Source organism: Stenotrophomonas sp. NPDC077421 (assembly GCF_049545505.1).
GTDB lineage: Bacteria > Pseudomonadota > Gammaproteobacteria > Xanthomonadales > Xanthomonadaceae > Stenotrophomonas > Stenotrophomonas nematodicola.
In genome coordinates, this window is record NZ_JBMWDP010000025.1 from 1 (window position 1) to 56,632 (window position 56,632).

Annotated in this window: 48 protein-coding genes, 1 pseudogene and 1 riboswitch (1 of these 50 cut by a window edge); of the genes and pseudogenes, 27 read left to right on the top strand and 22 right to left on the bottom strand. The window is 68.8% G+C overall.

Annotated elements, in window-relative coordinates; all coding sequences use genetic code 11:
• Positions 1–424: pseudogene (locus ACPEH1_RS13715) on the top strand (hypothetical protein); the annotation flags it as partial.
• Here the strand turns inward: ACPEH1_RS13715 and ACPEH1_RS13720 are convergent.
• Genes ACPEH1_RS13720 through cyoA form a run of 7 tightly spaced genes read right to left on the bottom strand, consistent with a single transcriptional unit; the run spans position 384 to position 6,878 of the window.
• Entirely contained in the window at positions 384–1,910 is a 1,527-nt protein-coding gene (locus ACPEH1_RS13720) for an MFS transporter (protein WP_262071478.1), read from the bottom strand. The pseudogene ACPEH1_RS13715 and the gene ACPEH1_RS13720 overlap by 41 nt on opposite strands.
• A complete protein-coding gene (locus tag ACPEH1_RS13725) occupies positions 1,907–2,476 on the bottom strand; it encodes an SCO family protein (RefSeq protein ID WP_423715931.1) in 570 nt (189 codons plus the stop codon). Before ACPEH1_RS13725 ends, ACPEH1_RS13720 begins: the two co-directional genes overlap by 4 nt.
• On the bottom strand, positions 2,473–2,955 hold the full coding sequence (locus ACPEH1_RS13730; RefSeq protein ID WP_017356214.1) for a copper chaperone PCu(A)C: 483 nt from the start codon (positions 2,953–2,955) through the stop codon (positions 2,473–2,475). The genes ACPEH1_RS13725 and ACPEH1_RS13730 overlap by 4 nt, the downstream gene beginning before the upstream one ends.
• Positions 2,952–3,290: a cytochrome o ubiquinol oxidase subunit IV gene (gene cyoD / locus ACPEH1_RS13735; protein ID WP_017356213.1), complete on the bottom strand. Its 339-nt coding sequence runs from the start codon at positions 3,288–3,290 to the stop codon at positions 2,952–2,954. Before cyoD ends, ACPEH1_RS13730 begins: the two co-directional genes overlap by 4 nt.
• Positions 3,287–3,925 (bottom strand): cytochrome o ubiquinol oxidase subunit III, encoded by a 639-nt coding sequence (gene cyoC, locus ACPEH1_RS13740; protein ID WP_017356212.1) that lies wholly within the window; start codon positions 3,923–3,925, stop codon positions 3,287–3,289. The genes cyoD and cyoC overlap by 4 nt, the downstream gene beginning before the upstream one ends.
• Positions 3,922–5,901 (bottom strand): cytochrome o ubiquinol oxidase subunit I, encoded by a 1,980-nt coding sequence (gene cyoB / locus ACPEH1_RS13745; RefSeq protein WP_017356211.1) that lies wholly within the window; start codon positions 5,899–5,901, stop codon positions 3,922–3,924. Before cyoB ends, cyoC begins: the two co-directional genes overlap by 4 nt.
• 2 nt (positions 5,902–5,903) lie before the next feature.
• Positions 5,904–6,878, bottom strand: coding sequence for a ubiquinol oxidase subunit II (gene cyoA, locus ACPEH1_RS13750; protein WP_423715932.1), 975 nt, complete (start codon positions 6,876–6,878; stop codon positions 5,904–5,906).
• Between the two features lie 191 nt (positions 6,879–7,069).
• Between cyoA and ACPEH1_RS13755 the strand changes: the two genes are divergently transcribed.
• The 4 genes from ACPEH1_RS13755 (at position 7,070) to pnuC (ending at position 12,642) form a co-directional block, all read left to right on the top strand.
• Positions 7,070–8,452 carry a PLP-dependent aminotransferase family protein gene (locus ACPEH1_RS13755; protein ID WP_423715933.1) on the top strand — a complete coding sequence of 461 codons (1,383 nt, stop codon included), beginning with the start codon at positions 7,070–7,072 and terminating at the stop codon, positions 8,450–8,452.
• 91 nt (positions 8,453–8,543) lie between these two features.
• Positions 8,544–9,677 (top strand): phosphotransferase enzyme family protein, encoded by a 1,134-nt coding sequence (locus tag ACPEH1_RS13760; RefSeq protein WP_313160301.1) that lies wholly within the window; start codon positions 8,544–8,546, stop codon positions 9,675–9,677.
• A gap of 39 nt (positions 9,678–9,716) precedes the next feature.
• A riboswitch (TPP riboswitch) is annotated at positions 9,717–9,813 on the top strand.
• 70 nt (positions 9,814–9,883) lie between these two features.
• Entirely contained in the window at positions 9,884–12,055 is a 2,172-nt protein-coding gene (locus tag ACPEH1_RS13765; RefSeq protein ID WP_423715934.1) for a TonB-dependent siderophore receptor, read from the top strand.
• An 8-nt stretch (positions 12,056–12,063) separates the two neighbouring features.
• A complete protein-coding gene (gene pnuC / locus ACPEH1_RS13770) occupies positions 12,064–12,642 on the top strand; it encodes a nicotinamide riboside transporter PnuC (RefSeq protein WP_037591263.1) in 579 nt (192 codons plus the stop codon).
• 120 nt (positions 12,643–12,762) lie between these two features.
• Here pnuC and ACPEH1_RS13775 read toward each other — a convergent pair whose 3' ends face one another.
• Genes ACPEH1_RS13775 through ACPEH1_RS13785 form a run of 3 tightly spaced genes read right to left on the bottom strand, consistent with a single transcriptional unit; the run spans position 12,763 to position 16,078 of the window.
• Positions 12,763–12,978 carry a heavy-metal-associated domain-containing protein gene (locus ACPEH1_RS13775; protein ID WP_423715935.1) on the bottom strand — a complete coding sequence of 72 codons (216 nt, stop codon included), beginning with the start codon at positions 12,976–12,978 and terminating at the stop codon, positions 12,763–12,765.
• Positions 12,979–13,037: 59 nt separating this feature from the next.
• Positions 13,038–13,532: a Cu(I)-responsive transcriptional regulator gene (cueR, locus tag ACPEH1_RS13780; protein WP_153164032.1), complete on the bottom strand. Its 495-nt coding sequence runs from the start codon at positions 13,530–13,532 to the stop codon at positions 13,038–13,040.
• 23 nt (positions 13,533–13,555) lie between these two features.
• Complete coding sequence (locus tag ACPEH1_RS13785; protein ID WP_423715936.1) at positions 13,556–16,078, bottom strand: heavy metal translocating P-type ATPase; 2,523 nt, start codon at positions 16,076–16,078, stop codon at positions 13,556–13,558.
• Positions 16,079–16,267: 189 nt separating this feature from the next.
• Here ACPEH1_RS13785 and ACPEH1_RS13790 point away from each other — a divergent pair, with 189 nt between their 5' ends.
• Together ACPEH1_RS13790 and ACPEH1_RS13795 are read left to right on the top strand one after the other, a co-directional pair.
• The gene (locus ACPEH1_RS13790; RefSeq protein WP_423715937.1) at positions 16,268–18,052 is read left to right on the top strand and encodes an FAD-binding protein; all 1,785 of its coding nucleotides are present in this window, start codon (positions 16,268–16,270) and stop codon (positions 18,050–18,052) included.
• 247 nt (positions 18,053–18,299) lie between these two features.
• Positions 18,300–18,692 (top strand): OsmC family protein, encoded by a 393-nt coding sequence (locus ACPEH1_RS13795; protein ID WP_423715938.1) that lies wholly within the window; start codon positions 18,300–18,302, stop codon positions 18,690–18,692.
• A 176-nt stretch (positions 18,693–18,868) separates the two neighbouring features.
• On the opposite strand, the gene ACPEH1_RS13800 is transcribed toward ACPEH1_RS13795, so the two are convergent.
• From ACPEH1_RS13800 to ACPEH1_RS13810, 3 genes are all read right to left on the bottom strand, one after another.
• Positions 18,869–19,702 carry an OmpA family protein gene (locus ACPEH1_RS13800; RefSeq protein WP_423715939.1) on the bottom strand — a complete coding sequence of 278 codons (834 nt, stop codon included), beginning with the start codon at positions 19,700–19,702 and terminating at the stop codon, positions 18,869–18,871.
• An 89-nt stretch (positions 19,703–19,791) separates the two neighbouring features.
• Positions 19,792–24,354 carry a YadA-like family protein gene (locus tag ACPEH1_RS13805; protein WP_017356199.1) on the bottom strand — a complete coding sequence of 1,521 codons (4,563 nt, stop codon included), beginning with the start codon at positions 24,352–24,354 and terminating at the stop codon, positions 19,792–19,794.
• Positions 24,355–24,603: 249 nt separating this feature from the next.
• Positions 24,604–25,590, bottom strand: coding sequence for an AraC family transcriptional regulator (locus ACPEH1_RS13810; RefSeq protein WP_136004895.1), 987 nt, complete (start codon positions 25,588–25,590; stop codon positions 24,604–24,606).
• A gap of 659 nt (positions 25,591–26,249) precedes the next feature.
• Here ACPEH1_RS13810 and ACPEH1_RS13815 point away from each other — a divergent pair.
• From ACPEH1_RS13815 to ACPEH1_RS13895, 17 genes are all read left to right on the top strand, one after another.
• Complete coding sequence (locus ACPEH1_RS13815; protein WP_017356197.1) at positions 26,250–26,429, top strand: Flp family type IVb pilin; 180 nt, start codon at positions 26,250–26,252, stop codon at positions 26,427–26,429.
• Between the two features lie 104 nt (positions 26,430–26,533).
• A complete protein-coding gene (locus tag ACPEH1_RS13820) occupies positions 26,534–27,079 on the top strand; it encodes an A24 family peptidase (protein ID WP_287251378.1) in 546 nt (181 codons plus the stop codon).
• Positions 27,080–27,147: 68 nt separating this feature from the next.
• Positions 27,148–27,564: a hypothetical protein gene (locus tag ACPEH1_RS13825; protein ID WP_051008608.1), complete on the top strand. Its 417-nt coding sequence runs from the start codon at positions 27,148–27,150 to the stop codon at positions 27,562–27,564.
• A 22-nt stretch (positions 27,565–27,586) separates the two neighbouring features.
• A complete protein-coding gene (gene cpaB / locus ACPEH1_RS13830) occupies positions 27,587–28,615 on the top strand; it encodes a Flp pilus assembly protein CpaB (protein WP_423715940.1) in 1,029 nt (342 codons plus the stop codon).
• 20 nt (positions 28,616–28,635) lie between these two features.
• Positions 28,636–29,991, top strand: coding sequence for a type II and III secretion system protein family protein (locus ACPEH1_RS13835; protein WP_136004901.1), 1,356 nt, complete (start codon positions 28,636–28,638; stop codon positions 29,989–29,991).
• Between the two features lie 23 nt (positions 29,992–30,014).
• The gene (locus tag ACPEH1_RS13840; protein ID WP_243746250.1) at positions 30,015–31,289 is read left to right on the top strand and encodes an AAA family ATPase; all 1,275 of its coding nucleotides are present in this window, start codon (positions 30,015–30,017) and stop codon (positions 31,287–31,289) included.
• The gene (locus ACPEH1_RS13845; RefSeq protein WP_166473066.1) at positions 31,274–32,626 is read left to right on the top strand and encodes a CpaF family protein; all 1,353 of its coding nucleotides are present in this window, start codon (positions 31,274–31,276) and stop codon (positions 32,624–32,626) included. The genes ACPEH1_RS13840 and ACPEH1_RS13845 overlap by 16 nt, the downstream gene beginning before the upstream one ends.
• 2 nt (positions 32,627–32,628) lie before the next feature.
• Complete coding sequence (locus tag ACPEH1_RS13850; protein WP_423715941.1) at positions 32,629–33,561, top strand: type II secretion system F family protein; 933 nt, start codon at positions 32,629–32,631, stop codon at positions 33,559–33,561.
• Positions 33,562–33,574: 13 nt separating this feature from the next.
• A complete protein-coding gene (locus ACPEH1_RS13855; protein ID WP_166473067.1) occupies positions 33,575–34,522 on the top strand; it encodes a type II secretion system F family protein in 948 nt (315 codons plus the stop codon).
• Positions 34,523–34,539: 17 nt separating this feature from the next.
• Positions 34,540–35,403, top strand: a complete 864-nt coding sequence (locus ACPEH1_RS13860) for a Flp pilus assembly protein TadD (RefSeq protein WP_423715942.1) — start codon at positions 34,540–34,542, stop codon at positions 35,401–35,403.
• A gap of 11 nt (positions 35,404–35,414) precedes the next feature.
• Entirely contained in the window at positions 35,415–35,855 is a 441-nt protein-coding gene (locus tag ACPEH1_RS13865; protein WP_423715943.1) for a DUF3613 domain-containing protein, read from the top strand.
• Between the two features lie 58 nt (positions 35,856–35,913).
• The gene (locus tag ACPEH1_RS13870) at positions 35,914–38,043 is read left to right on the top strand and encodes a TadG family pilus assembly protein (protein ID WP_423715950.1); all 2,130 of its coding nucleotides are present in this window, start codon (positions 35,914–35,916) and stop codon (positions 38,041–38,043) included.
• A 107-nt stretch (positions 38,044–38,150) separates the two neighbouring features.
• A complete protein-coding gene (locus tag ACPEH1_RS13875) occupies positions 38,151–38,870 on the top strand; it encodes a DUF2968 domain-containing protein (RefSeq protein WP_026071028.1) in 720 nt (239 codons plus the stop codon).
• A 109-nt stretch (positions 38,871–38,979) separates the two neighbouring features.
• On the top strand, positions 38,980–40,293 hold the full coding sequence (locus tag ACPEH1_RS13880; RefSeq protein WP_229296400.1) for a serine hydrolase domain-containing protein: 1,314 nt from the start codon (positions 38,980–38,982) through the stop codon (positions 40,291–40,293).
• Between the two features lie 266 nt (positions 40,294–40,559).
• A complete protein-coding gene (locus ACPEH1_RS13885; RefSeq protein WP_153164020.1) occupies positions 40,560–41,435 on the top strand; it encodes a pirin family protein in 876 nt (291 codons plus the stop codon).
• Positions 41,436–41,532: 97 nt separating this feature from the next.
• Positions 41,533–41,874 (top strand): isochorismatase family protein, encoded by a 342-nt coding sequence (locus tag ACPEH1_RS13890; protein ID WP_423715944.1) that lies wholly within the window; start codon positions 41,533–41,535, stop codon positions 41,872–41,874.
• 99 nt (positions 41,875–41,973) lie between these two features.
• Positions 41,974–42,912, top strand: a complete 939-nt coding sequence (locus tag ACPEH1_RS13895) for a hypothetical protein (RefSeq protein WP_423715945.1) — start codon at positions 41,974–41,976, stop codon at positions 42,910–42,912.
• A gap of 32 nt (positions 42,913–42,944) precedes the next feature.
• On the opposite strand, the gene ACPEH1_RS13900 is transcribed toward ACPEH1_RS13895, so the two are convergent.
• Positions 42,945–43,382: a DUF4124 domain-containing protein gene (locus ACPEH1_RS13900; protein WP_312706887.1), complete on the bottom strand. Its 438-nt coding sequence runs from the start codon at positions 43,380–43,382 to the stop codon at positions 42,945–42,947.
• Between the two features lie 168 nt (positions 43,383–43,550).
• On the bottom strand, positions 43,551–46,280 hold the full coding sequence (locus ACPEH1_RS13905) for a TonB-dependent receptor (RefSeq protein WP_423715946.1): 2,730 nt from the start codon (positions 46,278–46,280) through the stop codon (positions 43,551–43,553).
• A 197-nt stretch (positions 46,281–46,477) separates the two neighbouring features.
• On the opposite strand from ACPEH1_RS13905, the gene ACPEH1_RS13910 reads away from it, so the two are divergent.
• Positions 46,478–46,798, top strand: coding sequence for a putative quinol monooxygenase (locus ACPEH1_RS13910; RefSeq protein WP_017355998.1), 321 nt, complete (start codon positions 46,478–46,480; stop codon positions 46,796–46,798).
• 4 nt (positions 46,799–46,802) lie between these two features.
• Positions 46,803–47,519 carry an MgtC/SapB family protein gene (locus ACPEH1_RS13915; protein WP_017355997.1) on the top strand — a complete coding sequence of 239 codons (717 nt, stop codon included), beginning with the start codon at positions 46,803–46,805 and terminating at the stop codon, positions 47,517–47,519.
• Between the two features lie 63 nt (positions 47,520–47,582).
• Here the strand turns inward: ACPEH1_RS13915 and ACPEH1_RS13920 are convergent, their stop codons facing one another.
• Positions 47,583–48,350, bottom strand: a complete 768-nt coding sequence (locus tag ACPEH1_RS13920; RefSeq protein ID WP_017355996.1) for a SapC family protein — start codon at positions 48,348–48,350, stop codon at positions 47,583–47,585.
• A gap of 95 nt (positions 48,351–48,445) precedes the next feature.
• Positions 48,446–49,360 (bottom strand): hypothetical protein, encoded by a 915-nt coding sequence (locus ACPEH1_RS13925; protein ID WP_423667042.1) that lies wholly within the window; start codon positions 49,358–49,360, stop codon positions 48,446–48,448.
• Positions 49,361–49,582: 222 nt separating this feature from the next.
• Between ACPEH1_RS13925 and ACPEH1_RS13930 the strand changes: the two genes are divergently transcribed.
• A complete protein-coding gene (locus ACPEH1_RS13930) occupies positions 49,583–49,963 on the top strand; it encodes a VOC family protein (protein WP_313273527.1) in 381 nt (126 codons plus the stop codon).
• Between the two features lie 28 nt (positions 49,964–49,991).
• Here ACPEH1_RS13930 and ACPEH1_RS13935 read toward each other — a convergent pair whose 3' ends face one another.
• The 5 genes from ACPEH1_RS13935 to ACPEH1_RS13955 all read right to left on the bottom strand — a co-directional run.
• Complete coding sequence (locus tag ACPEH1_RS13935; protein WP_017355993.1) at positions 49,992–51,689, bottom strand: T6SS phospholipase effector Tle1-like catalytic domain-containing protein; 1,698 nt, start codon at positions 51,687–51,689, stop codon at positions 49,992–49,994.
• Complete coding sequence (locus tag ACPEH1_RS13940) at positions 51,686–52,201, bottom strand: DUF3304 domain-containing protein (RefSeq protein WP_037591195.1); 516 nt, start codon at positions 52,199–52,201, stop codon at positions 51,686–51,688. Before ACPEH1_RS13940 ends, ACPEH1_RS13935 begins: the two co-directional genes overlap by 4 nt.
• A gap of 70 nt (positions 52,202–52,271) precedes the next feature.
• Complete coding sequence (locus ACPEH1_RS13945; RefSeq protein WP_017355991.1) at positions 52,272–53,129, bottom strand: DUF4123 domain-containing protein; 858 nt, start codon at positions 53,127–53,129, stop codon at positions 52,272–52,274.
• A gap of 3 nt (positions 53,130–53,132) precedes the next feature.
• A complete protein-coding gene (locus ACPEH1_RS13950) occupies positions 53,133–55,919 on the bottom strand; it encodes a type VI secretion system Vgr family protein (RefSeq protein ID WP_423715947.1) in 2,787 nt (928 codons plus the stop codon).
• Positions 55,920–56,076: 157 nt separating this feature from the next.
• A protein-coding gene (locus tag ACPEH1_RS13955) for a decarboxylase (RefSeq protein ID WP_229296399.1) crosses the window boundary here: on the bottom strand, positions 56,077–56,632 show its 3' portion. It continues 77 nt past the right edge of the window; the window shows 556 of its 633 coding nt (coding positions 78–633); its start codon lies off the right edge, out of view; the stop codon is at positions 56,077–56,079.

Here is a 56,632-nt window from a genome sequence, read left to right on the forward strand (position 1 = left end):
CAACCCTCGATTTTCTGGAGCGGCCAATAAAGCCAGCTGCGACAGGCAGTTAGCTCACTTTCGGCCCGTTTTTACACGAATCCCTGCCGACCCTCTGCTCCCGCTGCCGCCGCGCCCCACGGGCGGCCCGGGGCAGTTCGCGTTCGCCGACCGCGACGCGGTCGCGGACCTGCTGGCAGCGAGCGGCTGGGCCGATATCCGGATTGAACCGCTGGACGTGGTCTGCCGCATCACGCGTGCGGAGCTGACGCGCTACGTGGCCCTGCTGGGGCCGGTGGGCCAGGCGCTGCGTGACCCGGACGTCGATGCCGCGCTCCGCACCCGCGTGCTGGCGGCGATGGACGCGGCGTTCGCGCCCTTCATCGATGGCGACACAGTGGCCTTCACCGCCGCCTGCTGGGCGCTGCACGCCCGCGCGCCCTGACCGGTGGTCGCATCAATACCCCGGTCAGCGCCAGTGCGGCCAGTGCGATGCCCGCCGCCGTCAGGAACGCATACACCGCGCCGCCTGCATACGCCTGGCGTGCCAGGCGCCCCATGCCATCGGCGGCCATCGACAGCTCGCCCACCACCACGCGCTCCAGCAGGGCCGGCGACACGGCGTGACCGGCCTCGGCAAAGGACTGTGCCGCCGTGGCGCGTACCTGGCTCGACAGCACCGCGCCCAGCGTGGCGAAGCCGAGCAGAATGCCCGAGAACCGCGCGGTCGTACTGATCCCGGAGGCCATGCCCGCGCGCTCGGGCGGCATCACGCTCATGATCGCCTTCTGCGTTTCGCCATTGAGCAGCCCGCCCCCGCTGCCCAGCACCGCCATTGACAGCAGCAGGCCCAGGTCACTGTGCCGCCACAGCGCCAGTGCGATGCCGAGGTTGCCAAGCACCGCCACACCAAGGCCGAGCGCCAGCAGCCTGCCGGTCGGCCAGCGGCGGCCGAGACGACGCCCAGCGAAGGGCATCAACAGCATGGCCAGCGCAAACGGCAGCATGTGCAGCGCGGCCTCCAGCACACTGTCGCCGCGTACGTTCTGCAGCAACAGCGGCAGCAGCGAGGCCATTACCTGCACCGCTGCGGCATAGGCGAACATCGCGACCACCGCACCGACCACCGCCGGGTACCGGAACAGGCCCAGGTCGAGCATCGGCTGCGCACGGCGGCGCTCGACCACCACAAAGGCGCCGGCCAGCGCGGCGGCGGCGAACAGCCAGGGCAGCACCGTCACGCTCGACCAACCCGCCACAGGGCCTCGGATCAACCCCCACGTCCATGCCAGCATCGCGCCGGCGAACAGCAGCACGCCCGGCACATCGAGCGGTCGTCGCTGCGGATCGCAGGAGTCGGCGATGCGGCGCGCGCTCATCGCGGCCAGCAGCAGGCACAGCGGCAGGTTCAGGTGGAAGGCCCAACGCCAGCCCAGCCAGGTTGCGATCACACCCCCGATCAGCGGTGCCAGCACCATCGTCAGGCCCATGATCGCGCCCCAGACCGCCCACGCCCGCGCACGCGACGCAGCGTCCTGGTGCGCATGGCCGATCAGCGACAGCGCTGGCGCCAGCATGAATGCCGCCGCCGCGCCCTGCCCGCCCCGCGCCAGGTACAGCACCGGCGCGCTCGCGGCCGCCCCGCAGGCCACCGAGGTCGCCGCAAACAGCAGCAGTCCGATGACGTACAGCCGCCGGCGACCGATCCGGTCGGCCAGCGTTCCGGCCGGCAGCAGCAGCGAGGCGAAGCACAGGACGTAGGCGCTCACCACCCACTCGATATCGGCGAAGCTGGCCGACAGATCCCGTGCGATGGTCGGCAGCACCACGCCCACCACGTTGGTGTCCAGCACGGTCAGTGCGCAGCCCGCGGATGCCAGCAGCAGCACCGCATCCGGTCCGCCCACGCGTGCCGGCGCTGCCGGGTTCATTCGCCCGGCACGGCCAGGCGCGCGCGCAGCCTCGCTTCGATTTCGCGGTCGTCCAGCGCGTAGCCGTACACGTCCTGGAGCGCGCCATCGGCACCCAGCAGGAACCAGGACGCGGTGTGTTCGAAGGTCGCCGCGTCACCCTCGCCCACGCGGCGGTACGTCACGCCCAGGCTTTCAGCCAAGGCACGGGTGCCGGCCTCGTCGCCGGACAGGCCGATGAAGCCGGGATCAAACGCGGCCAGGTACTCGCGCAGGTGCGCCGGCGTATCGCGTGCCGGATCGACCGTCACGAATACCACCTGCAGGCGGTCGCCAAGTGGACCCAGCCGGCGCTTGAACTGCACCGCCTTGTACAGGCTCAGCGGGCACACCTCGGGGCAGTGGGTGAAGCCGAAGAACAACAGCGTCGGCTGGCCCCGCAGCCCGGCGATGGACAGGCGCCGGCCGTCGCTGCTCTGCAATGCCACCGACTGCAGCGCGGCCTGCCCCATCACCGGCGCATCGGCCGCCTGGCAGGCCGCCAGCACCCCGCACGCCGCCAGCACCACTGTCCGCAACGCGCTCACCGGGCACCCCCCGACATCGCGTCAGCGTTGCGCACCACGAAGTCCACCGGCAGCGTTCCCGCGCGTTCGAACTGCAGCAGCACGCGGACCACCTGACCCTCCTGCAATGGCCGCTTGGGGGTCATCAACATGAGGTGGTAACCGCCGGGCTGCAGCGCTGCCGAGGCCCGGGCAGCCAACGGCAGGCCATCCGGCAATGCGTGCATGCGCATCACATCCCCGTCCATGCGCATCGCGTGGATCTGCACCTGCGCGACGTCCTTGCAGGTTGCGCCCACCAGGCGGTCGTCAGCGCCGGCATTGTGCAGCTGGATGTAGCCCGCCGCGACCTGCGCCGCCGGCGGCGGCAGCCGGATCCACGCTGCATCGTAGGTGATCCCCGGGGCCGCAGCGGGTGCGGCAACCGCATCCCCGGGCGAGCACACCGCGCCGGCACCGGTCAGGATGGCCGCGAGCAGGACGCCAGACACGCGCGTCATTGCATCGGCATCATGTTGAGCATGGCGTTGTGCATCACCCATAGCGAGCCGGCCACCACGATGGCGATCAGGAACGCCGTGCACAGGAAGATGCCGGTGTTCTCCCGCTGGCTGCGGCCAGCCCCGATATGCAGGAACAGCACCAGCTGGGCCACCAGCTGCACCACGCACAGCACCACGATGGAGGTGAGCCGCAGCGGCTGGGGCACCAGTTCGGTCATGACCACGCCAAACGACGCGCCGGTCAGCACCAGGCACAGCACCAGACCGGCGATGTAGCCCTTCAGGGTGGCGTGGCCACCGCCGTGATCGGCATCGGCAGCAGAGTGGCTCATACGAACTCCCGCAGGTAGACGAAGGTGAACACACAGATCCAGATCAGATCCAGGAAGTGCCAGAACAGGCTCAGGCAGGCCAGGCGGCGGCGCACGATGCCATCCAGGCCGAACGTCAGGACCTGGTGGATCATGATGGCCAGCCACAGCAGGCCGAACGTGACGTGCAGGCCGTGCGTGGCCACCAGGGTGAAGTACGCCGACAGGTAGGCGCTCACATCCGGGGTTGCGCCCTCATGGATCAGTTCGGCGAACTCGTACAGTTCCATGCCGATGAACACTGCACCCAGCACACCCGTTACGGCGAGCCAGCCGACCACCTGGTTGCGTCGCCCGGCCTGCATGCCAAGCATCGCCAGGCCGAAGGTGAAGCTGCTGAGCAGCAGCACCACCGTCTCGGACAGCACGAACCCCAGCTTGAACAGCTCCTTGCCGCTGGGGCCGTCGGCGGTCCCGTTGAGCAGCACCCCGAACGTCGCGAACAGCACCGCGAAGATCAGGCAGTCGCCCATCAGGTACATCCAGAATCCGACGACGGTCTTGCTGCCGTCGTCATGGTGCTCGTGCGCGGCGTGGTGCCGGCCGACGTCGCGTGTCTCGTGCAGCGGCGCTGCACTCCGGGTATCGCCGCTCATGCCCTGGCTCCTTCCATCTGCGCAAGGTGCGCCTCTTCGATGCGTTTCACCTCGGCCGCGGGCACGTAGTAGTCCACGTCGCGGTCATAGGAACGCAGCACGAACGTGGCGATCACACCGACCAGACCGATGCCGGCCAGCACCCACATATGCCAGACCAGCGCGAAGCACAGCACCAGACTGAACGCCGAGATCACCACGCCGGAGGCGGTGTTGCGTGGCATATGGATGTCCTCGTAGTGGTCCTGCCGCTGCCAGGCGCGGCCATGCTGCTTGTCGTCCCAATGCTGTTCCAGCGACGTGATCACCGGCAGCCTGGCGAAGTTGTAGAACGGCGGCGGCGAGGACGTCGCCCATTCCAGGCTGCGCGCATTCCACGGGTCGCCGGTCAGGTCCTGGTTGGCCTTGCGGTCGCGCACGCTGACGTAGAACTGGATGAACATCGCCGCGATACCGGCAGCGATCACCAGTGCACCGATGGCCGCCACGATCAGCCACGGCTGGTAGCCGTCGATCGCGTAGTGGTTCATGCGCCGGGTCATGCCCTTGAAGCCAAGCACGTACAGCGGCATGAAGGCCAGGTAGAAGCCGATCAGCCAGCACCAGAAGGAGATCTTGCCCCAGCGCTCGTTGAGGGTGAAACCGAACGCTTTCGGGAACCAGAAGCTGATGCCGGCCAGGCAGCCGAACACCACGCCACCGATGATCACGTTATGGAAATGCGCGATCAGGAACAGGCTGTTGTGCAGAACGAAGTCCGCGCCCGGAATGGCGAGCATCACGCCGGTCATGCCACCCAGTGCGAAGGTGACCATGAAGCCGATCGTCCACATCGTCGAGGAGTGGTAGCGGATGCGCCCCCGGTACATGGTGAACAGCCAATTGAACAGCTTCACCCCGGTAGGAATGGAGATGATCGAGGTCATGATGCCGAAGAACGCATTGACGTTCGCGCCCGAGCCCATCGTGAAGAAGTGGTGCAGCCACACGAAGAACGACAGGATGCCGATCGACGAGGTCGCGTAGACCATCGAACGGTAGCCGAACAGCGGCTTGCCGGAGAAGGTGGCGATGATCTCGGAGAACGCGCCGAAGCACGGCAGGATCAGCACGTAGACTTCCGGATGGCCCCAGATCCAGATCAGATTGACGTACATCATGGCGTTGCCGCCAGCATCATTGGTGAAGAAGTGCATGCCGAAGTAGCGATCCATCGTCAGCAGCGCCAGGGTCGCGGTCAGCACCGGGAAGATCGCCACGATCAGGATGTTGGTGATCAGCGCGGTCCAGGTGAACACCGGCATCTTCATCAGGTCCATGCCCGGCGCACGCATCTTGAGGATGGTCACGATGAAGTTCAGGCCGGTCAGCGTGGTGCCGATACCCGACACCTGCAGCGACCAGATGTAGTAGTCCACGCCCACTGTGGGGCTGTACTCGATCCCCGACAGCGGCGGATAGGCCACCCAGCCGGTGGCGGCGAAGTCGCCGACGAACATCGACGCCATCACCAGCACCGCGCCCACCGCCGACAGCCAGAAACTGAGCGAGTTCACGAACGGGAACGCGACGTCGCGCGCGCCGATCTGCAGCGGCACCACCACGTTCATCAGGCCCACGATGAGCGGGGTCGCCACGAAGAAGATCATGATCACGCCGTGCGCGGTGAAGATCTGGTCGTAATGCTCCGGCGGCAGGTAGCCGGCCGCATCGTTGGCGGCGATCGCCTGCTGGGCGCGCATCATCAGAGCGTCTGCAAAGCCTCGCACCAGCATGACCAGCGCCAGGATGATGTACATCACACCGATCTTCTTGTGGTCCACCGAGGTGATCCACTCGGTCCACAGATAGCCCCACTTCCTGTAGTACGTGATGGCCGCGATGATCGCCGCGCCCAGCAGCACCGAGCCCGCCAGTGCCGACATGATGATCGGGTCGTGGTAGGGAATCGCTTCCAGGTTCAACTTTCCAAGCACAATCAGTTCTCCGCGGTACGGCTGGCAGGCGCGGCCAGGCTCACCAGTTGGGATGTGGCGCCAGGCTCCTCGCCCGGCAGGCAGATTTCGTCGTCGGGCATGCCGCCGTAGCGACGCACCACGCTGGAGAACAGGCCGGCATCGACGCTGGCGAAGCGCTGCATCGGTGCGCCGTGGGTCGGCGTTTCCAGGACCTCCAGGCGCGTCGCGCCCAGGTGCTCCCCGGTACCGCGGGCCTGCACCAGCCACTGTTGGAAGTCCGCCTCGGTGACCACGCGTGCATCGAACTTCATGTCCGAGAAGCCCGAGCCGCTGTAGGCCGAGGACATGCCGGCGTAGGTGCCTGGCGTGTGACCGATCAGGTGCAGGCGGGTCTGCATGCCGGCCATCGTGTACACCATGCTGCCAAGCTGCGGCACGAAGAAGGCGTTCATCATCGACTCGGAGGTCAGCTTGAACGCCACCGGCGTATCGACGGGCATCACCAGCTCGTTCACCGTGGCCACGTTGTGGTCGGGGTAGATGAACAGCCACTTCCAATTGAGTGCCACCACTTCCACGCGCAGCGGCGCCTTGTCCGAGGCGATCGGCCGGTACGGGTCCAGCGCGTGCGTGCTGCGCCAGATCAGCACGCCCAGCACCACCACGATCAGGCACGGAATGGTCCACACGACCACCTCGATCGCGGTGGAGTGCGACCAGTCCGGTGCGTAGGTCGCCAGGGTGTTGGATTCGCGGTAGCGCCACGCGAAGTACAGCGTGAGCAGGATCACCGGCACTACCACCAGCAGCATCAGTCCGGTACAGACCAGGATCAGCTGCATCTCCTGCTCGGCGATACTGCCCTTGGGATTGAACAGCTCCAGGTTGCTGCACCCTGAAAGCAGCGGCAGCAGGGCGGCGAGGCCGAACCATCGTCCGGCGTTGCGGCGGCCGGACGATGGCGTCCGGCGAGCGGTGTGTATAGCTGGGTTCATGCGTGACGGCCCTTCCAACGCGGTACCCGGGCCGGGGCGGCCCGTAACAGGAAAGTGGCGGACGCCCCCCTGCATGACCGATATGCATGGGGGGTGCCCGCCGCAGCCGCGTACGTTAGGCAACGACATGATCCATACATGATGCGACACACTGTCGCAGGCGCCTGCGCGGCGGCGGGTAAGATGCGGCAATGAACGCAACGACCGCCGAGTGGCAGCGCCTCATCGCCGACGGCCACGGGCCGGTGTACCTGCGCATCGTGCAGGCGCTGGAGCGCGCGGTCTGGTCCGGCACGCTGCGCCCCGGCCAACGCCTGCCGGCGCAGCGCAGCCTGGCCAGCGAGCTTGGCGTGGACCTGACCACGATCACCCGCGCCTTCAACGAGGCACGCAAGCGCGGGCTGATCGACGCGCGCGGGCCGTTGGGTTCGTTCGTGGCACCGCCGCAGGTCGAGCTGGCGCAGCTGGTCGACCTGAGCATGAACCTGCCGCCGAGCCCCGGCGGGAGCCAGGTGGCCGAGGTGCTGCGGCGCGGGCTGTCGTCGGTACTGACCCGCAGCGATGCCGGCAACCTGATGACCTACCACGTCGGCGGCGGCAGCGCGGCCGACCAGTTGGCGGCCGCCCAGTGGCTGAAACCCATCCTGGGTCGATGCGAGCCGGCACGGCTGGTGGTCACCGAAGGCGCGCAGGCAGCGTTGTCGGCGTTGCTGCTGGCCCTGACCGACGCAGGCGATACGGTGCTGTGCGAGCCGCTGGTGTACCCCGGCCTGCTGCACGCCGCACGGGTGCTGCAGCGGCGTCTGCAGGTGGTGGACAGCGACGAGCACGGCATGCGCCCGGACGCGCTGCGCCGGCTTGCCCGCACCACCGGCGCGCGCGTGGTCTACCTCAACCCGACCGCGCAGAATCCCACCGCACACACGCTGCCTGACGCCCGTCGGCGCGCGTTGGCCGAGGTGCTGCGCGCGCAGGACCTGCATCTGATCGAGGACGACCCGTACTGGCTGCTTGCCGAAGATGCGCCTGCCCCGCTCGCGCTGCTTGCGCCCGCGCACACCTGTTACATCTCCACCCTGTCCAAATGCCTCAGCCCGGGGCTGCATACCGCATTCGTGCACCTGCCCGACGGCGTCGCCCGGCAGGCGGTGCTGGATGCGCTGCGCGCCGTCAACCTGATGGCACCGCCCCTGATGAACGCACTGGTCACCCAGTTGATCCTGGACGGCTCGGCGCAGGCAATGCTCAGGCTGGTTCAGGACGAGGCGGCCGAGCGACGCTACCTGGCGCGCTCCGCGCTGTCGCCCCGGTTCCTGCAGGCCTGCGCCGGCGTGCACGCCTGGTGCCGGTTGCCCGCGCACTGGACCGATGTCAGCCTGACCCACGCCGCCCGCCTGCAGGGCCTCGGCATCGCGCCGTCGTCGGCCTTCACGCCGGAAGGCGTGGCAATCAGCGATGCCGTACGGATCTCGCTGGGGGCAGCCACCGACCGCCAGGCGCTGCATCGGGCGCTGCGCCAGCTCGACCAGCTGATGCACCTGCCTGCGGGCCAGGAAGCGACATGGACGGTGTGACCACCGCGCCGGGCGGAGTAGCATGTGCGCCCCCGCTGCGACGGCAGGCCCGTCGGCCTGTCCCCGCAGCACCGTCTCCGACCGCCACGCCATGACCCTTCCCAACCACCGCGTCCAGGGCCTCGACAACGACGAGGTGGCCCCCGACTGGCCCGCCATCGATGCGACCGAGATCGCCTGGCTGCGCACGCGCTTCCCTGCGTTGCAGGGGGATGCAGCGCTGCAGTGGCACAGTCCCCGCCCGCTGTCCGCCGCGGCCATCGTCGGCCGCGGCGCGGATGCGGTGTTCGTCAAGCGGCACCACGCCACCGTGCGCAGCGCCGCCACCCTGCAGGAAGAGCACGGGTTCATCGACCACCTCGCCACTCGGGGCGTTCCGGTGGCTTCACTGCTGCGTGACCGGGATGGCGCAACAGCGGTCGAGCATGCCGGCTGGACGTACGAACTGCATCGTGTGGGCCACGGCGCCGACCTGTATCGCGACGCACCGTCCTGGACACCGCTGACCGACGTGGGCCACGCCCGTGAAGCCGGCCGCGCCCTCGCAGAACTGCACCAGGCCGCTGCCGGTTACACCGCCGCCCAGCGGGGCACCCATCTGCTGGTGGCCCGCGACGACCTGATCCGTGCCCGCGACCCGCTCGCGGCGCTCGCCGCGCAGCTGGACGAGCGCCCCGCCCTCGCCGACTACCTGGCCGGCACCGCCTGGCAGGACGATCTGCAGCGCGATCTGCTGCCCTGGCATGCGCGCGTGGGCGTGCGCCTGGACCAGGAACCGCGATTGTGGGCACACAACGACTGGCACGTGTCCAACCTGCTCTGGCACCGGGACGTCACCGGCGACCGGGTCGGCACGGTGCTCGACTTCGGCCTGGCCTCGCCGACCAGCGCCCTGTTCGACCTCGCCACCGCGATCGAGCGCAATGCGATCGCCTGGCTGGACCTGGACGGCACAATGCCGGTCCGGCCCGATATCGCGCTGGCGCTGGTCGACGGATATCGGGCCGTACTGCCGCTGTCGGCGGCACGCGTTCATCTGCTGGCGGACCTGCTGCCGCTGGTGCACCTGGATTTCGCCCTGTCCGAGGTGGAGTACTTCCACGGCGTGACGCGGTCCACGCCCAACGCACATGTGGCCTACCGGACCTTCCTGCTGGGCCATGCGCAGTGGTTCGGCACGCCCCGCGGCACCGCGCTGCTGGCGGCGTTGCATGCCGCTGCCTGAACCCGTGCTCGCAAACGCGCGCCAATTGGTGTGAAATAGCCGCTGAAGCGGGGGTGCCTGGCAAAAACCAGGCTGAGAGAGTCCCTTGGAACCTGATCCGGTTTGCACCGGCGTAGGGAGCTTTGAGCAGTGGGCGCAGGGACCGTTGACGGTCGATGCGCGCGCGCCGTCGCTTCGTCTCCTTTTGCTGGCTGATGACGAATCGAATGAACCGCTGCTATTCCCCTGCGTTGCTCACCGTCGCATTGTGCGCCGCCCTGCCGCTGTACGCGGCCGAACCTGCCCCGGATTCCGCCGACCGCTCGCCGACCGAGCTGGCTGCGGTGCGCGTGCAGGCCCGCCAGCCGGCCGCCGATACCTCGCAGTCCACCAGTTTCGGCGCCGGCGACTGGAAGAGCACCCCGGCCTCGGTGACGCGGCTGGATAGGACGCAGATCGAACGCCGCCACCTGCGCACCCTGTCCGAGATCGCGACCCAGGACGCGTCGCTGGGCGACAGCTATGCCCCGGTCGGCTACTACCAGAACATCGCCATCCGCGGTTTCGCGCTGGATACCGCCACCGGGTACCGGTTCAACGGCCTGCCCATTGCCGGCGAGCAGCGGCTGGCGCTGGAGAACGTGCAGACGGTGGAGATACTCAAGGGCGAAGCCGGCCTCGCCGCCGGCGTGATGTCGCCCGGCGGCATCATCAACTACGTCGGCAAGCGTGCCGCAGACGTGCGCACGGCAACCCTCGGCACCGATGCCGAAGGCTCGCGCTATGCCGCTGTGGACGTGGGCCAGTGGCTGACGCCGCGTTTCGGCGTGCGGGTCAACGCCGCCTGGGAGGACACCGCCTCCTACATCGACCATGCCGACGGTCGCCGCAATTTCTATTCGGTGGCGGCCGACTGGCTGATCGGCGAGCGCGGCAAGCTCGAGGTGGACGCCAACTACCAGACCAGCGCGCAGCGTTCGGCCTCCGGTTACCAGCTGCTTGGCGCCACCGTGCTGCCGCGCGGCGTGGACCGGTCGCGCATGCTGGGCCACCAGGCCTGGCAGCAGCCGGTGGGCATCGACAGCACCAACATCACCGCGCTGCACACCTATGACTTCAGCCCGGACTGGCAGTCGCGCGTCTCGGTCGGCCACAGCCGCACGGTCATCGACGACAACGTCGCCTTCGCCTACGGCTGCTACTACGCCGCGTCCTGCGCCGATGGCAGCGTGCCGGGCAACTACTTTGGTCCGGATGGCGCCTACGACATCTACGACTACCGCAGCCCGGACGACACCCGTCGCAACCAGGCCGCACGCGCCGAGCTGCGCGGCACCCTGCGGACCGGCCGCGTCGAGCACGCACTGACCTTCGGCGCGGAGACCTTCCGGCGCACGGTGGACAAACGCCGCAACGTCAACGAATACGTGGGCACGGCCAACATCAACGACGCGCAGGTGCCGCAGTTCGCGCCGTCGCCCCGGCAGCCGGGCGCCTCGGGGCGCCGCCTGGACAGCCGGCAGAATGCGGTGTTCGCGCTGGACCGGATGCGCCTTGGTGACGACTGGGAATGGCTGGCGGGTGGCCGCTTCGTACGTCTCAACGAGCGCGCCTACAGCAAGGCCGGCGTCCCCGAACGCCACAGCCGGCTGTCGCGCTTCCTGCCGCAGACCGCGCTGGTGTGGAAGGCCACCGACGAGGTCAGTGCGTACGCCAGCTACGTCCGTGGCATCGCGCTGGGCCAGGAAGCCCCCTTCTGGACCAGCAATGACGGCACCTTCCTTGCACCGATGCTGTCGCGCCAGGTCGAGCTGGGCGTCAAATTTGCCTCCGCCGATGCGCTGACACTCGGCGCGGCCCTGTTCCGCACTACCCAGCCCTACCAGTACGCCATGCCGGACCAGAGCGACGCCGGCTTCACGTTCGTCCAGGCAGGACAGCAGGTCCACACCGGACTGGAACTCACCGCACAGGGCCACCTGACCGAGCGGCTTGAACTGAACGCCAGTGCCAGTGTGCTGCAGGCGCGCGCGCACGATACCGGCACTGCGGCCCACGAAGGCCATCAGCTGGTCAACGTGCCCAAGGTGCGCGCCACGGTGCATGCCGATTACCAGGTGCCGTCCGTGCCGGGTCTGGGCGTGACCGGCGGCTGGCGCTATGCAGGCGCGAACGTGGCCACGGTCGACGGAGCGGTGCGTGCACCGGCCTACCACGTGTTCGACGTGGGCGTGCGCTATCGCCATCTGCTGCGCGAGCGGCCGGTGACCTGGAACCTCACGGTCGACAACGTCACCGATCGCTTCTATTGGCGCGATACCGGCAGCAGCGCCGGCGACTACTACCTGTTCGCCGGCGCACCGCGCCAGGCGCGCCTGTCGGTGACGTTCGGGCTGTGAACGCCGCCGTGCTCGAGTGGACGGCGGCGATCGTCAGCATGGCGGGCGTCGCCATGATGGGGCGCCGCTGGATGATCGCCTGGCCGGTCGGCCTGCTGTCGGTGGCCCTGTATGCGCTGGTCTTCATCGAGGCCCGCCTGTACTCGGACACGCTGCTGCAGGTGGCCTTCGGCGCGTTCCTGGTCTACGGCTGGCTCAGCTGGCGCCGGCATGCGGTGGAAGACGGTGCGATCGTCATTGCGCCGCTGTCGGCTCGCCATGCGTGGCGCGACCTGGGCATCGGCGTGGTGTCCGGCATCGCGCTGGGTGCGGCAATGCACACCTTCACCGATGCCGCCCTGCCCTGGCTGGATGCGCTGCTGGCCGCACTGAGCCTGGTGGCCCAGTGGTGGCAGGCGCGCCGGCACGTGGCGGCGTGGTGGCTGTGGATCCTGGTCGATGTCGTGTACGTGGGCATGTACCTGGTCAAGTCGCTGCACGTGACCGCCGTGCTCTACCTGGTCTTCGTCGGCCTTGCGGTGATGGGCCTGCGGGCCTGGTCCGCCGCCGCTGTTCCGCCGGCGCCCCTGGCAGCGCGACACCGCTGAGCAGGGGCCGGCGGCGCCGTGCCGGCCGGCCCGGCCAGGCGTCCCCACAGGGACGCCTCCGCCGCGAGCGAGGGCAGGATCACCAGGAGGTGATGCCGGGCATGCATTGCGGTCCCCCGGTCAGCCGCGCGCGGCATCGGGCCGCGCGGTGTGCGGGTACCCTGCCGCGAGCAGGGCGGCCAGCAGGACGCTTTCATCGCGTTCCGACTGGACCTCCACCGAGCGCGCGGACGGATCGGTTTCGATGCGGGCCCGAGGATCGGCATCGAGCAGCGCGCGGGTCACGGAATGGGCGCAGCCGCCGCAGGTCATGTTGGGAATGTGGAACTGGAACATCGTGTCTACCTGTTGAGTGAAGGTGTCCGATCACTCTCCGGCCTGACAGCATGGCAATGTCAACGGTTTTTCCGTGTGCCGGTGCGGCGTGACGGCACCGGCGCATCGACGCCGAACAACGGCGCTCTGCGCGCCGCCGGCGGCGTCTGCGCCACCGCGTCGACGGCCGGTTCGGCCAGGTCGGCGATGATCGGGCAATCGGGCCGGTCATTGCCGTGGCAGTGCTCGGCGAGGTGTTCGAGAGTGCCGACCATCGCCTGCAGTTCGTCAATCCGCGCCTTCAATCCGGCCACATGCGAGAGTGCCATCGCCTTTACATCGGCGCTGGCGCGGGTGCGGTCGCGCCACAGCACCAGCAGGTCGGCGATCTGTTCCACCGAGAAGCCGAGGTCGCGCGCACGCCGGATGAAGCGCAGGCTGTGCGCGTCCTGGGGACTGTAGTGGCGATAGCCGGCCTCCGAGCGCAGCGCCTTCGGAATCAGGCCGATCTGTTCGTAATAGCGGATCATCTTCGCCGAGACGCCGGAAAACTGCGCCGCTTCACCGATGTTCATGGCTTCACCCTCTCGTGGACCGTTCAGAGGGTACCGGCTCGCGCCGGTACATGGGGCGCCTGGAAGCGCTTGAGACGCAACGCGTTGCCCAGCACGAACACGCTGGACAGCGCCATCGCGGCCGCCGCGAAGATCGGCGAGAGCAAGGTGCCACTGATCGGATACAGCGCACCGGCGGCCACCGGAATCAACAGCGCGTTGTAGGCGAACGCCCAGAACAGGTTCTGCTTGATGTTGCGGATGGTCGCCTTGCTGATCGCGATGGCATTGGCCACGCCGCGCAGGTCGCCGGAGATCAGCACCACATCGGCCGCCTCGATCGCCACGTCGGTACCCGACCCGATCGCCAGCCCGACATCGGCCGCGGCCAGCGCCGGGGCGTCGTTGATGCCGTCGCCCACGAATGCAACGCGCATGCCGGTGGCACGCAGCTGCTGCAGCGCGGCGACTTTGCCGTCGGGCAGCACCTCGGCCACCACGTCGTCGATGCCGAGCTGGCCGGCGATGGCGGCAGCGGTTGCGGCATTGTCACCGGTGATCATCGCGACCTTGAGTCCGATCGCATGCAGCGCGCGGATCGCCTCGGGCGTGGTCTCACGGATCGGATCGGCAACCGCGATCACCGCCGCGAGGCGGCCGTCGATGGCCGCGTACAGCGGACTGCGGCCCTGCGCGCCCAGGCGCCCGGCGGTGGCGACGAACGCCGTGACATCCAGTCCCAGCCGGGTCATGTAGCGGTCCGCGCCCACCGCGACGCTGCGGCCGGCCACCGTGGCCGAGACACCAAAGCCCGGCACCGCATCGAAGTTCCCGACAGCGGCCAGCGCCAGATTGCGCTGCCGTGCGGCGGCCACGATGGCCGCGCCGATCGGATGCTCCGACTGCGTCTCCACCGCTGCCACCAGGGCCAGCACCTCGTCGGAGGCGAAGCCGTCGGCGATCTCCAGATCGGTCAGTTCCGGACGCCCCTTGGTCAGCGTACCGGTTTTGTCCAACGCGACCACGCCCACATCGCGCAGGGCCTGCAGCGCCTCGCCCTTGCGGAACAGCACGCCCAGCTCGGCCGCGCGGCCGGTGCCGACCATGATCGAGGTCGGCGTGGCCAGCCCCATCGCGCAGGGGCAGGCGATGATCAGCAACGCCACCGCGTTGACCAGCGCGAAACTCAGCGCCGGTGCGGGCCCGAACAGCAGCCACACCACGAACGTCACCACGGCGGCGGCCATCACCGCCGGCACGAACCACAACGTCACCTTGTCCACCAGTGCCTGGATCGGCAGCTTGCTGCCCTGCGCCTGCTCGACCAGGCGGATGATCTGCGCCAGCACGGTGTCGGCGCCCACCTGGGTGACCTCGAAGCGGAACGCACCGGTGGTGTTGATCGTGCCGCCAACCACGCTCGCCCCGGCCAGCTTGGCCACCGGAACAGGTTCGCCGGTGATCATGCTCTCATCCACGTAGGAGCTGCCGTCGACCACCGTACCGTCCACCGGCACCTTCTCGCCCGGCCGGACCAGCACGACATCGCCGGTCACCACCTGGTCGAGCGCGATCTCCTGCACCTGGCCATCGCGTTCCACCCGTGCGGTCCGGGCCTGCAGCCCGACCAGGCGCTTGATCGCCTGCGAGGTACGCCCTTTCGCGCGTGCTTCCAGTACGCGACCGAGCAGGATCAGCGTGACAATCACGGCCGCGGCCTCGTAATAGATGTTCGCGGTGCCGGCCGGCAGCACCTGCGGTGCGAATGTCGCCACCAGGGAATAGCCATACGCGGCCGCCGTACCGACCGACACCAGCGAATTCATGTCCGGCGCGCCCCGCAGCAGTGCCGGGATGCCCTTGCGGAAGAAGCGCAGGCCTGGCCCGAACAGCACCAGCGTGGTCAGCACGAACTGCACATACGCGTTGGTCTGTCCGCCCAGGGTGTGCTGCACCCAGTGGTGCAGCGCTGGAATCAGATGGGCGCCCATCTCCAGCACGAACACCGGCAGGGTCAATGCCGCTGCCACTGTCAGCGCACGCCGCAGCGAGCGGTCCTCCGCTTCGCGGCGTTCGGCGTCCTCGTCGGCCGACTGCGTGGTGCCGGCCGACACCGCCTGGGCGACATAGCCCGCCCGCTCGACTGCCGCGATCAGGTCGGCAAGGGCCACCGCGCCGTCCAGGTGGCGCACCCGCGCACGCTCGGTGGCGAGGTTGACGCTTGCCTCCAGCACTCCGGGCACCGCCGTCAGCGCACGCTCGACGCGACCCACGCACGACGCGCAGGTCATCGCCTGGATCACCAGTTCGGTGGTGGCGGCGCGCACCTTGTAGCCGGCATGCTCTATCGCCGCCGCAACCGCCGGTGCATCGGGCACACCCTCAAAGGTGATGTCCGCGCGTTCGGTGGCCAGGTTGACCGACGCCTGACGGACGCCCGCGACCGCGCCCAGCGCGCGCTCGACCCGGCCAACGCAGGACGCACAGGTCATGCCGTCGACGGGCACGCTGACGCGCACGCTCGCGGACGGGTCGACAGGGGGAGCAGGAGTGGCGCTGGGCGACATGGCGGCCTCGGAACGGGATTCGGGAGATCAAGGGTAAAGATTCCCATCATGGGAAGGTCAAGCCCGTCCCTGCCCGGCCGCCACTCGTCCCACAGGGGCCTGCATTCGGCCCCGGCCCAATGACGGCGGGCCTCGCCGGGCGGACACTGGCCCCTGAACAGATGGCCCGGAGGCCGAGGACACACCGCCATGAAACGACGCGACTGCCTGAAGGCCGGACTGGTACTGCCGCTGCTCCCCCTGTTGTCCAAGACCACCGCCCCCCTTCCACCCCGCCTGCCGAGGGTGCGTCCGGGCAGCGCGGGCTGGCCGTGCGATGCCGAGTGGGCGCGACTGTCACGGGCCGTCGGCGGTCGTCTCTCCCTTCCGCAGTCGCCCTTCCTTGGGGACGCAACCGCGCGCGCCGAGGCCCTGGCCCAGATCCACAACCCGTTCTACATCGGCGACCAGCCGGCACTGACCCAGACCAGCGGCTACTACGGCGCCTGGCGTTCGGTGCCCAGTGCCCGGGCGATAGCCGCGACCAGCAGCGAAGATGTTGCCGCAGCGGTCAATTTCGCCCGCCGGCACCGGCTCCGGTTGGCGATCAAAGGCGGCGGACACAGTTACCACGGTACCTCCTGCGCCCCCGATTCGCTGCTGGTGTGGACCCGGGCGATGAACCAGGTGGAGGTGCACGACGCGTTCATCCCGCACAACGCGCGGGCGGGAACTGCCGCCGAGCCTGCCGTGAGCCTGGGCGCCGGCGCGATGTGGATCGATGCCTACGATGCGGTCACCACCCGGCGCGGTCGCTACGTGCAGGGCGGTGGCTGCACCTCGGTGGGCGTGGCCGGTCTGGTTACCGGCGGTGGCTTCGGCAGTTTCTCCAAGGCGTACGGCAGCGCGGCCTCGCACCTGCTGGAGGCTGAGGTGGTGACCGCCGACGGCCGTGTGCGGGTGGTCAACGCCGACAATGACGCCGAGCTGTTCTGGGCACTGAAGGGGGGCTGCGGCGCGAGCTTCGGCGTCGTCACCCGCCTGACCCTCCGCACCCACGCGCTGCCGGACACCTTCGGGGGCGTTTCGCTGGCGGTACGGGCCGACAGCGATGGCGCCTGGCACGACCTGGTCGTGGAGATGCTGCGCTTCTACCGCGACGCCCTGTGCAATCCGCACTGGGGCGAGCAGATCGCGTTCCGCGGCGAACGCACGCTGCGCGTCTCGATGGTGGTCCAGGGGCTGGCCAAGGACGATGCGGAGGCGGTCTGGGCGCCGTTCCTGGCGTGGCTCCAGGCGCGTCCGGCCTATCGCATCGTCGAGCCCCTGCAGGCGCTGTCACTGCCGGCCCGCCACATGTGGGACGCGGCGTTCTTCCGCGCGCACGCCCCGCAGTTCATCGCAGAGGACACCCGCGCCGACTCGCCACCGCAGCATATGCTGTGGAAGGGCGACCAGGGCCAGGTAGGCTGGTTCCTGCACGGCTACGCCTCGGTCTGGCTGCCCTCTGACCTGCTGTCAGACGCCCGGCGTACGGCAGCGGCCACCGCGATCTGTGCCGCTGCCGCGCACATGGACGTGGAACTGCACTGCAACAAGGGGCTGTTCGGCGCGCCCGCCGGGGCGCTGGCCGCCGCGCGCGATACCGCCACCCATCCGGGCGTTCTGGATGCCTTCGCCCTGGCGCTGATCGGCAATGCGGGCGGGCCGGTGTATCCCGGTTGCGGCGGCCAGGTGGACGAGGACCGCGCGCGCTCGGGCGCCGTGCGGGTGGGCCGTGCCTACGCCGCCCTGCGCGACGTGGCGCCCGACCCGGCCACCTATGTCTCCGAGTGCGACTACTTCCAGCCGCAGTGGCAGCAGGCGTTCTGGGGGCCGCACTACCCACGGTTGCTGGCCGCCAAGCGCCGCTACGACCCGGAAGGCCTGTTCGTGATCCATCACGGTGTGGGCAGCGAGGACTGGAGCCCGGATGGCTTCATCCCGCAGGGGTAGCGTGTGCGGGACGCGGTGGGTCCGTTCGCTGCAGCGTTCCCGGCCGCCCGCTTGTTCGCAACGCTCCCGTCCGCCGCTGCAGTGTGCCCCCGGGTTTTATGCGATGCCGCCGCTGCCGCGCTGAAGGTGGGCATTGCCGGTCTCCAATGAGCAGTCCTGCACCGGTGCATTCCAGATACGCCGGCCCGCCCCGCAACGGCACGTGCCATGCTCGGCACCTCATCCCAACCGGAAGGTGTCGCGCATCATGGCCCAGGTCCAGATCGTTTCAGACGGCCCCAACTACCGTCACCAGATCCACAGCGGAGCGCATGCACTGGTTGCCGACGAACCCGCCAGTCTGGGCGGCCAGGGCGCCGGCTTTGCCCCGTTCGACCTGTATCTGGCCGCGCTGTCGGCCTGCACCGCGATCACCCTGCGCATGTATGCCGAGAAGAAGGGCTGGGAGCTGGGCGAGTTCCGTGCCGAACTGAGCTCGCGTCGCGACGCCGCCGACCGGCTGGTGGTGCACCGGGTACTGCACGCCAGCGCGCCGCTCACCAATGCGCAATGGGCGCGGCTGCTGGAGGTGGTCGAAAAGACGCCGGTCACGAAAGTGATGCGCGAAGGCGCCACCATCACCAGCGAACGCGGCGTCTGACGCCGCGGCTTGGCGGAGAAGAATGGCCCGGCACGCCGCTCCCAGATCGATGACGGGGGAGACATCTCGCTGTGAAAGCGGCGGGCCGGGACAAGGGGGTGCGCACGGCGTGCACAGGCAGGCCGGTACGCCGAAGGAAGGGGACCGGAACGTGTCTCTGCGCTGGGCCAGCGCGATCAGCGCGGTGTGGCCATCCCCGACAGTTCCACACGACGGTTCGGCGCCAGGCAGGCGATCAGGGCCTTGCGTCCTGCCGAATCGCACTGCACCAGCGGGTTGGCCTTGCCACGGCCTTCGGCGATGATCGCCGCCGCCGGCACGCCCCCCTGCACCAGTGCATCGCGGACGGCCTGCGCCCGGCGCTGCGAGAGATCAAGGTTGTAGGCATCGGTGCCGATGCGGTCGGTGTATCCCAGCACCTGGATGGTCTGCACCTGGCTGGCGCTGCGCACCTGCGCCAGCAGGCCCTCGATGCTGCGGCGCCCTTCGGCGGTGAGCACCGCGCTGTCGAAAGCGAACAGCGCATCGGCCGACAACCGCAGTGGCTCGGCGGGCATCACGACCGGGGCCGGCGGCGGCGGCGGGGCCGGCGGCTGCAGGACCGTCGCGCAGGCAGCCGGTCTCCAGTGGCTGTCCTGGGCGATGCCCTTGTTGTCGAAGGTGACCATGAACTGGCAGGTGAAGTAGTCACCGCCGGGCGTGCTGCGGAAATTGAACAGGTAATTCCATTCGCGCACCCCCCACATGCCCTCGCCGAAATGCGGCGTGCCGAGCAGGCTGTAGAGCTGACGCTTGCTCATGCCGCGCGCGAACAGGCGCAGGCTGTCGATGTCCACGAACAGCCCTTCCTTCAACGTGGCCTTTCGCGGGTCCGGGAACGCGGGGGCATCGGGCGCTGCGCTGCCGGCCTCCTGCATGCCCGGACCGTCGGCCTTGCGCCCGTGGCTGGCGCAGGCACTGAACAGCAGGACCGCCAGCCCCAGCGACAGCGAGCGCAGCAGCGGTGACATGGATGTGGATGATGTGGACATGCGATCCCCCTGGATAGGTGCAGGTAGCCAGCCGCTGGAACGCCGGCGGGTGCCGGCGCCCACGGCGATCACCACTGGATGCCGGCGCCCACGGCGACACCGCCGTCGCCGCGACTGTTGGTCGACCCGCTGAACTTGTAGATCCAGCGGCCGCCTTCGGAGACGCCCGAGATGCCCACCGCCACCCCGGATTCGCCGTTGAAGCTGCCGGCGGCCAGCGAAGCCATGCTGCGACCGGCCTCGTAGGGCTGCGGCAGCGCCGCCACCGCCATCGCCGAGGCGACGCCGGCCGAGGCACGGTTGTCGGTCTTCTGCAGGTTGCGGTCGAACGAATCCATGCGCTGATCGGTATACGCCTTGGACCAGTCGAGCGTCTGGCTCAGCCCCGAGCGCAGCTGGTCCACATTGACCGCATCGGTACCGGCAGTGCCGGCGGCGACGTTGCGCACGGTGGTCGGGCCGGTAGCGGTGCTGCCCAGGGTCACGCTGTTGAGGTTGGTGGTGCCGTTGACGTTGGTGTCGTAGCGCAGCGTGCCCTGCTGCGAGGCCTGCAGCTGGCGCACGTTGACCGCGTCGGTGGCCTGGCTGCCATCGGCGACGTTGGCAATCTGCCGTTCCGCACCCACGCTGCCCACCGACACGGTATTGGCCCGGTTGGCCACCGAGCCTGCGCCCAGCGCCACCGAGTTGTCCGCCTGCGCGCTGGCCCCGTTGCCCAGTGCGGTAGCGCTGCTGCCTGCTGCCGTGGCCCCGGCACCGCCGGCGGCGGCATTGGCGCCGGTGGCCGACGGCTGTGCCAGCCCTTGGGTGTTGTTGACCTGGAACATGCCCGACGTGCCATTGTTGATGTTGGTGATCTGCGTGTCGGTGTAGGCCTTGGACTGGTCGATGGCGTAGTTCACGCCGTTCTGCAGCTGGCCGACATTGACCGCGTCATAGCGCTCGGAGCCATCGGCCACGTGGGTGACCTTGCGCTCCGCGCCGCTGCTGCCCACCGCCACTTCACCCACCGAGCTGCTGGCGCCGGCGGCACCGTAGGCGCCGGTATAGCCGCTCTGCGCCCCCACGCTTGCCACCGAGCCGCTGCCCAGAGCGATGCTGTTGTCTGCCGAAGCGCTGGCGCCATCGCCCACGGCCACGCTGCCCGCACCGCCGGCGCTGGCCAGCGGTCCGATCGCCACGCTGTTGGCGCCGCTGGCAGCGGCGCCCCGCTTGAGCGAATTGACCTGCACATACGGGCTGCCGGCACCCGGCTGGATCTGGTCGATGCGCGTGTTGAGCGTGGTCAGCGACGCATCCACCGCTGCGAAGGCCGTTGTGACGTTGCTGTAATCGTTGCCGACCACGCTGCCGTCGGTGGAAATCGTGGAGATGCGGAAGGTCGGCGCAGTCCAGATGCCCGTGTTGCCATCAAAGCTCGTGGTGCCGCCGAAGTAGCCGACCAGCGCGTTGTTGGTCTGGAACAGCTGGTTGCCGGTCACCGCCGCGCGGCTGCCGGCCAGCACGCTGCCGTCGGCGAGGTTGCCCAGGCCCACCGCCGCACCGGTGCCGTCACCGGTCAGAGTGATCTGGTTGGTGGCATTGCCCGAGGCATCCACGTCGTACTTGACCGCCAGCTTGTCGATGGTGCCGGTCTGGTCGGCCACGTTGGCCAGCGACTGGCTGACCGCATCGAATGCACTGCCGACGTTGTCGTACGTGCCCGGGGTGACCTGCCCGTTGGTGGCGACCTGGTTGATCGTGTAGCTCGGCGCGGTGAGCACCCCGCTGGCATCCACCGCGGCACCGCCGCCCAGGTGGGTGGCCACGGCCTGGTTGGCCGCGAACAGCTGGGCGCCATTGATCGCTTCGGTGCTGAGGGCACCCACCACACCGGCGCCGATGTTGCGCAGCGTGGTCGGCCCGGTCCCGTTGCCGAGCGTGGCGCTGGCGAAGTTGAGGCTGCCGTCCGGATTCTCGTCATAGCGCAGGGCCCCCTGCTCGGACGCCTGCAGCTGCCCCAGGTTCACCGCATCGGTGGCCTGCGTGCCGGCCGCGACATTCACCACCTGACGCTCGCTGCCCACCGCACCCACCGAGACCGTACCGCTGCGGTCGGCCACCGCCCCTGCGCCCACTGCGATCGCGTTGGCCGCCGTTGCCGTGGCGCCCGTGCCCACCGCGATGCTGTCCAGACCGGCGGCGCTGGCGTCGATGCCGGTGGAATTGACCTTCAGGTAGCGGCTGCCTGCGCCGTTGCGGATATCGGTGATCTGCGTATTGAGATTCACCAGCGAACCGTCCACCGCCGAGAATGCGTCGGTGGCGTTGTCATACACGCCCTGCGCGACCGCCCCGGTGCTGGAAATGGTGCTGATCTGGAAACTCGGCGCCGTCCATGCACCCGTCGCCGGATCATAGGCGGTGAGACCGCCGAAGTAGTCCACGATCGCCGTGTTGGTGCCGAACAGCTGGTCGCCCGTGACCGCTTCGGTGCTGCCCGCCGCCACCGCACCGTTGGCGAGGTTGCCGAGCGTGGTGGTGCCGGTACCCTCGCCCAGCGTGATCCGGCGATAGTTGGCATTGCCGGCGCCGTCGTCGTCGTAGGTGACCGCAAACGCACTGACCGCATCGATCTGCGAGATCGCGCCCTGCAGCTGGGCCACGTTGACCGCATCGTTGGCCGCGCTGCCGGCGGCCACGTTGGTGATCTGCCGTTCGCCACCGGCAAAGCCCACCGATACTTCACCGGCCGAGACCTGCGCAGTGGTCAGCCCGTAGGCGCTGTAACTGGCCTGCGCGCCACGGTTGGCGGCCGAGCGATAGCCCAGCGCCACACTGTTGGCCTGGCTGGAGGTGGCCTCCGCGCCCAGGATGGTCTGGCCGTTGGCCGTGCCGCGGGCACTGTCGCCCACCACCACCGAATGGCCCATGCGGGCGGCGTAGTCCGCCGTGGGTACGCCGGTCGGATCGGTCGGGTCGTTCACCCCGTTCCCCGGGAAAGCAATATTGGCGTCCTGGCGCGGCAGCTCATGTCGCGCGTTGGCGCCGATCACCACTTCCTTGGAGCCGTTGGCGTAGGCGCCATCACCCACCAGCACCTGGTAGTCCTGCGCCGCGTTGACCGCCCAGCAGTCCACGGTCGCCACCAGCAGGTTGACGCAGGTGTTGGACCACGCCGGCGAGCCGTCCGGCAGCAGGAGTCCGAGCAGACCGTTGGGCTTGCCGTTGTTGATGTTGAAAATGTAGCTGTCGGAGGTGACACCGCCGATCAGCGTCAGGTGCGAGGCGCCGCCGGTGGAGGCGTTGCCCAGTCCGTCGAGCAGCGTGCCGACCGGGGTCAGATTGACCGTCGGAATGCCCAGCACGTTGGTCACCGAGTACGTCTGCATGACGTTGGCGCTGCTGACGGCCAGGTTGCCGTTGCGCACGTAGCCATCGCCACCGAGCAGGCCCTGCGCGGTCGGCCCCACCAGCTGCGACAGCGAACCCACCAGCCCGCCGGTACCGATGACCAGGCCGGCATTGGGATCGGCGGGCGCCGGTCCCTTCGGGCTGCCCGGCGGGAGCGCGGTCGGGGCCGGCAGCACGGTGCCCACCACCGGCTGGAGAATCCCGCCCACCGTGTTGCCCACGCCGCCCAGCAGGTCACCCACGGTGCCACCGACACCATCGAGGACGCCGCCGACGGTGGTGCCCACACCGTTGAGCAGATCGCCCACCCCGCCGAGCAGGCCGGTCGGGGCAAGCGTCATCGAGCTGGTCTGTCGCGCGGCGGCCGAGACGTCCACGAGCTTGGGATTGCGGTCGGCCGCATCCACCCCGTGGCCCAGTGCAGCCACCTTGACGCCGCCCGCGGCGGTGGCGGCCAGCGAGGCGGCCACCGTGTCATGCGCAGGGAGGGCGTCCGCCTGCGCCAGGGCATCCACCTCCACCGTGACGTCGGCATCGACAGTGGCCACCGGCGTTGACGCCTTCACAGTGGCAGCGCTGTTGACCGCCGCCGTCACAGCCGCCGCGCCAGCGCGCGGTGCCAGGCCTGCGGCGGCCGTGGCCTGTACATCGACCTGCGCCTGGGGAGCCGCCGTTACGCCTGCCGCCTGCACGCCCGCGGCGGCATCAACCTGCACCCCCAGCCCCTGGTGCGGCACCGGGACCGTCGGCGCGACGCCAAGCGTGGCCTTCGCCACCGGCGTGTCAACGCGTACATCCACGCCCAACCCGGCCAGCGTGTCGCCGCTGCCAGGCAGCGCGATGCGCCTGGGCAGGGACAGCTCCACCTTGGCAGCAGCCGGTGCGGTGACGTTGCGGGTGCCGAGGGCGAGATTCACATTGGCCTGGGCGCTGAGCGCAGGCGAGGTGTCGCGGGTATGCGTGACGGCTGCCAGCGCGGCCTCGGCGTCGATCTTGACCGGCAGTGGCGCGTACTTGGCGGCCAGTGCCTGGAGATCGTTGAGTGTCTGGCTTTCGCCGGCCCATGCGCCGCCGCTGCACAGCGCAAGCGCCAGGCCGATCGACAGGGCCGACAGCGGCACGCGAAGGTGCACGCGGACCGGGCCCGCCGCCAGACTGCCACGCGAGGTGGCGATTTCCGAGACGACCACCAGGGCCTTCAGTTGATGGTTCCAAACCAGACGAAAGATGCGATTCATGACGGTATTCCCCCGTTTGACGATCGATGCGGACTGCGGCGTCCATGCCTCTGGGCACGTGGGACCCATTACAGTCGCCGCGTCGAGCGCCGCGCACTTCATTCCGGCACGCCAACAGCGGGTTCCGGCAAAGCAACGGGGAAAACCGGCAGGCGAATGCGCAAATACGGCAGAAAGCCACCGGAATCCCTTGCAGGGCGGCGGCTTGCGTGGGTGAGCGGGGGACGGCGGCCGGCGCCCGCCGATGACTCAGGCCGGGCTGCCGATCTGCGCCGGGGCCCGCATCAGGGTGTCGCGGGGCAGCTCACCGAAGACACGACGATAATTGTCGGCAAAACGGGACAGATCCCACAGTCCGCAGCTCAGCGCGATCGCCTTGACCGACTTGCGACTGGAATCGGCCATCGACAGGCCACGGCACGCCGCGCAAAGACGCAGCATCGACAGATACCGGTTCGGCGAGGTACCAAACAGGTCTTCAAATGCATAGCGCAGTGCGCGTTCGCTGACGCCGGCCGCGTCGCAGATTTCATTCATGTAGATATAGCGGCGCAGATTGAGACGCATGAAATGCTCGGCGCGCTGCGCGATCAGATAATGCGTGCGCCGCGCCCGGCTGCAGGTGGGCCGATCGCCCGGGCCGGCGGCCAGCAACGCCTGCACATGCGCGTGCAGCAGCGTTTCCACTGCGTCATCGGCCAGTGCCACGCCCTGCCCACCCAGCGATTCCTCCAGGTGCCGGTACTGCTGCACCAGCCGGTGCACACCGACCCCGCCGGCTGGATGGAACAGCGACAATGCCTGGCCTGCCGGTGGCGTGCTGAGAAGGCTCAGCTGGGTCAGTTTTCGCTGCACCCGCTGCATCGGCGCCAGCAGCAACGTCAGGCGCGTGCCGGCACTGAACGTGAACTCGCTGATGCCCTCCGGCAACACGGTCAGCGCCATCCCGGACGCCAACGGAACACCGTGGCACCAGCTCACCCCTTCATCGGTGTCGTGGACATACCCAAGCAGACACCAGTCGGGCGGCAACATGAAACGCCCACGAAAGTGAAAGCCGCAGGCCAGCGTGCAGAACAGTGCCTCGTCATGCACCACCGCATCGACGCTGGCGCGGGGACCATTGCCATCGAGCAGCACCATCTCGACGTCGCACACCCGCAGCACACCGCCCAGCGTGGCCAGGTCGAACGCCCTGAGGTTGTCGCCCATGTCGCCCACTACACCATCGACCATGACAGTGATGCCCCCCGTTGGCCCGGTGTGCATCGCGCATCACCGGTTTCCCGTCTCCAAGAACTGCCCGCGCTCCTCGCATACTGCAAAATGCTGCTGCGCATTTTCGACGAGTATGCATCAATCCCCACACACGAAGACAAAATCGATGGCCGGAAATTCCGCGGATTACGTCGCTTTCACCCGGCCATCACATAATCTCGATAATTCATTCACCTTCCGGATATTAAATGGGAGCCAACGCAGAACGGTTCAGTCACCGGCAACGCGGGGCTAAAGTTCGGATTATCCGTGCCGATTTTGTGCATCACAGCCCTTCGCATTCGCCGAGCATTTCGTTGAATTTCGATGACGCCACACGCGGCGCCATCGCATCACGGGGGAACGTCATGGACAGGCAGGCAACCGTAGTCGTTGCTTCCGCCGGCAGCCAGCAGCGGCTGCGGCATCCGGGCTGCGCCTTGCAGGCGCTTGCGTTCCGCCAGGCACGGTTGCAGCCGGGATAGTCCGGCCGGCATCGGCGACCCGCATGGGTCGCTCCCCTGCGCCAGGACGTGCGCAGGCCAGCGGAAGGCCCTCCGCGGAGTCGGAACGACCTTCTACATCGCAAGGCAGCTGCTGCCCATCCGGGCCCTGATAGGTAAATGGAGATAACCGTCATGAACGCATCCATCCGCAAGTTCCTGGTCGAGGAAGACGGCGTCACCGCACTGGAATACGGCCTGCTCGCCGCGGTCATCGCCGGCGTACTCGTTGTTACCGGCCGCGCCCAGATCACCGCCTTCTTCACCAATCTGTTCACCCGCCTGACCGCACTGGTCGATTCCGCTGCGGCCTGACCGGTAACAGCGCGCGTCGGTCTGCCCTGACTGCCGTTTTCCCGGCGGCAACGGTGGCGTCTGGCCCGCGGTCCATGTTGATACCGCACAGGGGGATTGTGCCCATGTCGTTTCTTCCCCTACTGGCGCTGCTGCTCGGCGTACAGGTCGCCATCAGCGACCTGTACGCCCGGCGCGTCTCCAACCGCGCCCTGCTGCTCGCTGCGGCCGCCGCGGTGGCCTGGCTGTGCGTGCAGTGGGCGGTCACGCGGACCGGCGCGCCCACTGCCCATGTACTGGGCGCTGTGGCAGGTCTGGTCGCGCTGTTGCCGTTCTACGCCATCGGCTGGATGGGCGCCGGCGACGTCAAGTACTTCGCGGTGCTCGGCCTCCTGCTCGGCTGGACCGCGCTGCTGCCGGTCTGGATCATCGCCAGCCTGTGCGCGGGCGGACACGCGCTGTGCATCTATGCCGTTCGCCGTGTGCGCCCGATGATCCCGCTGCGCCTGCAGTTTCTGCGCGACACCACCCTGCAGCACCTAGAGCATCACCCCGCCACCGACCAGATCCGCCGCGCCCGGCAGGGCCGCGTGGGAATCCCGTTTGCAGCCTATCTGTCGCTGGGCGCCCTGCTCTGGGTTGTCCGGAACACCTATGCGGTGTCGCCGTGACGACCGCGCGCATTCCGCCCGGCAGCCGGCGCCGCCAAGGCGGGATCGCCACGCTCGAGTTCGCGCTGATGCTGATGTTCGGGCTGTTGCCGCTGCTGCTGATCACCTACTCCGGAGTGATGCTGATGGCCGTGCAGCAGACCCTGTCGATGGCATCGGCCGAGGGCGCGCGCGCGTCGCTGCGCTACGCCGCGCCGGACCAGCGCCGACTGGCTGCCTGTGTGGCCGCTCGCCGCTCCATGCAGTGGCTGCTGGCCTACGCCGGTCAGAATCCGGACTGCGCCACCAGCGCCGCGCCGCCGATCATCGTGTCCGCCCCGGCGCCATGCGCCGACCTGCCCAGCGCGCAATGCATCCAGGTACGGGTCAGTTACGACTACCGCGCCAATCCGTTCCTGCCGGGTACCGGCACTGTCTATGGCTGGGTCGTATCCCGGCCCATCACCAGTACCGCCGTGGCCCAGCTGGACCAGGGCAGCAACTGATGTCACTTCCAGGAGACGCCGCATGCTCAAGTTGACCCGCATTGCCGCCGTGTTGCTGATCGCGTTGGCGGCAATCCTGGCGGTGGTCGCCTTCAGCGTCAGCCGGCGTGCAGGCGAGGCGCCGGCCGCACCCGCGCAGACACGTGCCGCCGAGGCGCAGACCTGGCCGATGGTGGAGGCCGTCAACGCCCTGCCCGCCGGCCTGCCGATCGCGGCCAAGGACCTGCGCGTGGCCGGCCGCGCGCAGCCGGTAGCCGGCGGGTTCACCACCGTGGCCGACGTCGTTGGCACCGTGCCGACCCGCGACATCGCCGCCGGCACCGCTCTCGATGGCCTGGTCATCGCACAGGGCTACGCGCTGCGGCTCAATCCGGGCGAGCGCGCGCTGGCAGTACCGGTGGACGAACTGGTGGCTGCGGGCAACCGCATCCAGCCAGGCGACTTTGTCGATGTCTTCCTCAATCTCCGCTCGACGCCCGGTGTCCGCGACGACGGCGATGCACAGGCACGCCTGCTGCTCTCGCGCCTGCGCGTGCTCAGCTATGGTGCGGACGATCTCGGCACGCCCGCCCCCGCGTCTGCTACCACCGACACACCCTCGCCTGCCGACAGCCGCGCGCAGGACATCACCCAGCGCCCGTCCAGCAGCCGTGCCAACGACGCCTCGAGCACCGCGGCGGCGCGCAGCGCGGTACTGGCGGTGCCGGTGGCGGATGCCAGCCGCCTGCTGCTGGGCGCGCAGCAGGGCAAACTGTTCCTGGCCCTGCGCAATCCGGCGGACGTCGGCCAGCCGGACCTGGCGCTGTTCGCGCAACCTGCAGGGGTGCTCGCCCCGCGCCGCGAGCTGACCCCCGAGCAGCGGCTCGCACTGCAGTCGCCCGAGAACGACGCCTACGCCGGTATCGACAGCGCCGCGCTGGCCGGCCGTAGCAGCGCCCGCCCGGTGCCGGTGGCATCGACGGGCAGCGCCCCCCGCCGCAGCGCACCCCGCCTGGACCGTGGCGTGGAGATCATCCGCGGCGACGCCGCCTCCCCCAGCGGCTCGCCATGAGCCACCTGCCGAGACAGCCCATGACCCAACGCCCCACCCCTGCGTGCCGTCTGTTCCACGCCCGAATCCCGGGCGGGTGGCTGCTGCTGGCGCTGATGCTGGCACCCTCCGCTCACGCCAACGCCGACCTGGTGCTGCAGACCCGCGAGCAGCGGCCGTGGACACTGCCGACCGACCTGGAACGCGTGGCCATCGCCGATCCCGGCGTGGCCGATATCGTGATGCTGCGCGGCCCGCGTCAGGCGCTGCTGGTCGGCAAGGCCCCGGGAACGACCACGCTGCTGCTGTGGCGACGCGACAACAGCGAGCCGCAGCGCATGCAGATCGACGTGCGCAGCGCCGTGCAGGGCGCGCTGGGTGACGGCGCCGGCACCCGGTTGACTGTACAGGACGACCAGGGCCTGCTGCAGGGGGTGAGCCCGTCGATGCTGGACCACGCACAGAGCCGCAAGGCCGCCGCAATGGCCATCGGCAAGGAAGGACAGCTCGCCGATGTCGCCACCATCGCCAGCGGCGGTGTGGTGCAGGTCGAGGTCAAGGTCGTGGAGTTCAACCGCACCACACTGCGCCAGGTCGGTGTGAGCTTCTACAACAGCAATGGTGGTTTCACCTACGGGCTCACCCGCCCCGGCGGCATTCCGCCCACCACTGACGACGGCGGCTCCGGCAACGGCGGCGAGACCACGGTGACGCTCAATCCGCTGTCGTCGGCATTCAACCTGGTTGCCAGTTCACTCACCCACGGCTGGTTGGCCAACCTGGACCTGCTGCAGAGCAACGGCATGGCGCGCGTGCTGGCCGAACCCACGCTGGTGGCATTGTCCGGGCAGAGCGCCAGCTTCCTGGCCGGCGGCGAACTGCCGATTCTCGAACCGCAGGGGCTGGGCACCACCACGGTCACCTTCAAACCGTTCGGCATCGGCCTGACCGTCACGCCGACCGTGCTCAGCGCCGATCGCATCGCGCTGAAGGTCGCGCCGGAAGCCAGCGACCTCAACTACAGCACCGGCATCGCCTATAACGGCGTGCTGATTCCCTCCATCACCACCCGTCGCGCCGACACCACGGTGGAACTCGGCGACGGGGAGTCCTTCGTCATCGGCGGTCTGGTGAGCAATGCGGTCAGCTCAAACGTGGACAAAGTGCCTCTGCTCGGCGATCTTCCGATCATCGGGTCGTTCTTCCGCAACCTCAATTACAAACGTGAGGAGAAGGAACTGGTCATCATCGTCACGCCGCGGCTGGTCCAGCCACTGGCCAAGGGAACCGAGCTGCCCCTGCCCGGCCAGCGTGAAGCGGCGCCGAACCAGCCGGTCTGGGGCGCGTGGCTTCTGGGGCCGGCGTCGTCGGACCAGCTCCCCGGCTTCTCACGCTGAGCCATGCCAGGACGCCCCCCGCCATGTCCACCGCCACCATGCATCTGGTTCACCCCCGGGAGTCGGCCATGAAGCTGGTGCTGTACGCGCCGGATCGTGACCTGGTGTCGCGGCTGACGCCGCTGCTGCCCGCCGCCGCCGACGTGCAGTGGCAGGACAGTGGCGCGCCTGCCGCCGCGCTTGAACCCCTGCGTGATACCGGTTGTGTGCTGCTGCTGGACTTCCGCCACGAGCAGGCCGCCTTCTCCGCCGCGCTGGTGCGCCAGGTGCAGGCACAGGCACCGGAGCTGCCCCTGGTGGCGGTGGGCTCCACGGCAAGCGACCAGCTCGCCGGGGTGGTGGCAGCCCTGCGCGCCGGGCTGCGCGATCTGATCGACCTGGATGCCCCGCCGCACGAGATCGAGGCGGTGCTGCGCCGCGCCAGCGCCACGGATGCATCGGTTCGCGCCCCTGCGGCAGTCGCGCACAAGGCGCGCATGGTCCTGCTGCTGGGCGTCCGCGCCGGCGTCGGTTGCAGCACGTTGGCCGCGCATCTGGGCGTGCTCGCCCAGCAGGCTCACAGTCCGTTGCTGGCACAGGAGGAGGATCCGCCGCCCGTGGCGAACCATCTGCTGCTGCTCGACCTCGCGCAACCGGCCGGCGACCTGGCGCTGTACCTCAACCTGGACAGCAGCTTCCATTACGACGATGCCCTGCGCCATGCCAGCCGCATCGATGCCACGCTTGCCCGCACGGCCATGACGCGTCACCCGGCCGGCCTGGCGCTGCTCGGTCAGGCGGCCGGCACCGACGGCACGCCGATGGCCGATCCGGCCGTACTGATGCAGCGGCTGCGTGGCATCTTCGACACCCTGCTGTGCGACCTCGGCGGCGCCTGCGTGCGCCAGATTCCGGTGTCGCTGCTCAACAGCGCCGACGACATCTGGCTGGTTGCCGATCAGGCGATCGGCACCCTGGTCTCCCTCGATCAGGCCCTGACCCAACTCGAGCGCGTCGGTGCACGCGACAAGCGTCTGCAACTGGTGATCAACCGCTTCGACGATGCCAGTGGCATCAGCCCGGCACAGATCGCCACCCGCTTCGGCCTGCCACTGCTGGCCACCCTGCCCGACCGCGCCCGCCTGCGCTCGGCGGCCAGCCACGGCCGGCTGCTGCTGCAGGAGGCTCCACGCGATCCGTATCTACGCGCCCTGGCCCCGCTGCTATCCCGACTGGATCCCGCCGCTGCCCCTGCGGCACGCAGTTGGCGGGAACACCTCGCCCTTCGTCTGAGTGGTAGCCAATGGAAGACAAAGTGACCCCGTTCGCGGCACCCGCCGCGCGCCACGATCCGCCCGCCGATCCGGGCGCGGCGGTGCTGCCGTTCGAGCAGTCCGAGGAGTACCAGAAGGTCCTGATCGCGGCGCACGAACACCTGCTCAATGCGATCGAGGACGAACGCATCGACATCGACGCCTGGGCGCCGGACACGGTCGCACGCTACGTGCACACCCAGACCGCCGCGTTCGTGCAGGAGTGGCGCATCCCGATCAACGAGATCGAGAAGGACATCGTTGCCGCCGCGCTGGTCAAGGAGCTGACCGGTTTCGGCCCGCTCGACGACCTGCTGCACAACCCGGAGATCGAGGACATCCTGATCAACGGTTACAAGGACATCCATGTATCCCAGGGCGGAATGCTCAAGCGCGCACCGCAGCGCTTCAGCGATGACAGCCACCTGCTGCGCATTCTGCGCCGCATCCTCGCCCCGCTCGGCCGGCGTCTGGACGAATCCAACCCGATGGTGGATGCGCGCCTGCCCAACGGCGGCCGCCTCAACGCGATCATCTCCCCGCTCGCCGTCGACGGTCCGATGGTATCGATCCGCAAGTTCCGCAAGGATCCGTTCACCCCGGACGAACTGCTGCGCATGGGCACCTTCGACCGCCCCATGCAGGCGCTGCTGCATGCGATGGTACTGGGTCGATGCAACATCCTCGTCTCCGGCGGCACCAGCTCGGGCAAGACCTCGCTGCTCAATGCGCTGGCCAATTACATACCGCCCACCGAGCGGGTGATCACCGTGGAGGACACGGCCGAACTGTCGCTCAACCATCCCCATGTGGTCCGTCTGGAGAGCCGCATCGGTGGTGCCGATGGCAACGGCGCCGTGAGCATCCGCGATCTGGTCCGCAACAGCCTGCGCATGCGGCCGGACCGGATCGTGGTCGGCGAAGTGCGCGGCGCCGAAGTGCTGGAAATGCTGCAGGCGATGAATACAGGCCATGACGGCTCGATGGCCACCATCCACGCCAACTCGCCGCGCGATTGCCTGTACCGCATCGAGATGCTCGCCGGCTTCGCCGGCTTCCAGGGCAGCGAGGACAGCCTGCGACGGCAGATCGCCAGCGCCATCGACTTCATCGTGCAGATCTCCCGCCTCGGCAGCGGTCGCCGCGTTCTGGTGTCGATCACGGAAATCACCGGCGTCAGCGACAACCTGATCACCACCCAGGAAATGTTCCGTCACGAAGTGCAGTTCGATGCCGACGGCAAGGAGCACGATCGCTGGATCGGACTCGGGTTCCAGCCGCACTCGCACAAGCTCGAACCGTTCCGCCGGCAGTTGCGCGAGGCCCTGGATGGAGGCTACTGACGATGGTCTTCACCCTGCTCCTGGCCAGTGTGGCATTGGTGCTGGTCGCTGCAGCCCTGGCGCTGTGGAGCGGCGCCAGCGCTCGCGAGCAGCGCCAGGTGTCGCTGCAGCATGCCGAACAGCGGCTGGCACGTGGCGGGCCAGGCAGCGCCCTGCCGGAACCGGGCACCGCGCCCACCGGCGGTGCACGGGCCAGCGGCGAGCGTCCGTGGGATGCGCTGTTGCGGCGGGCCGCCCTGCCCACCGGTTGGCGGGTACCGCTGCTGGTGGTGGGAATGAGCCTGCTGGCGACATGGATCGCCACTGCGCGTCTGGGCACGTGGTGGATGGTGCCGATCATGCTGGTGCTGTGCACCCTGGTGGCGTGGTTCTGGCTGAGCCGGCGCATCGCCAACCTGCAGCGCCGCCTGCTGCGCCAGTTGCCGGACTTCCTGGACAATCTGGTCCGCCTGGCCGGGCTGGGCAACAGCCTGCAGATGGCCTTCCAGACAGCCACGGCGCAGGTACCCATGCCGCTGCGCGGTCTGCTCGATACCACCTTGTCGCATACCCGCAGCGGGCTCGACCTGGACCGCGCGCTTGCCCAGGCCTCACAGCCCTACCGGCTCGAGCCGCTCAACGTGCTGGCCGTGGTGCTGGGCGTCAGCGTGCGCATTGGCGGGCGCGCCGACCAGATCCTGCAGCGCATGGCCGATTTCATGCGCGATCTGGACCAGGCACAGCAGGAACTGATGGCCACCACCTCCGAAACCCGCATGTCGGCGTGGGTGCTGGGCCTGCTGCCGCCGATCTGCGCGGTGCTGATGGCCATCGCCAGCCCCGACTTCTTCCAGCCCGTCATCCACGAGCCGCTCGGCCACAAGCTGCTGCTCGGTGCACTGGTACTGGAGGCCGCGGGTGGGTTCCTGCTGTACCGGCTGGCCAAATCGATATGACACGGGGGCATCCATGACCAGCACCGGCTACTGGATTGCGGCCCTGTTGCTGCTGGCGGCGGGGCTGGCCCTGCTCGGCATCCGCTGGTTCATCCTCGGCGGGCACCAGCAGCTTACCGAAGCGGCCCTGCAGTCGGCCCTGCGTCCGCGCGACAGCGCCGCCGCCACCGGCGCGCCGGCCGCAGCGCCGAGTGCACGCCAGCATGGCCTTGCATGGCTGACCGCGTTCGGCCAGCGCTTCAGTGGCAGCCGCATCGAGAAGGCACTGCTGGCGCCGGAGGATCGCCTGCTGCTGGACCAGGCCGGCTGGCACACCAGCACCGGCACTGCGATCTTCCTCGGCCTGCGGCTGGTCCTGGCCGTGGTGTCGCTGGTCGTGGCACTCACCTTCAGCGACAGCACCGGTTTCAACCGCGTGATGCTGATGCTGGCCGCACTGGCCTTCGGCATCCTGCTGCCCAAGTTCGCGCTGCGCGCCTGGGCGACGCGCCTGCGCAGGCGCGTATCGGCCGAACTGCCGCTGCTGATCGACCTGCTGCGCCTGCTGCAGGGCGTGGGCTTCAGCATGGACCAGAGCCTGCAGACCCTCGGCGACAAACTGCGCAACGCGATCCCGGTGCTGGGCCGCGAGATCCACCAGGCCAACATCGCCTACATGCACGGCCGCACCCGTCAGCAGTCGCTGCGCCGGTTGAGCGAGTCGTTCGACGACGAAGACCTGCGCAGCCTGGTCCAGTTGATCATGCAGGTGCATGAACACGGCGGCGCGGTGCAGGAACCGCTGCGGCAGTTCAGCGTGCGTCTGCGCGAACAGCGGCGCAGTTCACTGAAAGAAAAAGTCGGCAAGCTCTCGGTGAAGATGACCGTGGTGATGATGCTGACGTTGTTGCCGGCCTTGATGCTGGTGCTGGCCGGTCCGGCCATCATCGCCCTGGCCACCGCCTTGACCAGGATCGGGTAAAGACCATGCCAAGCCCCATGTTGCCCCGCCTCGGCACTGTCGTACTGCTGGCCACACTGTGCGCGGCCTGCGCCTCCACGCGGCCGGCGTCGTACCGCCAGGACCCGATCGCCCAGGCCTCGCCGGAGGTGCCGCCGCAGGAGGATCGCGTGCTGTACCTGGACCTGATCGCCAAAATGCAGAAGCAGGGCGCGTTCTACGCCTCGCTGGCGCATGTGGATGCCTACCGGCAACGCTACGGCGACAACCCGGCGCTGCGGCGGCTGCATGCTGACGCCCTCCGCGAAACCGGGCAGCGCGATGCCGCGCTCGCCGCCTACACCGGATTGACCACGGGCCCGCAGGCCGCAGCCGCCTGGCACGGCATCGGCCTGATTGCCGCGCGCAGCGACGACGACGCCCGTGCCGAGACCGCGCTGGCCCGTGCGGTGCAGCTGCAACCGCTCAATACCGATTACCTCGGCGACCTCGGATTTGCACGGCTGCGTGCCGGGCACTGGGACCGGGCGCAGGCGCCGTTGGCGATGGCCGCCGAGCTGGCGCCCGGCAACGTCAAGGCCAATGCCAACCTGGCGGTCTGGGCACTGCTGAGCGGCCAGCACGGGACCGCCGAGCGGATCATCCGCGACGCCCGCCTGCCCGATGGCGCACGCGAGGAAATCCAGCGCCTGGCCCAGCAGCTGCGCCAGCGCGCGGCATCACGCACTGCGGCCGCGGCTGCGCCGGCCCGTGTCGCGCCCGCGATCGCGCCAGCGCGCGAGCGCAGCACCCGCCTGGCCGGCGACGCCAACCGCCCGTCTGCCAGCGGTGATGCGCGCCTGGCGCCTTCCATGCTGGAGCGCTTCAGCGCCACCGATACCACCACGGGGACCACACCATGAACGAGCACGTCATGACCCGGATCGCATTCGCACCCGCGCTGCGCGCGTTGACCGGCTTTGGGGTGGCGGCAGCGCTGCTGCTGGCAGTGGATGCCCGTGCCCAGCAGCCCCCGTTGACCGGCAGGATGCTCGCCGAGCCCCCCCTGCCGACGCCGACGCCGCCCGCGCGCGCACCTGCGCCTGGGGTGCCGGCTCCGGACAACGACGCGGGTTGGCAACCGCCGCGTGCGCCGGCATCTGCAGCGCCGGCACCGACCCGGATCGGCGACACCACGCGCGCGCTGCTGCAGCTCCAGGCCGCCGGCACGAGCGCCGGCACGCGGCTGCCGATCCTCGGCGACCAGGCGGCCGCCAGCTACGCGCGCTACCTCAAAAGCTTCGAGCACGAGATTCCCGAGTACATGAAGACCAACGTGCGCAAGGATGTTTCCGGGTCCAACGACGGAGGCTGATGCCATGAACGTACCTGGCCCTGCCGGGGCGCCCCGCCCGGCCCCCCGTGTGCTGCGCATGCAGCAGCGCGGCGGCATGTCGGTGACGATGATGCTGGTGATGCTGGGCCTGGTGATGATGCTGGGCCTGGTGGAGATCGGCTTCCTGTACTGGGCCAAGCGAGATGCACAGAAGGTGGCCGACCTGGCCGCGCTCGCCGGGGCGCAGCGGCTGGAACTGTGCGCGGCCAACCAGGCCGACAACAGCGCGGCGCGCGGCAACGCGATCACTGCCAATCGCTTCCCCGGCACGGTGCAGGTGCAGTGCGGCAACTGGAATCCGGCCAACCCCGCCGCCGATCACTTCACCACCACGCTCGGCCCGCAGGCGCCGTTGAATGCAGTGCGCGTACAGGCGCAGCGTTCGGTACTGCCGTTCTTCGGCCAGAACACGACCCTGCCCACGCTGCAGGTCCAGGCCGTTGCAATGCGCGCCCAGCCCACCGCCGTGTTCAGCGTCGGCTCGCAGCTGCTGCGGGTCAACGGCAACACCCCGCTCGGCAATGTGCTGCGGCTGGTGGGCGTGGACCTGGACCGCACCACCCTGCTCGGCTACGACGGCCTGGCCCAGGCGCACATCACCCCCGGCGGCCTGCTGCAGGCGCTCGGCATCGAGGTCGCCGCCGACATCGGCATCGCCGAGTTCAACCGGCTGCTGGCCGCCAACCGCATCTCGCTGGGCCAGCTGCTGGATGCCACCGCGACGGTACTGGCACAGAGCGGCGTGGCCAACGTCGACCTGCGCGCACTCAAAGATGCGCTGGCCACGCAGATCAACATCGACCAGGCCAACCTGCAGCTTGGCTCCAGCGATGCCGGCAGCGGCCTGTTCGCACGCATCGTGGCCCCCGAAGGCCCGGCCTCCAGTGCACTGCGTGCCGACGTCAATGTGATGGACCTGCTCACCACCGGCATCAGCATCGCCAACGGCGGGCGCGGGGTCGACGTGGACAACCTCAGCGTGCTCGGCCTGGTCAACGCCAAGGCGGCCATCATCGAACCGCCGTCCATCGCCATCGGCGGCGTGGGCACGCGCGCCTACAACGCGCAGGTGCGTTTGAACGTCGATGTGGACAGCAATAATCTGGTGGGACTCGGCCCGATCCTGTCCACCCTCGGCGTTCGCCTGCATCTGCCGATCTACGCCGATGTCACCAACGCAATGGGCACGTTGACCGCACTGCAGTGCGGTGCCCAGCCCCCCACGGCCACCATCAACGTCGAGTCCTCCGTGCTGCGCGCCTGCGTGGGCAGGGTTGACCCGGCCAACCGGTTCTCCACCCGCAACGTGTGCGAAACCACGCTGGAGAACGAACAGATGCTGACCCTGCTTGGCGCCACCCTGGTCAACGACAAGATCCGCCTCAACGGACTCACCCATGCCGAAAGCGTCACCCTCGCCGCCGGCGAAACCGCCTCGACCCGCATCAACGCCGCCCTGCTCGGCGATACAGTCGCCGCACTGGTCAACGAACTGCTGCGCGTGCTGGGCAACGTGCTCAATCCCGCACCGAAAGGTCTCGGCACGGCTGAAACCGCCAACCGTCTGGCCGAGCAGTACCTCAAGGCCGCCAATCCGGATCCGGGAAAAAAGTACGACGTGCACGCCACCATCGACCTGCTGAAGAACGGTGCGCCTGCACGCGGTATCGAGCCGATCGGCACCTGGAACATCCCCAAGGGCGTGCCGTATCCCTGCGGCCTGATCACATGCTTCCGCGACGGCACAGTCTGGGAAGGCTATGAGGCCGCGGTCACCGGCAACGGACAGGGCCTGCTCGGCGGCGTGCTCGGCACGCTGCTCGGGGGCCTGGTGATCAACCGCTGCAACAGCCTGCTCACCGGTCTGCTGGCCTACAACGCCTGTGTCAAAGGCAACCTCGCGTCCTACCTGCAGACCGCCGAGGAAGGCGTGCTCGACAGTTTCCAGGGCAGCGGCAGCGTGGTCGACCCGTCCACCGACACGGTGGCGTGCAGCGGGCTGCTGTGCCTGGGCCTGAAACCGGTGCTGGACCTGCTCAAGCCGATCCTCAACGGCGTCGGTACGCTGCTCACCCAGACCCTGGCGCAGGTGCTCGGGCTGGAACTGGGACGGACCGACGTGCACCTGCAGTCGATCAACTGCAGCCCTGCGCAGCTGGTCTACTGAGCCGCTCCCGCCCGCGCGCAGGGGGCGTGCGGACCCCGCCCCGCTGCATGCTAGACTGCCGCGGGGACTTCACATCACCGTTGAATCCATTCGTGGATGGCCTGAATATGCGAGAGAGAAAAGGGGTTGATTCCGCCACCAGGCGTACGCTCGCCGGTGGGATGCTGTTGCTGCTGATCACGGCTGCACCGCAGGTGCTGGCCGCGCGGGCGCCGCGCGCCGAAGCGCCTGTCGAACCCGCGCAGCGTCCGGTACCCACGGTGCGCAACAGCGTGGACGAACTGCGGCAACTGGTGGACTCGCGCCAGCTGACCGAGCTGCGCACCACTTACAACGGCAGCTACGGCGCGAGCCTGCTGTTCAACACCAGCACGCTGAACTATTACGTGGCGCTGTTCCACGAAAAAGAGTTCTGGCGGGTGATCAAGACCGATTCGGTGGACAACGCAGAGAAGGTCTACCGCACGTTCGTGCAGCAGACCGAAGAGCTGGCCCAGGTGTATATCGACACCACGCGTCTGCAGGCCGGCAAGCGCTACACCGAGAATCTGGTGGCCTACAACGCCCAGCGCCTGCAGAGCCTGCAGCAGGAAGCCGAGCTGCAACGCCAGCAGTCGCTGCAGGTCAGCGCATCGCTGCAGGAAGCCAAGCAGCAGGCGGTCAGCCTGAGCACCGATCTGCGCAGCACGCACAGCGAGCTGGACGCGCTGAACCAGCGCATCCAGCTGCTGCAGGCCCAGCAGGGCAATCCCGAGCTGTCGCTGCCCACGCCGGAGGCAGCACCGGTTCCGGCACCTGCCCCGTCAGGCCAGTCGGGCACCCCGTAACACCTGCGGGCCGCGCGCTCCCTGCCTGCCAGGGAGCGTTGCTCGAACAGTGCGCACCGTGCGCTATGCTGATCCCCGATCACTGTTCGATCGTACGCAAGGAATGCCGATGCCTTTCCCGCCGCTGCGACCCGTAGTGGGCCTGGTACTGTCCCTGCTCGTCACCGTCACCGCCGTGGCTGCGCCGCCACTGACGGCCGCGCAGTCCGATCCGGTCGCGCTCGGCTGGATGCAGGGTGCACCACCACCGGAAGACAAACGCATCCGCTACACGGACGAGGACTACTTCGCCTTCCCCAAGCTGCGCTGGACGGTCTGCCATTTCCGCCAGTTGATGCCCACCGTGGGCGTCAGCCGCGGCGAAGGCGCCGCACGCCCGATGACGCGCCGCCTCGACAGCGCGCTGGACGCCGTGACATTCACCCCGCTGGGGGCCACCGCGCCGATGCGCTGGGCAGACGCGCTGGATGCCACCTACACCGACGGCATCGTGGTACTGCACGACGGCGTCGTCGTCTATGAACGCTACAGCGGCTGCCTGGATGCCGAAGGGCAGCACGGCGCCATGTCCGTCACCAAATCGATGACCGGCCTGCTCGGTGAGATCCTGGTCGCCGACGGCACCCTGGACGAGAACGCCCGCGTGGATGCCATCGTGCCCGAGCTGCACGGCAGTGGCTTCGGCGATGCCACGGTCAAGCAGATCCTGGAGATGACCACTGGCCTGCGCTACAGCGAGGACTATGCCGATCCCGACGCCGACGTGTGGCAGTACGCGGCGGCCGGCAGCACCCTGCCGCACCCGCCGGGCTACCGCGGCCCCACCAGCTACTACGATTATCTGCGAACCGTACGCCCGCAAGGCGCGCATGGCGAGACCTTCGGCTATCGCACGGTCAATACCGACGTGCTGGGCTGGATCATCGCCCGTCGTTCGGGCCAGTCGGTGGCCCAACTGCTCGAGTCCCGCGTGTGGCGTCCGTTGGGTGCCAGCCAGGACGCCTATTTCACCGTGGACTCCAGCGGCACGCCGTACGCCGGGGGCGGTTTCAACGCCGGTCTGCTCGACCTCGCCCGGGTCGGGCAACTGCTGCTTGACGACGGACGCATCGACGGGCGCCAGGTGATTCCGGCGGCGGCCATTGCGCGCATCCGCGCCGGTGGCGACAAAGCGGCCTTCGCCCGCGCCGGGTATGCCCAGCTGCCCGGCTGGAGCTACCGCGGCATGTGGTGGATCACCCACAACCCGCACGGCGCTTACATGGCACGCGGCGTGCACGGCCAGGCGCTGTACGTGGACCCCACCGCGCGCGTGGTGATCGCCCGGTTCGCCTCGCATCCCACCGCCAGCAACAGCGCCAACGATCCCATCACCCTGCCCGCGTTCGACGCCATCGCACGCGCTCTGATGGTCACGCCCTGACAGGACACTCGGTCGCCCCTCCCCACCTCGCATCACGTGCGACGGATGCGGAGTGTCGGCGTCTGCCCGACGTGGGTGCCGGCCGCACTGCGCGACGGAACCGCAGCCTGCATTTCCGACGCGCCGGTGGCCTGGCGGCCGGGTGAATGCCATCGTTCACGCCATAGGACGGTCAGGCCATAATCTGACTACTACCGCCCCTATCGTTCCACCAATATTGTGATCTCCAACAGAAATCGCCCGGCACGCCCGGGATGGAGATCCCTATGAAGAAGGTTCTTGGCGTCTACAGCGCCCCCCGCCCGCACTGGGTCGGCGATGGCTTCCCGGCCCGCTCGCTGTTTTCCTACACCACGCACGGCCAGCACCTGAGCCCCTTCCTGTTGCTGGATTACGCCGGCCCGTACCGGTTCGAGCCCACCGACCAGCGCCGCGGCGTGGGGCAGCATCCGCACCGCGGTTTCGAAACGGTCACCATCGTCTACGAGGGCGAGTTGGAGCACCACGATTCCACCGGGGCCGGTGGCCATATCGGCGCCGGCGATGTGCAGTGGATGACCGCCGGCGCAGGCATCCTGCACGAGGAGTACCACGCCTCGTCGTTCGCACGCAGCGGCGGCACGCTGGACATGGTGCAGCTGTGGGTGAACCTGCCGGCGGCCGACAAGATGGCGACGCCGGGCTACCAGACTCTGCTCGACCGCGACATTCCACGGATTGCCCTGCCCGACGGGGCCGGCACCGTGCGGGTGATCGCCGGCAGCTTCGAGGGCCACGCCGGCCCCGCCCGGACCTTCACGCCGATGGATGTCTGGGACCTGCGCCTCAAGCAGGGTCATCAGACGTTGCTGGAGGTCGCTGCCGGTCGCACCCTGGCGCTGGTGGTCCTCAAGGGCAGCGTGACCGTCAACGACCAGCAGGTCGCACATGAGGCCCAGCTGGTCATCCTCGATCGCGACGGTCGAGGTGTCTCGATCGTGGCCGATACGGACGCCACCGTGCTGCTGCTCAGTGGCGAACCCATCAACGAGCCGATCGTCGGGCACGGGCCGTTCGTGATGAACACCGACGCCGAGATCGCCCAGGCGATGCGCGACTTCAACAGCGGGCGCTTCGGCCGCATGGCCGCCACCCCGCACTGACCCCTGCGGCCGTGCGCTCTGCACGGCCGCGCCCCTCAGCGCAGGCCTGCCGCCCGCGTTGCCAACGCGTCATCCCCCAGGAGCCCCATCATGGCCAGTGAACCGATCCGCGATCCCGCCAGCGACCGGCCGGCGCAAGCTGATCATGACCGCACTGTGGACCGAAGCCTGCCTGACCTTCCCTGCGCTGGATGCGCTGCGCGAAGGCTACGAGGTCTACGTGGTCGTCGATGCCGTCGGCGGCACCTCGCTGGCCGCGCATGATGCCGCGTTGCGCCGCATCGAGCAGGCCAGTGGTGTGCTGATCAGTGTGACGCAGCTGTTCTGCGAGCTTCAGCGCGACTGGAACCGCAGCGACACGGTACCGGCCTTCATCGATCTGTTCATCCGGACCGGCGGCACGGCCGGCATCCAGTTCGCTTACGACCGCGCCCCGTAAGCCGGTTCCCCAACAGGTGAATGTGCAGGCGCGGACTTGGCAGGACTCCGCGCCTGCGGCACGATTGAGCATCGACGAACACAGGGAACAGATTCGACGATGCCCGGGGTGCCCGTACTGCGCCTGCCCCTGCAGGCGACTCTGCTGTCGCTTGCGTTCCTGCTGGCGGGTTCACTGTGGCAGTGGTACCCGCCGTGGATGCCGCTGTCGGCCGATACGGCCCCCCTGCCGGCACCGCTCTGGACAGGCCGCACCCTGGCGTTTGTCGAGCGCGCTGCCGAACCCCTGCTGCTGACCTGGCTGATCGGCGTGGTGCTGACCCACGCCCTCGGCCTCCACGACCTGCATCACCGCTGGCGTGCCGGCCTGGTGTTCGTCGGCCTGCTGATTGCAGGGCATGCCGCCGGCCTGGCCCTCTCCGGGCTGCTGCAGCCGCTGGGTCCGCTCGCCCCGGTGCTGGTACACGGGGCCGAACTGCTTGGCTGGGCCAGCCTGCTGACCCTTGCCATGTTTGCCGCGGTACAGGCCGGCCACCCGGCCCGCACCACCCGGCCAGCGGATGTCCGCACCGGCGTGGTGGCCGTGTTCGGGCCCTCCTGCCTGCTGGCGATGTGGAGCGGCTGGACATTCCTGCTGGCAAGCCTGATGGATCTTCCGCTGATCTCGTATGTGCCCACTCAGGTGCCGCTGCCGATCCGTATCGCGATGCCGATGCTGCTGGTGGCTATCGCCGTGGTCGGCACGCGCGGCGTGTGGGACGGGCTGGCCGGCCTGGTGTCCCCGGTGCCGCCCGCGCGCAGCGCGGCCGCGGCCCTGCTGGCGTGCACGGCCGCGCTCGCCCTGCTCACGCCGCTGGCCGGACTCGTCGCTCTGGTCGCCGCCACCGCCGAACGGCCGTGGCTGAATCTGGTGACCGCCGCTGCCGTCATCGCGCTGTCGCTGCTGGTGCAGTACCTGCTCGCACGTTGGCTGGCGCGCCCGCTGCTGCTCGCGCGCAGGACGCCGCGCCCCCAGCCGCGCGCCCGCGCGCGCGCCTGATCGTTCTCGCAGCTGCAACCCCGCACCCCGCCTCACCGGCACGCCTCGAACACCGCATCGTCCAGGCGCCGGGACAGCGCCAGGTCGCGCGTCAGCCCCGCCGCGCGATGCGCCGCTTCGCGCCGCTGCCGGGCCGCAGCGCAGGCCTGCGGATCGCGATGCACGGAGATCAGATGGCCGCGCACCCCCGGCGCTGCCGTGGCGCGACCACGGCGGGCGGCAGGCATCGCTTGCCGGCCACGTCGCGCGGCAGCGTCACGTTTCAGCTCCCGTCGCAGCGCTTCCACATAGGCGGCGTAGTAACGCACCGGGCGGTGCTGTACCGCACTCCAGGTCTGCTCGGTGCGGCCCTCCGGGCACGCCGCCGACTGATACCGCGCCTGCCCGGCGGACACGCATTTGTACACCGTCTGGGCATGCGCGGGCATGCAGGCCAGCCACACAAGTACGCTCCAGATCATCCTGTTCATTCGCCCCACGCTCCCCTGTTTCATCGTGCCGGCAGCATCGCCGAGGGGGGCTGGATAAGGTGCCGACGTGCGTCGCAACCGTACAACGCCGCGCTGTTCCCCTACGTCACAGCGCGCACAAAAAGGCCCGGCAGTGCCGGGCCTCCAGGGATGACGCGATGTGCTGCATTACAGGAAGCGGTAGTCGAACTCCAGCCACAACTGGCGGCCGTACGGGTCGTAGTTGCCCACCGGATAGAACGGCCAGCCACCGCCATTGCGGTCCGCCGGCGGCCGGCTGTCGCGCAGGTTGTTGACGATCAAGCCCAGCGTGGCGTTGTCGTTGAGCCGGCGGTACAGACTGGCGTTGTAGGTCATGTACGGCGCGATGCGGCCACTGCCGTCGGTCTTCGGCAACGAGCCGTAGCGCATCCCGTACAGCGTCGCGGTCCAGTCGTTGATCGCCCAGGTCACGCTGCCGTTGATGCGGCTGCGCCACTGGTAGGAATCCAGCGAATTGCGCTGGTCCTGGATGGCATCCCCGTCGAACTGCCGGTAGTCGTGGTCGATCACCAGTGAGTACGCAAGGCGGCTGGAGAAGCGCCCGTAGCGCCCGGCGTCCCAGCGCAGGTTGGCCTTCAGGTCCACGCCGCGCACCGATTCGGCGGCCGCATTGATCGGATTGATCAGCACGCGCACCACCTGGTTGGACTGCACGGCGGCGTCGGCCGGGTTGCGGATCACCCGGCGCAACGCGTCCTGGCATTGCGCCGAGGCGATGTCGCGGGCGTCGCCGCCGACGGTCTGGCCCAGCCGGCAGTCGGCCTCGTCCTTGAGGATGCGGGTCGAATCCAGGTTGGTGACTTCGTCCTCGATGCGGATGTCGTAATAGTCGACGGTGACATCCAGGTTGGCCGACGGCGACCACACCGCGCCCAGCCCGTAGGAGCGTGCCGTTTCCGGCTGCAGCTGCGGGTTGGCACCACTGGTGTAGTCGATCGCCAGCCCGCTGTAGTCGCAGTCGTCGTAGGCCTGTCCCGCAGTACGGCACCGCCAGTAGTCGGTCATGCCCGGGTTGTAGCCGCGCGTCTCGGTGGCGAACACGTAGTTCATGTCGGGCGCACGGAAGCTGCTGGCCGCACTGGCGCGCAGCAGCAGCGTATCGACCGGGCGGAATTCCAGACCGGCGCTCCATGTGGCCTTGCCGATGTGATCGCCGGCGGCGCGGTACTGGTCGTACCGGCCGGCCACAGTGGCGGTCAGACGCTCCAGGAGCGGCAGCTGCAGCTCCACGCCGGCCGCGTAACGGTCGCGCTCACCGCCAGCGGGAATACCGGCGCTGGTGTTCCAGAATTCACCGGTCGCCAGGCGCGGATCGGGACGGTTGCGGTAGCCTTGACTGCCTGCTTCGACCACCGCGGCCAGCGCGGCCCGGCCACCGGGCAGGGCGAACAGTTCGCCGTTGACACTGACGCTGGCGGTCTGCAGCCAGGCCGCATTGCGGCTTTCCTGGGTATCCGACAGCCCGTCGTACTCCGTGGGCGACAGCGGCCGGTACAGGCGCGTCGGGTCCGGTGCGTACACGTCCACTCCGTTGCGCGTGCCAAGCTTCGGCCCGAGCAGATAGTCGTTGATGCCGGCCAGCAGTACCGGGCGGCGCGTGCGGTTCTCGTAGCGCGAGCGGCTGTAGGCCGCTTCATAGTCCCAGTCCGAGCTGCCAAGGCTGCCGCGCGCGCCCACGTTGAATGACCACGACTGTTCCAGGAAGCGGTTGGCATTGCTCTGCACGCCGCCGATTTCTTCCGGCGCGAAGCGTCGGTACCAGGTTTCCAATTGGCCGCTGTTCTGGTTGTAGAAGTAATTGCGCGAGGACGTCCAGGTCGGCGCACGGGTGTTGTTGTAAATGCGTGCGGTACCGATGGCGGCGTCCGCGAACAGTTCCTGGCGGTCGTTCAGGCGCCAGGTCAGCGCGCTGTAGGCGTCGATGTTGCGTTTCTCGGTCTGCACGGTCCAGAACGTGGCGGCCGCGTCGTTGCTGCCGCAGTAGGCGCCCTGCCGTGGATTCTGCGCGCGGAACACGCTGCCACCGTAGAGGCCGCTGGTCGCATCGCAGCCATCCAGGCCCGGATCGATGTAGTTGCCGCTGCCCGCATTGCGGCGATACGCCACCGCGGTCGGCAGCGGCGCAACGCCGCGCGGATCGTCGGTCAACGAATCCATGAAGTCGCGTTGCGACCCGTAGATCGCCTTGCGGTTGCCAAGTTCCAGACCGAAGATCGCGTCCCACTGGTCGCCCGAGCCACCACCGACCGCCTGCACGCGCTGGTTGTCGCCGCCGCCCTGCTCGGTGGTGCCGGCGCGCACGTTGATGCCCACGCCATCGTAGTGGCGTTTGAGGATGATGTTGACCACGCCGGCGATCGCATCCGAGCCGTACACCGCCGAGGCACCGCCGGCGAGGATTTCGATCCGGTCGATCAGGGCGCTGGGAATGTTGGCCAGGTTGACCACGTTCACCGAGCCCTCGTAGGCCAGCGGATAGTCCGACTGCCGCCGCCCGTTGACCAGGACCAGCGTGCGGTTAGGGCCAAGTCCGCGCAGGTTGATGGTGTTGGCCGCCGGGGTGAAGGTGTTGCCGAAGTCCTCACCCTGCACGTTGCCGGTGTTCTCGGTCAGCGCGCTCAGGGCCTCGAACGCGCTGCGGTAACCCTGCGCCTCGATCTGCTCCTGGGTGATCACCGTCACCGGCGACGGCCCCTCCACACTGGCACGGGGGATGCGCGATCCGGTGACTTTGACGGCGTCGAGCTGGGTAGGTGCCGTGTCCTGGGCAGCGGCGGCCAGCGGCGCCAGTCCGAGCAGGGGCAACAACGACAGGGCCAGGGGATGCGGACGCAACGAACGGTGGAGCAGAGACATGCAGGTTCCAGGGTGGGGAAACGGAGCGCCGGCGCGCGCGATGCAAGGGATGCGGGCCAGGAGGGGCGCCAGTCTGCTGAATGGGGGCCTGCGGGTGAAATGACCGACCGGGATATGCATATCGGGTTTCCGACTAAGCGCAACGCGCGGTCATCGCCAGCGGCTACACTCCGCGCCATTGCCTGCTGGAGCCTGCCATGAGCGCCCCCGATACCCCGCTGGTCTTCTACGTCAAGCTCCAGGTCAAGCCCGAACGGGTGCAGGACTGGCTCGACGCGCTGCACACGCTGGTGGACCGCATGGCGGACGAGCCGGCGTTCGTGTCCTGCGACCTGCACCGCGATGCCCAGGACCCCACCCTGTTCACCCTGTACGAACGCTGGAACGAGGCCTCCGTGGAGGACTTCCTGGCGCACCAGTCGACCGACTACCGCGCCGCCTACGACGCGCTGCTCCCCGAGCTGCTGCAACGCCCTCGCGAGCCGCAGGTGCTGGAACTGCTGCAGAGCTGGCGCTGAGCCCATGCGCTTCATCGAGACCTTCTCGCTCTACCCGTTCCTGGACACGGTGGTCAGCCTGGTGGCGGCGTTCGTGCTGGGCACCCTGATCGGCGCCGAACGCCAGTACCGCCAGCGCACCGCCGGGCTGCGCACCAATGTGCTGGTGGCCGTCGGCGCGGCCGCCTTCGTCGACCTGGGCATGCGCATTGCCGGCTCCACCGAAGCAGTCCGGGTGATCTCCTACGTCGTGTCCGGCGTCGGCTTCCTCGGCGCGGGCGTGATCATGAAGGAAGGCATGAACGTGCGCGGGCTCAACACTGCGGCCACGTTGTGGTGTTCGGCGGCGGTAGGCTGCTGCACCGGCGCCGACATGCTCGCCGAGGGGGTGCTGCTCACCGCCTTGGTCATTGCCGGCAATACCCTGCTGCGCCCGCTCGTGAACGCGATCAACCGCATCCCGATCAACGAGGCCGCTTCGGAGGCCACGTATGAGGTGCGGCTGAGCGCCGATCCGATCGCCACGCCGGTTGTCCGCGAGCGCCTGGTGGAGCTGCTGGAAGCGGCGCAGTACCCGGTGGGCGATGTGCAGGTGGTCGAACACGGCGATGCACCCGTGGAGATCGTCGCGATCCTGGTCAGTACTGCCGTGGCGGCCCATGAGCTCGATGCCGTCGTCGCCCGACTGCAGCACGAACCGGGGGTGCTGCATGCCACCTGGGAAGTCAGCACCCGCGACTGACCCCGCCCCCCAAACGCGGACGGCGGCCCGCAGGCCGCCGTCCGGTGTACTGCGCGACGCCGATCAGGCAGCGGCGGGCAGCGGCACTGCGCTCTGGCGCTGCACCAGTGCATTGAAGCGCGCCAGCGAGCTCAGGTGGTGGTGCACCAGCGCCAGCCAGCCGTTGCGGTGCCAGGCCACAACCAGCGCGTCCGGCAGCTTGGAGAACTTCTCCACATCCACCACGCGGAAGCCGTTGATCGACATCTGCGCACCGTTGGACAGGGTCACGTCGATGCTGCGGTCCACCAGCAGGCCCTGCTCGATCAACGCCGCGCTGAACTGACGGGTCAGCTCGTGCTCACGGGTGAAGTCGCCGCAGAAGCGCATTGCCGCGTTGACCAGTTCGGTCGGCTCGCCATTCTCGAACAGCGGCTGGCCCTCGTCGGAATCGCCCTGGTTGACCTGCTCGGCTTCGGCATCCAGACCCAGCACGTAGTTCTGCGGGTCGTCGGTCTGGATGAAAACGAACGGGTAGCGGCGCACGTAGGCCGGCACGTAATGATCGGCGGCCCAGTAGCCATCGGTCACGAACAGGTTGTCCTTGGCCAGGCCAACGGCTGCCAGGGGCACGGCTTCCTTGCCGGTGAACAGGATCGGGTAGAACTGGGCGATCGAGCCGAACTCGCCCACCACCACCGGCAGCGAGTTGGTGCCGGCGGCGAAGCTGGCCGATTCGGTGCGCAGGCGCCAGTTGGCATGCGCTTCAGCGCTCAGCGGCACGGTCTGGCGGTAGAACAGCGGACCGGTCGGCGCGGCCGCAGCGGCCGGGGTATTCGTTTCAGCAGTCATGGAATGAGTCATTGACGACGCGCCAGTCGGCCCGGGCGCGAAAGCGGGCACCGCATTGATCGGCCACTATAGCGTGGCTTTGCGATGATTTCCGCCTACAGTTCGGTGAATTCGCTGCAGTCCGGCAGGGCCGGTTCGGCCACGTAGCGGCCCGAATCGAAGCGCAGGGTCCGCTCGAAACTGCAGTCCGGATCGCGCGCGGTGCGCAGGTCGCGGTCGCTCAGCGCGCCCCTGGCCAGCGAATCGCGGCTGCGCGAGGCGAATGCCGGGAAACGGGTGGCGGTGCTGGCATAGCGCAGCAGTGGCATGCCACGGCCCTGCGGCAGCAGCGACAGGGTGGCGCTGAAGCGGTATTCGTCGTGGCAGGCGCCCTTGCGCAGGGCGGCATCCTGCTCGCCGTAGCAGGCACGGATGCTGGCCTGCCCCGCCACCGGAAGCGACAGCACGCTGCTGGTCTCCGCCCCTTCGTCAGTGTGATAGATCGTCTCCAGCAGCAGCGTGCTGCTGGAGGCACCGCCTCCCGAATAGCCGGTCGTCCGCTCCACGATGACGCCCACCACCACGTTCTCGAACGCGGCCTGCGCCGGATCGGTGGGTGCGCTGGGTGCGCCCAGGCCGGGCGCAAGGCGAAGGAGGTAGGGCCAGACCTGGAACCGGCCGTCGCGTTCGGGGCCGGTGTAGCCCACATGGCGGTCGCGCGGCTCGGGCTCGCCCGGCACGAACTCCTGCACCTGCAGAGAGGGTCTGGGATTGTTGCGGCTGGCGATCAGGCGTGCGCACCAGGCGCGGTCGGCGGTGCAGTACAGCGGCGATACCGCCTGCGCCATGTCCGGATCGCCCCCTTCCAGCGTCGGCGGTGGCGCGGTGCCGGGCTGCTCGATCAACGACTCGAGCCGGTTGCCGGCGGCATCATGGGTATCGGCCGCAAGGGCCACCCACGGCACGGCCAACAGGAAAACGGCGCAGAGGGCGCGCGGCGCCGGCAGCAGGTATGCGGAGGTATCGGTCATGGCGGTGTCCTTGCTCTGGTCAGTCCGTGCACGCGGCGGCGCCGGCAGCAATGATAGACAGTGGGGTGCCAGGACGCCCGCGCGCAGGCAATCGACGTGGATGTGCGGCTGAGCGGCGAATCGAGCACCAGGCTGCCGACCTCGCGCGACGCGTGGACCGTCCCGCCTGTGGCGCGGCAGCGGTCGCGGTATGCTCAGCCCCCCCTGCCCGGAACCGAGCGCATGCTGCATCACCTGTCCCTTGGCGTGCGCGATCTGCCGCGTGCCGGCCGCTTCTACGACGCTACGCTCGGCGCGCTCGGCTATCGCCGCGTGTTCGACGGCCCGGAATCGATCGGTTACGGTCTGGTCGACGATCAGGACCTGCTGCTGCTCAACCTGACGCCCGACGCGACGCCGCCCGGCGATGGCTTCCATCTCGCGTTCGCGGCGCCATCGGAGCCGGCGGTGCAGGCCTTCCATGCCGCCGGGATGGCGGCCGGCGGCACCGACAACGGTGGCCCCGGGCTGCGACCGGACTACGGCGACACCTACTATGCGGCCTTCCTGGTCGATCCGGACGGCCACCGCGTCGAGGCGGTGCATCGCGGCCACAGCGACTGACCTCGCCCCCCGGCGCGGCCTGCAGCGGTCACGCCGGCTCGGTCTGCTCCTGCGGCGCGGTTGCGCCTTCCACCACTTCGCCGGGCTTGTACTTGGTGTCGCCGAAATACAGCACCCGCCACTGCGCCAGGTTGCCGATGAACCAGTGCGAGATCGAATCGTGGCCGTAGCCGTCGAAGAACGTCTCCACCGCCTCCGGCAGCAGGGTCTTGTTGTCCCAGGCGTCCAGCATGGTGCGTTCGGCCAGGGTCAACGTCTTGCCGCGCTCGCGCTTGCGTCGTAGCGCCACCATCTTGCCGACCAGCGTATCGGTCTCGCTGGCCAGGCCCTTGCGCTGCTTTTTGACCTCGCCCAGCGCGTCGCTGCGCGCGCTGAGCGCATCAGACGCCCGGTTCCATTCGGCGATCTCCTCGCTGGTCATGCTGGAGGCGGCATAGTCGTTCCCGTACGGATCGCGCAGCCGCATCTTCTCCCGCCGCAATGTCTTGACCTCCTCCTCAAGCTGCTGCTGCCGCTGTGCCAGGCGCTGCATCGACGGCAGCTTGTCGCCACGCGCCACGCGCACCTTCAACCAGCGGTGCAGCAGCTCCATGTGCGCGGCCTGCACGTCCTCCATGCGCCCGCGCTTGATCCGCACCGCCTGCAGGTAGGCGTTGTAGACCGCCTGCAGTTCCGGATCTGTCTTGTCGAACTCGGCCCGCACCGGCGACGGCAGGCGGGTCAGCGGATTGAGCAGCACCCCGCCAGCCAGCGCGATGTCGTACATCTCGTTGAGCGCAAAGCGGGCAATGCTGTTCTGCCGGCCCTGGTGCTGCGGATCGTAGCCACCGCCCACATCCGAGTGCACGCCCGGGTACCAGATCTCCTGGGTGTTGTCGGGATAGCGCGCATCGTCGCGGGTGGAATCCAGCGGAAACTGGCCTCGCAGCTCATGTGCGGCGGTCATGTGCACCGACTGCACGACCATCGGCGGAATGCGCATGCCCTCGCCCCAACCGTTGTGGCCGTTGCCCGCATTGACCGCCGCATGGACCAGCGACGGCCATACCGACACCACGGTGTCGTACAGGCCGACGAAGCCGATCCGGATCGGTGTCCTGTCGCGATACAGCCAGGTGCCGTCCGGCTGCCGCTTGCACAGCGCAACCAGATCGCGGACGAAACCGCGCGCCTGCGCCGCCCCGCGGGAGAAGCCGAACACCGCCACGTTGAGGATCACGATACGCATCGACGCCGGCTGCTGCTGGATCTTCATGTCCAGCTCTTCCAGCGCGTAATCGATGCGCTCGCGCCCGCCCTTGCCGATCGCCAGGCCAAGCATGCCGCCGGTATCGCCCACTTCCGGGCAGGGGGTGCCCACGCCGGCAATGTAGGTCGACACCACATTGGGGCGACCATCGATCCGCGCGCTGTACAGTCGCGCGATGTTCGACAACGCCCGTTCGGATTCGCCCTTGGCCAGTTCGGCATCGCGGTTGTTGCCCGTACCGTCGAAGAAAACGGTGAAATGCAGCGCCTGGCTGCAGCCGGTGGTCGCTTCCTCCTTGTCGGGCAGAGAGCAGCTTTGCGCCGCCTGGCGCTGCTGTCGCTCGGCGTCGGTCATCGGGCGGGTGCCCCGCGCCAGCCGCGCGGTGCGTGCGGTGGGGTCGGCGTCGGCCACCGGCTCGGGTGAGCCGGGCTCCAGGTCGACCTGGCCGGGAATGGCGGTTGGGTCTTGGGCCGTCATGGGCGCGCTGCTCCGTCGTTGGCGATGTGGCCCTTGGGCAGCACCTCGCGGCGGGAATCCCAGTAATCCTTCGAGCGGTCGATCAGTTCGGCCTCGACATGGCCGTCCTGGTAGAAATGCAGCAGCAGCGTGCGCGGGTCCGGCGGATACGGCTGCCGCACCGTCACCACCGCCGAACGTGGCTCGCGTGGGCCGGCGGTCTGGTAGGTGTTGGTGGTGAGATCGTAGCGGTCCGACAGCTCCCACTCGACCCGGATCGACAACGGTTTGTCGTGCTTCGGCGCCAGCGGTCCCATCACCGACCCGCCGTTGGTATAGGCCGAGACGCCGCCCATCCACTTGCCGTCCACGCGCACGTCATGCAGGTAGCGGTCACTGTAGTTGAAGGCAAACAAGGTCAGGTACGGCGAGCGCGGCGTCGGTTTGGCCATCGCGCGGGCGCAGCCTGCACTGGCAGCGGCCACGACGATCACGGCCACGACGATCCACAGCAGCGGTTTGTTGCTCAGCATGATGGCTCCACGGCGCAGTGGGCGGCGCGATGCGCGCACCCGGTTGACGATTGAATGATGCCCGGTGCGTTCACCAGCTCTCCTCCATCGGCCACACCTCCTCGCCGATCTCCTTTGCATTGCGCCGCCCGTCCGCGAAGTCGCGCAACCGCACCTGCCAATCCGGATCCTCACCCAGGTCGTCGCCGACCAGCAGCGCCCACGTGCAGACCATCACCACCCGGCGGCTGTCCTCGATGCCGAACGCCGCCGCCACGGCCACCGCGTTGCGCATGAACGCATACCAGTTCGCCGACGGCAGGCGGTCCAGCAGCTCCGGGTCGGTGAGCTGGAAGTGCTCGATCAGCGTGTAGGGATACGACGCGTCGATCAACGCATGCCGCTGCGGCGCGTCAAGCGTCCACGGCACGGTATGCGGATCCTGCATCGGGCAGTGCAGGGCCAGCGTGTCCCACTGGTGGTCGTGCGTCACGTAATGCCAGCGCTCGCCCACCGCCAGGAAGTCATGCCGCTGGGCATCGTTCAGCGCCTGCACCCACCACGGCAGCACGCGGCCGTCGTAGAAGCGCGCGATGAATTCCTTGCCATTCGGATACCGCGCATCCAGGCGGCGCGCCAGCCGCTGGGTCAGTTCGCCGCTCTCCAGCGGCGACTCCAGCAGCGTCAAGGCGCCAAGCGACTGCACACCGTCCTGCAATCGCAGCAGCGCGTCCTGCAGATCCAGCGCCTCCGGCAGCGGCACCAGAAAAACCGAGGTGTCGGCACTGCCGTCGGCCAACAGACCGTCGAACAGCCGCGATGCCGCATAGGGCAGCCGCTTCAGGACTGTCTGGGGCCGCTCGCACTGGGCGCCATCCAGGAGCAGATAGCGCCGGAACGCGGCGTCCAGCGACACTACGGCGGTACTGGGAAACAGAATCGGCAGCATCGCTCAGCCCTTCGGGGTCAGGGGAGCGGCGCGCTGCGCGGCCAGCAGCAGGCATTCCTTGCATACCGACTGCGGGAACACCGGCAACGGGTAGTTGCCGCTGCCGCCGGGCAGGAACGACTTCTTCGCGGCGTGCACCGTGATGGTGCCCGGCGCGGTGAAGGTGATGTTGCCGCCCTCGATGGTCACGCTGGCACCGCCGGCCGTGGCCACATGCACGGTGCGCCCCGCCGCCAGTTCCACCGCGGCCTGCGCGCTTGCCGCGCGCAGCGCGGCCTTGGACTGCACGCGGATGCTGTCGTTCTGCGCCTGCACGTCCAGTTCGCCCAGGCCCGCCACCACACTCAGCGTGCGCGTCTGCGCGCCCTCGCCGGTGCGGGCGGCAGCCAGCATGCCGATCGCCTGGCGGCTGTGCCAGCGCGACTGGCCAAGCACGATGGCTTCGCTGGCCAGGCCGCTGCCCAGCGTCAGTGTCTCGCCCAGACTCCAGTGTATGGACTGGCCGGCGCGATGCAGCACGCCGCCCGGCGCGGCCAGGCCCAGCAGGGGGTCGCCCGTATGCGGCACCCGGCCCTCCCCGGCCGACCCGTCGCGGTCGCCCGCGGCGCCCCGTGCGTCGGCAAAGGCATCGCCAGGTACCGTGGCGCGGGCGCTGCGCAGCACTGCCTCCAGCGGCGCAGCGTCGCCGACCAGTCTGGAATGCTGCGGGCGCCCCACGCCCTCGGCGCTGGCCAGTTTGACCGTCAGGTGCGTGCCGGCGGCCTGCGCGAACGTGGTGCCCAGCGTGTTCAACTGGTTCAACAGCGCAACCGGCGCGGATACGGTGCCGGCCGGCGACGCCGGGCCGGCCGCATACGCGCTCAGCCACAGGCCGGCGCGGCTGCGTACGCTGCCCCAGGCATCGCTGCGCAGTTCGAAGCCTTCGCCGCGCAGGCTGCCGCGGAAGTTGTCGGCCTGGTGGATCAGGTGGCCCAGGGTCAGCGCGCTGCTTGCCTGCGTGGTCGCCAGCTGCACGCGCAACTGGCCGTCGCTGTCGTCGAACAGCAGGCGCGAATGCCCCTCGCCGGCCCACTCGCGCGACTGCACGCCCCACAGCGCGCCTGGATGACGGTGTGCGTCGTCGCCGGCAGCAGCGGCGTGCCACACGGGCGCCTGGCCGCCACTGCGATTGCCCTGTGCACTGGCGATCCGGTCGGTCGCCTGTGCATAGGCGCTGGTGTCGCTCTCGGTGGTCTTTCCGGCGGGCGTCGGGGCGACGCCCGCCTCACCCTGTCCGTTGTAGAGGCTGCCCACCACCACGGGGCGATCAATGTCGCCCTCCAGGAAGCCCACCAGAACTTCCTGGCCGACGCGCGGCAGGAACTGGCTGCCCACGCCCGGACCCGCATAGCGCTGCGCCACACGCAGCCACGTACTGTCCTGAGCGGTGCCTGCGTCCCGGCGATCGGCCTGGAAGTGGAAGCGGACCCGGACCCGGCCCAGGGCGTCGGCATGGACCTCCTGCGGTCCCTCGCCACGGGATGCATCGCCAACCACCACGGCGGTCTGGTAACCGGGCGCCAGGGGACGTGGATTCAGCCGCGCGCCAGTCTCGTCGAGCAGGATCGGACGCCACACCTGGTCACGCGCTACCGCTGCGAAGGTGGCTGCAAAGCCATGCCGGCGCGCGTCTTCCCAGAGCAAGGCAGCGTCGGCATCGGGCTGCACGGCCGGCCCGAGGGCCGCCTCCAGCGCGTCACGGACATCGACCGGCAGGTTGTTGATGCCTGCCAGGCGCAGCGACACCAGCAGCAGCTCCTCGGGCGCATCGCCGGGCAGATCGCGCAGCTGCAGCCACTGGCCGGCGGTGGCGCTGCGCACCGTGCCGCGCCCCTGCCAGTCATTCCAGCGGGCCTCGCTGGCCTGTGCCATCAAGCCCGCGTAGCGGTCCGCTTCGTGCCGATCCACGAATGCGTAGGCACCGCTTGGATCGTAGAGCTCACGCCCGCCGCTCCCGCCGCCTTCCAGCGGCACGCCGGCACCCAGCGAGCGCACGGTGCGGTAATCGTCGCTGTGCAGCGAGAGCGCCTGCGCGCCCAGCTGGCGCCGCTGGCCCAGTGCCTGCACGGCATCGTTCTGCTCGGTGCCATCGGCACGGTGAAAACGGATGCCGCCGCTGCGCGCACTCACCGCGTCCTGTGGCTGCACGCCACTGTCGGCGAACAGCACCAGCGCATGACCACCGTCGTTGCCATCGCCGTCATCGGGCTGCACGCGCCAGCCCAGGCCTTCCTCGGCCAGCAGCCGCTGCACGAAATCAAGATCGCTTTCGCGGTACTGCACGCAGTAGCTGCGCTGACGCGCGCCCTTGAGGAAATCGGCAACCTCCTCGCTCCAGCGCCAGGCCACGTGGCCCTGGTGCGCGGCGAACACACTGTCCACGATCTGCTGCACCGTCTGGTCCTGGAAGACGCGGCTGTGGCGCGTCTGCGCCAGCCAGCAGCTGGCATCGCAGAAGACGATGCGGTAACGCGCCACGCCGCCGTCGGCTCCCAGCAGATGCGCTTCGATCACCACCCCGGTACGGCTGTGCAGGGCACCATCAGCCAACCGGGTCTGCAGGCTCGCGCGCGTGCCCAACCAGGACTCCAGCGGGAGATCGGCCTGCAGCGACAGGAACGTCACCTCATGGCGAAATCCCTGCGACAGCTGTTCCTGCCCGTGCCACTGCTCCACCACCACATCCGGCGCGGCCGGCAGCGAAAGTTGGTACAGACGCTGCTCACCCGACAACCGGGCCGCCTGCGTCATCAGGTTCCGTATTGCATCCATGGCTCACCTAGTCGTGCACGCAACGGGCGCAGCCCGCGACGCTTCCATCCCCTGTGGACACGACGGTAGCAGATGCCAATGACAGACGCACGCAAGCATGACGCGGTATGTTAAAGCGACGTCAATCCCTGCTGTCTCAATACGTCCCGTACGGGACTTCGACGATCACCGGCTTGCCGGGCTTGCCGACCGGCCGCAGGGTGAAGCGATCCAGCGCACCGTCGTCATCGGCGAAGGCCGTGGACTGGAACTGCAGCGTGTACCTGTCCGCGCCGACCTTCACATTGCCCGCCGCATCCAGCGTGGCCGACGGCGGCAGCAGCAATCCGCCAAGATCGCTGTACGCCTCGGCGGCGTCGAAGAACGCATATGTCTGCAGCGCCCCGTCGCGCTTCATTTCATAGACGCGCGGTTCGTACGGACGACTCTCGGTGGTGCCCTCATTGAGCACGTCCGATATCCATACCCCGGGCAGCCGGTAGCGCTGCTCCAGCGCCGCCGCATCCAACCGGTCGCTGGTGACCACCATGCAGCACACGGTGCGCTTGCCCTCGCGATCCAGCACGGCAAACCGTGTGCCTTTGGCGGTCTCCGCCGGCAGCATCGCAAACGGAATGTCTTCCAGCGCCGGCTCGGCGCCGTTCTCGGAATGGAGGTTGCGCCATCCTCCGAAGACCTTGGCATCGGTCGTG

What these genes read in the sequence shown, in the direction of transcription:
- ACPEH1_RS13720 (WP_262071478.1), bottom strand. Translation starts at nt 1,910, where the DNA reads ATGAACCCGGCAGCGCCGGCACGCGTGGGCGGACCGGATGCGGTGCTG.
- ACPEH1_RS13730 (WP_017356214.1), bottom strand. Translation starts at nt 2,955, where the DNA reads ATGACGCGCGTGTCTGGCGTCCTGCTCGCGGCCATCCTGACCGGTGCC.
- cyoD (WP_017356213.1), bottom strand. Translation starts at nt 3,290, where the DNA reads ATGAGCCACTCTGCTGCCGATGCCGATCACGGCGGTGGCCACGCCACC.
- cyoC (WP_017356212.1), bottom strand. Translation starts at nt 3,925, where the DNA reads ATGAGCGGCGATACCCGGAGTGCAGCGCCGCTGCACGAGACACGCGAC.
- cyoA (WP_423715932.1), bottom strand. Translation starts at nt 6,878, where the DNA reads ATGAACCCAGCTATACACACCGCTCGCCGGACGCCATCGTCCGGCCGC.
- ACPEH1_RS13755 (WP_423715933.1), top strand. Translation starts at nt 7,070, where the DNA reads ATGAACGCAACGACCGCCGAGTGGCAGCGCCTCATCGCCGACGGCCAC.
- ACPEH1_RS13760 (WP_313160301.1), top strand. Translation starts at nt 8,544, where the DNA reads ATGACCCTTCCCAACCACCGCGTCCAGGGCCTCGACAACGACGAGGTG.
- ACPEH1_RS13765 (WP_423715934.1), top strand. Translation starts at nt 9,884, where the DNA reads ATGAACCGCTGCTATTCCCCTGCGTTGCTCACCGTCGCATTGTGCGCC.
- ACPEH1_RS13775 (WP_423715935.1), bottom strand. Translation starts at nt 12,978, where the DNA reads ATGTTCCAGTTCCACATTCCCAACATGACCTGCGGCGGCTGCGCCCAT.
- cueR (WP_153164032.1), bottom strand. Translation starts at nt 13,532, where the DNA reads ATGAACATCGGTGAAGCGGCGCAGTTTTCCGGCGTCTCGGCGAAGATG.
- ACPEH1_RS13785 (WP_423715936.1), bottom strand. Translation starts at nt 16,078, where the DNA reads ATGTCGCCCAGCGCCACTCCTGCTCCCCCTGTCGACCCGTCCGCGAGC.
- ACPEH1_RS13790 (WP_423715937.1), top strand. Translation starts at nt 16,268, where the DNA reads ATGAAACGACGCGACTGCCTGAAGGCCGGACTGGTACTGCCGCTGCTC.
- ACPEH1_RS13795 (WP_423715938.1), top strand. Translation starts at nt 18,300, where the DNA reads ATGGCCCAGGTCCAGATCGTTTCAGACGGCCCCAACTACCGTCACCAG.
- ACPEH1_RS13800 (WP_423715939.1), bottom strand. Translation starts at nt 19,702, where the DNA reads ATGTCACCGCTGCTGCGCTCGCTGTCGCTGGGGCTGGCGGTCCTGCTG.
- ACPEH1_RS13805 (WP_017356199.1), bottom strand. Translation starts at nt 24,354, where the DNA reads ATGAATCGCATCTTTCGTCTGGTTTGGAACCATCAACTGAAGGCCCTG.
- ACPEH1_RS13810 (WP_136004895.1), bottom strand. Translation starts at nt 25,590, where the DNA reads ATGGTCGATGGTGTAGTGGGCGACATGGGCGACAACCTCAGGGCGTTC.
- ACPEH1_RS13815 (WP_017356197.1), top strand. Translation starts at nt 26,250, where the DNA reads ATGAACGCATCCATCCGCAAGTTCCTGGTCGAGGAAGACGGCGTCACC.
- ACPEH1_RS13820 (WP_287251378.1), top strand. Translation starts at nt 26,534, where the DNA reads ATGTCGTTTCTTCCCCTACTGGCGCTGCTGCTCGGCGTACAGGTCGCC.
- ACPEH1_RS13825 (WP_051008608.1), top strand. Translation starts at nt 27,148, where the DNA reads ATGCTGATGTTCGGGCTGTTGCCGCTGCTGCTGATCACCTACTCCGGA.
- cpaB (WP_423715940.1), top strand. Translation starts at nt 27,587, where the DNA reads ATGCTCAAGTTGACCCGCATTGCCGCCGTGTTGCTGATCGCGTTGGCG.
- ACPEH1_RS13835 (WP_136004901.1), top strand. Translation starts at nt 28,636, where the DNA reads ATGACCCAACGCCCCACCCCTGCGTGCCGTCTGTTCCACGCCCGAATC.
- ACPEH1_RS13840 (WP_243746250.1), top strand. Translation starts at nt 30,015, where the DNA reads ATGTCCACCGCCACCATGCATCTGGTTCACCCCCGGGAGTCGGCCATG.
- ACPEH1_RS13845 (WP_166473066.1), top strand. Translation starts at nt 31,274, where the DNA reads ATGGAAGACAAAGTGACCCCGTTCGCGGCACCCGCCGCGCGCCACGAT.
- ACPEH1_RS13850 (WP_423715941.1), top strand. Translation starts at nt 32,629, where the DNA reads ATGGTCTTCACCCTGCTCCTGGCCAGTGTGGCATTGGTGCTGGTCGCT.
- ACPEH1_RS13855 (WP_166473067.1), top strand. Translation starts at nt 33,575, where the DNA reads ATGACCAGCACCGGCTACTGGATTGCGGCCCTGTTGCTGCTGGCGGCG.
- ACPEH1_RS13860 (WP_423715942.1), top strand. Translation starts at nt 34,540, where the DNA reads ATGTTGCCCCGCCTCGGCACTGTCGTACTGCTGGCCACACTGTGCGCG.
- ACPEH1_RS13865 (WP_423715943.1), top strand. Translation starts at nt 35,415, where the DNA reads ATGACCCGGATCGCATTCGCACCCGCGCTGCGCGCGTTGACCGGCTTT.
- ACPEH1_RS13870 (WP_423715950.1), top strand. Translation starts at nt 35,914, where the DNA reads ATGCAGCAGCGCGGCGGCATGTCGGTGACGATGATGCTGGTGATGCTG.
- ACPEH1_RS13875 (WP_026071028.1), top strand. Translation starts at nt 38,151, where the DNA reads ATGCGAGAGAGAAAAGGGGTTGATTCCGCCACCAGGCGTACGCTCGCC.
- ACPEH1_RS13880 (WP_229296400.1), top strand. Translation starts at nt 38,980, where the DNA reads ATGCCTTTCCCGCCGCTGCGACCCGTAGTGGGCCTGGTACTGTCCCTG.
- ACPEH1_RS13885 (WP_153164020.1), top strand. Translation starts at nt 40,560, where the DNA reads ATGAAGAAGGTTCTTGGCGTCTACAGCGCCCCCCGCCCGCACTGGGTC.
- ACPEH1_RS13895 (WP_423715945.1), top strand. Translation starts at nt 41,974, where the DNA reads ATGCCCGGGGTGCCCGTACTGCGCCTGCCCCTGCAGGCGACTCTGCTG.
- ACPEH1_RS13900 (WP_312706887.1), bottom strand. Translation starts at nt 43,382, where the DNA reads ATGAACAGGATGATCTGGAGCGTACTTGTGTGGCTGGCCTGCATGCCC.
- ACPEH1_RS13905 (WP_423715946.1), bottom strand. Translation starts at nt 46,280, where the DNA reads ATGTCTCTGCTCCACCGTTCGTTGCGTCCGCATCCCCTGGCCCTGTCG.
- ACPEH1_RS13910 (WP_017355998.1), top strand. Translation starts at nt 46,478, where the DNA reads ATGAGCGCCCCCGATACCCCGCTGGTCTTCTACGTCAAGCTCCAGGTC.
- ACPEH1_RS13915 (WP_017355997.1), top strand. Translation starts at nt 46,803, where the DNA reads ATGCGCTTCATCGAGACCTTCTCGCTCTACCCGTTCCTGGACACGGTG.
- ACPEH1_RS13920 (WP_017355996.1), bottom strand. Translation starts at nt 48,350, where the DNA reads ATGACTGCTGAAACGAATACCCCGGCCGCTGCGGCCGCGCCGACCGGT.
- ACPEH1_RS13925 (WP_423667042.1), bottom strand. Translation starts at nt 49,360, where the DNA reads ATGACCGATACCTCCGCATACCTGCTGCCGGCGCCGCGCGCCCTCTGC.
- ACPEH1_RS13930 (WP_313273527.1), top strand. Translation starts at nt 49,583, where the DNA reads ATGCTGCATCACCTGTCCCTTGGCGTGCGCGATCTGCCGCGTGCCGGC.
- ACPEH1_RS13935 (WP_017355993.1), bottom strand. Translation starts at nt 51,689, where the DNA reads ATGACGGCCCAAGACCCAACCGCCATTCCCGGCCAGGTCGACCTGGAG.
- ACPEH1_RS13940 (WP_037591195.1), bottom strand. Translation starts at nt 52,201, where the DNA reads ATGCTGAGCAACAAACCGCTGCTGTGGATCGTCGTGGCCGTGATCGTC.
- ACPEH1_RS13945 (WP_017355991.1), bottom strand. Translation starts at nt 53,129, where the DNA reads ATGCTGCCGATTCTGTTTCCCAGTACCGCCGTAGTGTCGCTGGACGCC.
- ACPEH1_RS13950 (WP_423715947.1), bottom strand. Translation starts at nt 55,919, where the DNA reads ATGACGCAGGCGGCCCGGTTGTCGGGTGAGCAGCGTCTGTACCAACTT.